Source organism: Cyclobacterium xiamenense (assembly GCF_009467825.1).
Classification (GTDB): Bacteria; Bacteroidota; Bacteroidia; order Cytophagales; family Cyclobacteriaceae; genus Cyclobacterium; species Cyclobacterium xiamenense.
In genome coordinates this window covers 57,672-115,342 of record NZ_WIOK01000016.1, presented here as the reverse complement: position 1 = coordinate 115,342, position 57,671 = coordinate 57,672, and the positions used below count along the sequence as shown (strand labels likewise).

General features: G+C 48.4%; 50 protein-coding genes and 2 pseudogenes (2 of these 52 cut by a window edge). 37 read left to right on the top strand and 15 right to left on the bottom strand.

Annotated elements, in window-relative coordinates; genetic code table 11:
• The 5 genes from argS to GCU44_RS13560 form a co-directional block, all read left to right on the top strand.
• On the top strand, positions 1–938 hold the 3' portion of the coding sequence (gene argS / locus GCU44_RS13580) for an arginine--tRNA ligase (RefSeq protein WP_154856879.1). The gene continues 853 nt to the left of window position 1, outside the view; only the last 938 of its 1,791 coding nucleotides appear in the window; its start codon lies beyond the left edge, outside the window; the stop codon is at positions 936–938.
• Between the two features lie 2 nt (positions 939–940).
• On the top strand, positions 941–1,546 hold the full coding sequence (locus GCU44_RS13575; RefSeq protein WP_241684950.1) for a glutathione peroxidase: 606 nt from the start codon (positions 941–943) through the stop codon (positions 1,544–1,546).
• Positions 1,547–1,648: 102 nt separating this feature from the next.
• Complete coding sequence (locus tag GCU44_RS13570) at positions 1,649–2,554, top strand: 1,4-dihydroxy-2-naphthoate polyprenyltransferase (protein ID WP_154856878.1); 906 nt, start codon at positions 1,649–1,651, stop codon at positions 2,552–2,554.
• An 81-nt stretch (positions 2,555–2,635) separates the two neighbouring features.
• Positions 2,636–3,487 carry a universal stress protein gene (locus GCU44_RS13565; RefSeq protein ID WP_092169441.1) on the top strand — a complete coding sequence of 284 codons (852 nt, stop codon included), beginning with the start codon at positions 2,636–2,638 and terminating at the stop codon, positions 3,485–3,487.
• A 9-nt stretch (positions 3,488–3,496) separates the two neighbouring features.
• The gene (locus GCU44_RS13560; RefSeq protein ID WP_154856877.1) at positions 3,497–3,853 is read left to right on the top strand and encodes a translation initiation factor; all 357 of its coding nucleotides are present in this window, start codon (positions 3,497–3,499) and stop codon (positions 3,851–3,853) included.
• 31 nt (positions 3,854–3,884) lie between these two features.
• Here GCU44_RS13560 and GCU44_RS13555 read toward each other — a convergent pair whose 3' ends face one another.
• Complete coding sequence (locus tag GCU44_RS13555) at positions 3,885–4,118, bottom strand: hypothetical protein (RefSeq protein ID WP_154856876.1); 234 nt, start codon at positions 4,116–4,118, stop codon at positions 3,885–3,887.
• Positions 4,119–4,522: 404 nt separating this feature from the next.
• Between GCU44_RS13555 and GCU44_RS13550 the strand changes: the two genes are divergently transcribed.
• The 10 genes from GCU44_RS13550 (at position 4,523) to GCU44_RS13505 (ending at position 16,645) form a co-directional block, all read left to right on the top strand.
• Entirely contained in the window at positions 4,523–5,374 is an 852-nt protein-coding gene (locus GCU44_RS13550; protein ID WP_154856875.1) for a heme/hemin ABC transporter substrate-binding protein, read from the top strand.
• Positions 5,375–5,376: 2 nt separating this feature from the next.
• On the top strand, positions 5,377–6,438 hold the full coding sequence (locus GCU44_RS13545; RefSeq protein WP_154856874.1) for a FecCD family ABC transporter permease: 1,062 nt from the start codon (positions 5,377–5,379) through the stop codon (positions 6,436–6,438).
• Position 6,439: 1 nt separating this feature from the next.
• Positions 6,440–7,249, top strand: a complete 810-nt coding sequence (locus GCU44_RS13540; RefSeq protein ID WP_154856873.1) for a heme ABC transporter ATP-binding protein — start codon at positions 6,440–6,442, stop codon at positions 7,247–7,249.
• Positions 7,250–7,251: 2 nt separating this feature from the next.
• Entirely contained in the window at positions 7,252–8,298 is a 1,047-nt protein-coding gene (locus GCU44_RS13535; RefSeq protein WP_154856872.1) for a hemin-degrading factor, read from the top strand.
• A 45-nt stretch (positions 8,299–8,343) separates the two neighbouring features.
• Positions 8,344–10,659 (top strand): TonB-dependent receptor plug domain-containing protein, encoded by a 2,316-nt coding sequence (locus tag GCU44_RS13530; RefSeq protein WP_154856871.1) that lies wholly within the window; start codon positions 8,344–8,346, stop codon positions 10,657–10,659.
• A 12-nt stretch (positions 10,660–10,671) separates the two neighbouring features.
• Complete coding sequence (locus GCU44_RS13525) at positions 10,672–11,295, top strand: HmuY family protein (RefSeq protein ID WP_154856870.1); 624 nt, start codon at positions 10,672–10,674, stop codon at positions 11,293–11,295.
• Between the two features lie 509 nt (positions 11,296–11,804).
• Positions 11,805–12,539 (top strand): carbon-nitrogen hydrolase family protein, encoded by a 735-nt coding sequence (locus GCU44_RS13520; protein ID WP_154856869.1) that lies wholly within the window; start codon positions 11,805–11,807, stop codon positions 12,537–12,539.
• Positions 12,540–12,761: 222 nt separating this feature from the next.
• Positions 12,762–14,804, top strand: coding sequence for an LruC domain-containing protein (locus GCU44_RS13515; RefSeq protein ID WP_154856868.1), 2,043 nt, complete (start codon positions 12,762–12,764; stop codon positions 14,802–14,804).
• A 122-nt stretch (positions 14,805–14,926) separates the two neighbouring features.
• Complete coding sequence (locus GCU44_RS13510; protein WP_154856867.1) at positions 14,927–15,847, top strand: hypothetical protein; 921 nt, start codon at positions 14,927–14,929, stop codon at positions 15,845–15,847.
• A gap of 351 nt (positions 15,848–16,198) precedes the next feature.
• Positions 16,199–16,645, top strand: coding sequence for a nuclear transport factor 2 family protein (locus tag GCU44_RS13505; protein WP_154856866.1), 447 nt, complete (start codon positions 16,199–16,201; stop codon positions 16,643–16,645).
• Positions 16,646–16,823: 178 nt separating this feature from the next.
• Here the strand turns inward: GCU44_RS13505 and GCU44_RS13500 are convergent, their stop codons facing one another.
• Both GCU44_RS13500 and GCU44_RS13495 read right to left on the bottom strand, forming a co-directional pair.
• Positions 16,824–18,512 carry a hypothetical protein gene (locus GCU44_RS13500; RefSeq protein WP_154856865.1) on the bottom strand — a complete coding sequence of 563 codons (1,689 nt, stop codon included), beginning with the start codon at positions 18,510–18,512 and terminating at the stop codon, positions 16,824–16,826.
• Positions 18,513–18,778: 266 nt separating this feature from the next.
• Entirely contained in the window at positions 18,779–19,927 is a 1,149-nt protein-coding gene (locus GCU44_RS13495) for a DUF4221 family protein (protein ID WP_154856864.1), read from the bottom strand.
• A gap of 222 nt (positions 19,928–20,149) precedes the next feature.
• On the opposite strand from GCU44_RS13495, the gene GCU44_RS13490 reads away from it, so the two are divergent.
• Together GCU44_RS13490 and GCU44_RS13485 are read left to right on the top strand one after the other, a co-directional pair.
• Positions 20,150–21,454: an NCS2 family permease gene (locus tag GCU44_RS13490; protein WP_154856863.1), complete on the top strand. Its 1,305-nt coding sequence runs from the start codon at positions 20,150–20,152 to the stop codon at positions 21,452–21,454.
• Positions 21,445–22,245, top strand: coding sequence for a 5'-methylthioadenosine/adenosylhomocysteine nucleosidase (locus GCU44_RS13485; RefSeq protein ID WP_161993940.1), 801 nt, complete (start codon positions 21,445–21,447; stop codon positions 22,243–22,245). The genes GCU44_RS13490 and GCU44_RS13485 overlap by 10 nt, the downstream gene beginning before the upstream one ends.
• Positions 22,246–22,450: 205 nt before the next feature.
• Here the strand turns inward: GCU44_RS13485 and GCU44_RS13480 are convergent, their stop codons facing one another.
• The 3 genes from GCU44_RS13480 to GCU44_RS13470 all read right to left on the bottom strand — a co-directional run bounded on the left by GCU44_RS13480 (position 22,451) and on the right by GCU44_RS13470 (position 25,270).
• Positions 22,451–23,362, bottom strand: a complete 912-nt coding sequence (locus GCU44_RS13480; protein WP_154856861.1) for a pirin family protein — start codon at positions 23,360–23,362, stop codon at positions 22,451–22,453.
• Between the two features lie 32 nt (positions 23,363–23,394).
• On the bottom strand, positions 23,395–24,093 hold the full coding sequence (locus GCU44_RS13475; protein WP_154856860.1) for a hypothetical protein: 699 nt from the start codon (positions 24,091–24,093) through the stop codon (positions 23,395–23,397).
• Between the two features lie 82 nt (positions 24,094–24,175).
• On the bottom strand, positions 24,176–25,270 hold the full coding sequence (locus GCU44_RS13470; RefSeq protein ID WP_154856859.1) for an amidohydrolase family protein: 1,095 nt from the start codon (positions 25,268–25,270) through the stop codon (positions 24,176–24,178).
• Between the two features lie 185 nt (positions 25,271–25,455).
• On the opposite strand from GCU44_RS13470, the gene GCU44_RS13465 reads away from it, so the two are divergent.
• A complete protein-coding gene (locus tag GCU44_RS13465) occupies positions 25,456–28,155 on the top strand; it encodes a DUF7133 domain-containing protein (protein WP_154856858.1) in 2,700 nt (899 codons plus the stop codon).
• Complete coding sequence (locus GCU44_RS13460; RefSeq protein ID WP_241684949.1) at positions 28,145–29,017, top strand: polysaccharide deacetylase family protein; 873 nt, start codon at positions 28,145–28,147, stop codon at positions 29,015–29,017. Before GCU44_RS13465 ends, GCU44_RS13460 begins: the two co-directional genes overlap by 11 nt.
• On the opposite strand, the gene GCU44_RS13455 is transcribed toward GCU44_RS13460, so the two are convergent.
• The gene (locus GCU44_RS13455; RefSeq protein ID WP_154856857.1) at positions 29,014–29,562 is read right to left on the bottom strand and encodes a protein N-terminal glutamine amidohydrolase; all 549 of its coding nucleotides are present in this window, start codon (positions 29,560–29,562) and stop codon (positions 29,014–29,016) included. The two genes, GCU44_RS13460 and GCU44_RS13455, sit on opposite strands and share 4 nt — an antisense overlap.
• Before the next feature lie 596 nt (positions 29,563–30,158).
• Here GCU44_RS13455 and GCU44_RS13450 point away from each other — a divergent pair.
• Complete coding sequence (locus tag GCU44_RS13450; RefSeq protein ID WP_241684948.1) at positions 30,159–30,557, top strand: hypothetical protein; 399 nt, start codon at positions 30,159–30,161, stop codon at positions 30,555–30,557.
• Positions 30,547–31,398 carry an SDR family oxidoreductase gene (locus GCU44_RS13445; protein WP_154856856.1) on the top strand — a complete coding sequence of 284 codons (852 nt, stop codon included), beginning with the start codon at positions 30,547–30,549 and terminating at the stop codon, positions 31,396–31,398. Before GCU44_RS13450 ends, GCU44_RS13445 begins: the two co-directional genes overlap by 11 nt.
• On the opposite strand, the gene GCU44_RS13440 is transcribed toward GCU44_RS13445, so the two are convergent.
• A complete protein-coding gene (locus tag GCU44_RS13440) occupies positions 31,399–32,202 on the bottom strand; it encodes an SDR family NAD(P)-dependent oxidoreductase (protein ID WP_154856855.1) in 804 nt (267 codons plus the stop codon).
• 107 nt (positions 32,203–32,309) lie between these two features.
• Complete coding sequence (locus GCU44_RS13435; protein ID WP_154856854.1) at positions 32,310–32,495, bottom strand: hypothetical protein; 186 nt, start codon at positions 32,493–32,495, stop codon at positions 32,310–32,312.
• Between the two features lie 243 nt (positions 32,496–32,738).
• On the opposite strand from GCU44_RS13435, the gene GCU44_RS13430 reads away from it, so the two are divergent.
• From GCU44_RS13430 to GCU44_RS13415, 4 genes are all read left to right on the top strand, one after another.
• Positions 32,739–33,218, top strand: coding sequence for a YehS family protein (locus GCU44_RS13430; protein ID WP_154856853.1), 480 nt, complete (start codon positions 32,739–32,741; stop codon positions 33,216–33,218).
• Between the two features lie 351 nt (positions 33,219–33,569).
• Complete coding sequence (locus tag GCU44_RS13425) at positions 33,570–34,595, top strand: sugar kinase (RefSeq protein ID WP_092169330.1); 1,026 nt, start codon at positions 33,570–33,572, stop codon at positions 34,593–34,595.
• Positions 34,596–34,606: 11 nt separating this feature from the next.
• Entirely contained in the window at positions 34,607–35,059 is a 453-nt protein-coding gene (locus GCU44_RS13420) for a YhcH/YjgK/YiaL family protein (RefSeq protein WP_154856852.1), read from the top strand.
• 79 nt (positions 35,060–35,138) lie between these two features.
• Complete coding sequence (locus tag GCU44_RS13415; RefSeq protein ID WP_092169324.1) at positions 35,139–35,801, top strand: bifunctional 4-hydroxy-2-oxoglutarate aldolase/2-dehydro-3-deoxy-phosphogluconate aldolase; 663 nt, start codon at positions 35,139–35,141, stop codon at positions 35,799–35,801.
• Positions 35,802–35,865: 64 nt separating this feature from the next.
• On the opposite strand, the gene GCU44_RS13410 is transcribed toward GCU44_RS13415, so the two are convergent.
• Positions 35,866–36,312, bottom strand: coding sequence for a DUF4440 domain-containing protein (locus tag GCU44_RS13410; RefSeq protein ID WP_154856851.1), 447 nt, complete (start codon positions 36,310–36,312; stop codon positions 35,866–35,868).
• Between the two features lie 190 nt (positions 36,313–36,502).
• On the opposite strand from GCU44_RS13410, the gene GCU44_RS13405 reads away from it, so the two are divergent.
• Positions 36,503–37,222, top strand: a complete 720-nt coding sequence (locus GCU44_RS13405; protein ID WP_092170228.1) for a class I SAM-dependent methyltransferase — start codon at positions 36,503–36,505, stop codon at positions 37,220–37,222.
• A 1-nt stretch (position 37,223) separates the two neighbouring features.
• On the opposite strand, the gene GCU44_RS13400 is transcribed toward GCU44_RS13405, so the two are convergent.
• Positions 37,224–37,793 (bottom strand): acyl-CoA thioesterase, encoded by a 570-nt coding sequence (locus GCU44_RS13400; protein WP_154856850.1) that lies wholly within the window; start codon positions 37,791–37,793, stop codon positions 37,224–37,226.
• A gap of 93 nt (positions 37,794–37,886) precedes the next feature.
• Between GCU44_RS13400 and GCU44_RS13395 the strand changes: the two are divergent.
• A pseudogene (locus GCU44_RS13395) lies at positions 37,887–38,476 on the top strand (Uma2 family endonuclease).
• Positions 38,477–38,490: 14 nt separating this feature from the next.
• Here the strand turns inward: GCU44_RS13395 and GCU44_RS13390 are convergent.
• Positions 38,491–39,546, bottom strand: a complete 1,056-nt coding sequence (locus GCU44_RS13390) for a hypothetical protein (RefSeq protein ID WP_154856849.1) — start codon at positions 39,544–39,546, stop codon at positions 38,491–38,493.
• A 397-nt stretch (positions 39,547–39,943) separates the two neighbouring features.
• On the opposite strand from GCU44_RS13390, the gene GCU44_RS13385 reads away from it, so the two are divergent.
• Both GCU44_RS13385 and GCU44_RS13380 read left to right on the top strand, forming a co-directional pair.
• Positions 39,944–41,122 (top strand): SGNH/GDSL hydrolase family protein, encoded by a 1,179-nt coding sequence (locus tag GCU44_RS13385; protein WP_154856848.1) that lies wholly within the window; start codon positions 39,944–39,946, stop codon positions 41,120–41,122.
• Between the two features lie 58 nt (positions 41,123–41,180).
• Positions 41,181–44,663, top strand: coding sequence for a PVC-type heme-binding CxxCH protein (locus GCU44_RS13380; RefSeq protein ID WP_241684947.1), 3,483 nt, complete (start codon positions 41,181–41,183; stop codon positions 44,661–44,663).
• Between the two features lie 12 nt (positions 44,664–44,675).
• On the opposite strand, the gene GCU44_RS13375 is transcribed toward GCU44_RS13380, so the two are convergent.
• A complete protein-coding gene (locus GCU44_RS13375; protein ID WP_154856847.1) occupies positions 44,676–45,959 on the bottom strand; it encodes an alpha/beta hydrolase family protein in 1,284 nt (427 codons plus the stop codon).
• 231 nt (positions 45,960–46,190) lie between these two features.
• Between GCU44_RS13375 and GCU44_RS13370 the strand changes: the two genes are divergently transcribed.
• The 3 genes and pseudogenes from GCU44_RS13370 to GCU44_RS13360 all read left to right on the top strand — a co-directional run bounded on the left by GCU44_RS13370 (position 46,191) and on the right by GCU44_RS13360 (position 50,442).
• Positions 46,191–48,413: a bifunctional SulP family inorganic anion transporter/carbonic anhydrase gene (locus GCU44_RS13370; RefSeq protein WP_241684946.1), complete on the top strand. Its 2,223-nt coding sequence runs from the start codon at positions 46,191–46,193 to the stop codon at positions 48,411–48,413.
• Positions 48,414–48,523: 110 nt separating this feature from the next.
• A pseudogene (locus GCU44_RS13365) lies at positions 48,524–49,285 on the top strand (3-keto-disaccharide hydrolase).
• 92 nt (positions 49,286–49,377) lie between these two features.
• Entirely contained in the window at positions 49,378–50,442 is a 1,065-nt protein-coding gene (locus GCU44_RS13360; RefSeq protein ID WP_154856845.1) for an endonuclease/exonuclease/phosphatase family protein, read from the top strand.
• A gap of 149 nt (positions 50,443–50,591) precedes the next feature.
• Here the strand turns inward: GCU44_RS13360 and GCU44_RS23485 are convergent, their stop codons facing one another.
• Positions 50,592–50,720 carry a LytTR family transcriptional regulator DNA-binding domain-containing protein gene (locus GCU44_RS23485; RefSeq protein ID WP_154856898.1) on the bottom strand — a complete coding sequence of 43 codons (129 nt, stop codon included), beginning with the start codon at positions 50,718–50,720 and terminating at the stop codon, positions 50,592–50,594.
• Between the two features lie 409 nt (positions 50,721–51,129).
• Here GCU44_RS23485 and GCU44_RS13350 point away from each other — a divergent pair, with 409 nt between their 5' ends.
• Positions 51,130–53,499 carry an outer membrane beta-barrel family protein gene (locus GCU44_RS13350; protein ID WP_154856844.1) on the top strand — a complete coding sequence of 790 codons (2,370 nt, stop codon included), beginning with the start codon at positions 51,130–51,132 and terminating at the stop codon, positions 53,497–53,499.
• Positions 53,500–54,250: 751 nt separating this feature from the next.
• Here the strand turns inward: GCU44_RS13350 and GCU44_RS13345 are convergent.
• A complete protein-coding gene (locus GCU44_RS13345; protein WP_154856843.1) occupies positions 54,251–55,087 on the bottom strand; it encodes a sensor histidine kinase in 837 nt (278 codons plus the stop codon).
• A 389-nt stretch (positions 55,088–55,476) separates the two neighbouring features.
• Between GCU44_RS13345 and GCU44_RS13340 the strand changes: the two genes are divergently transcribed.
• From GCU44_RS13340 to GCU44_RS13325, 4 genes are all read left to right on the top strand, one after another.
• On the top strand, positions 55,477–56,046 hold the full coding sequence (locus GCU44_RS13340; RefSeq protein ID WP_241684945.1) for a helix-turn-helix domain-containing protein: 570 nt from the start codon (positions 55,477–55,479) through the stop codon (positions 56,044–56,046).
• An 83-nt stretch (positions 56,047–56,129) separates the two neighbouring features.
• The gene (locus GCU44_RS13335) at positions 56,130–56,501 is read left to right on the top strand and encodes a cupin domain-containing protein (RefSeq protein WP_154856842.1); all 372 of its coding nucleotides are present in this window, start codon (positions 56,130–56,132) and stop codon (positions 56,499–56,501) included.
• Positions 56,502–56,668: 167 nt separating this feature from the next.
• Positions 56,669–57,484 (top strand): helix-turn-helix domain-containing protein, encoded by an 816-nt coding sequence (locus tag GCU44_RS13330; protein WP_154856841.1) that lies wholly within the window; start codon positions 56,669–56,671, stop codon positions 57,482–57,484.
• A 78-nt stretch (positions 57,485–57,562) separates the two neighbouring features.
• Positions 57,563–57,671: the 5' portion of an outer membrane beta-barrel family protein gene (locus GCU44_RS13325; RefSeq protein ID WP_154856840.1), read on the top strand. Its footprint extends 2,354 nt past the window's final position; the window shows 109 of its 2,463 coding nt (coding positions 1–109); it begins with the start codon at positions 57,563–57,565; its stop codon lies beyond the right edge, outside the window.

Sequence of the window (57,671 nt, the reverse complement as noted above, 5' to 3'; positions counted from 1 at the left end):
GAAAGGATATTGTGCGGGAGGGACTTGAAAAAGGCGTGTTTTTCAAAAAGGAAAACGGCTCGGTATGGGCCGATTTGAGCAGCGAAGGATTGGATGAAAAACTGGTTCTTCGGGCGGATGGAACTTCCGTCTACATGACGCAGGACATGGGTACGGCAGACCTCAAATACAAAGACCACGGCATCGAAAAATCCGTCTATGTGGTAGGAAACGAGCAGGATTACCATTTCGAGGTGCTGTTTTCCATCTTACGTAAACTGGGCCGGCCCTACGGTTCGGGTCTCTATCACCTCTCTTACGGCATGGTAGACCTGCCCTCTGGAAAAATGAAATCCCGGGAGGGTACCGTGGTGGATGCGGACGATTTGATTCAGGAAATGGTGCAAACGGCACGGCAACACACGCAGGAACTGGGAAAAATTGAAGGGTTTAGTGAGGAAGAAGCGGAGGAATTGTACCGCATGCTGGGTATGGGAGCCTTGAAATATTTTCTGCTAAAAGTAGACCCCAAAAAGCGGATGCTGTTTAATCCACAGGAATCCATTGAATTTCAAGGAAATACCGGTCCGTTTATTCAATATACCCATGCACGCATTGCAGCGATCCTGCGAAAAGCTGCGCAAATTGAGTTGGACTATTCCTGTGATCGGTATCGGTCCTATACCGGGTTGGAGGCGACGGAACGGGTAGTGATTGTACAGCTGGCTGATTATGAAAAAAAGGTAGCAATGGCGGCGGAGGAACTGTCTCCGGCTGTAATTGCACAATATTTATTTGATTTGGCAAAAGAATACAACCGCTTTTATGCAGAACTTCCTATATTTAGCGAGACCAAAGCTGAAGTGCAGGCATTTCGGGTGGCCTTATCCGCTGAGGTTGCCAAAACAATTGGCTCCGGCATGAAGTTATTGAGAATAGATGTACCCCAAAAAATGTAACTATGAACACCTTTACTTACCTTCTCGTTATTGGGATGCTTGCCGCTCAAGTATCCCACGTAAGTCAAACCAGTAGTTCTACCGACGACAACCGGTTAGAATCAACCTTAACGCACAGCCCTATGAAAGCACCCGCCGATTTCTATGAATTTATCCTGAATGACATTGATGGAAACCCGGTGGATTTTTCCCAATACAAAGGAAAAAAACTATTGATCGTAAACGTTGCCTCCAAGTGTGGCTACACCCCACAGTATGCCGAATTGCAGGAACTGTACGAGGCCTATAAGGACGATTTAACCATCCTGGCCTTTCCGGCAAATAATTTTGGCGGTCAGGAGCCGGGTACGAATGAAGACATCAAAACATTTTGTACCGAAAATTACGGGGTGTCCTTTCCCATCTTTGAAAAGATATCTGTGAAAGGCGTAGACAAGCATCCGTTGTACCGGTGGCTTTCCGACAAAAACTTAAACGGTTGGAACAGCACCGAGCCATCGTGGAACTTCTGTAAGTATTTCGTTAATGAAAAAGGCGATTTGGTTAAATTTTTCCCCTCTTCTGTAAAGCCCATGGACGAGGAGATTATTAAGTTGATCAAATCCTAACCGCGCTTTGACGCGAATAAGTGCTTGTACAAGAGAATGCCTTTCGCCCATGCGAAAGGCTTCTTTGTACCTATCCTGTTCCATTAAATTTGACTTTTTGCTTTGTCGCTAACATCTACCAGAAAGGCCTGGATTCATGCATTCCGGCTAAGAACTCTCCCGCTAGCCCTTTCCAGCATCGTAATGGGCACCGTCATCGCCTTTCAGGATGGGGCGTTTCGGTGGTCAGTTTTTGCCTTGGCTGCGCTCACCACGACACTCCTCCAGGTTCTGTCTAACCTGGCCAATGATTACGGTGACAGCATACATGGCGCAGACCACGATGAACGAAAGGGTCCGCAGCGTGCAGTACAATCCGGTGCCATCAGTGCGTCTTCCATGAAAAAAGCCATGGTGTTGTTTTCCTTGCTCTCACTGGTCAGTGGGCTTGCGCTTCTCGCAGTGGCGCTGGAAACTGCCTATTTGTTTTTTCTATTCCTTGCCCTGGGATTGCTGGCAATTTTTGCTGCCATTACCTATACTTCCGGTAGCAGACCCTATGGCTATGCCGGCCTGGGGGACCTGGCGGTATTCCTCTTCTTTGGATGGGTTGGCGTCATGGGCACCTATTACCTGCACACCCTTTCTTTTGACGCATCCCTTTGGCTACCTGCTTCCGCGGTGGGCCTGTTAAGTACCGGCGTATTGAATATAAACAACATACGGGATATTGAATCTGACAAGAAAGCTGGTAAAAGGTCCATTCCGGTACGGATCGGCAAGCAGGATGCGGCCCGGTATCATTGGTTGCTTTTACTCCTCGCCCTGGGTTTACTGTTGGCCTACGTATTGGTAGAACAAGCTTATGGGGCTTTTTTATACATCCTTGCGGCACCTGTGGTACTGCGTACCGGCTGGGCGGTAAGCAAGGTAGAGACGCCGGAAAAGCTCGACCCCTACTTAAAGGTCATGGCATTGGGTACCTTTCTTTGCGTGCTGCTTTTTGGCCTGGGCTGGATGATTTTTTAAACAATTGGCCAATTCCTTATTTAATTTCTGTAGATTTTTGTAGTTTAACTGCATGTAAACTATTAATTCGGCAAAACACCTATGAAAAGCATCCTAGTACCGTTTGATTTTTCTGAAGAAGCAGAAAATGCCTTCCAGTTGGCACAAGATATCGCAGCCAAAGCCTCCTGCAAACTGAAATTGGTTCACGTGATCGAAATACCGACAACCCAGCATTTCAATACCATGGGAGAGGTGAATATGGAAGAGAATTTCATCGACAAGATCTACATGGTAGATTTAGTCGAAAAGCGTAAGAAGCAATTTAAAGAACTGGAAGAGGCCCATGCCGTAAAATCCTACGATTTCAGCACCACGATATCGTATGGCAATCCCTATGCCGGGATATCCAGTGAAATCACCGAAATCAAGGCAGACCTTGTCATCATGGGCTCCAAAGGTTCCAGCGGATTGGAAGAGTTGCTGATCGGCTCCAATACAGAAAAGGTGGTTCGGCTTTCCAAGTGTCCGGTAATCACCGTAAAGGCACCGGTAAAAGCAGATCAATTGAAGACCATCGTTTTTGCGAGTGACTTTGGCGAGGATAGCAAAAAAGTAATCAAGGAATTGAAAGACCTTCAGGAACTCCTGAGAGCCAAAATCCGACTTGTTAAAGTGAATACACCCAATTCATTCGAAAAATCAAAAACCTCGCTGGAAAAAATCAAGGCATTTATTAAAGAAAATGACCTGGAAAACGTGCAGATTGACATCTACAACGGAGATACGGAAGAGGAAGGAATCATCGAGTTTGCGGATGAGGTGGATGCGGACATCATCGCCATGGCCACCCATGGGCGTACTGGCTTCATGCATCTGCTAAGCGGTAGCATCGCAGAAGACGTGGTCAACAGCGCCAAGCGGCCCGTTTGGACCATGCGGTTTAAGAAATAAAGGATACCTATGGGTAGGAAAAAAGAGAACGACTGGAAAAAGCGAGATGGGGTAGTGTATTCTACCTCTGATTCATTTGCTTACGAGGACGGAGAGGGGTCGTCCGAGGAAACCCTACCGCCCCAACAGCAAAACCTGCGCATCCAACTGGATAAAAAATCCAGGGGAGGCAAGCAGGTAACCTTGGTAACAGGCTTTGTGGGGCAAGAGGAAGATTTGAAAGCGCTGGGAAAGACGTTAAAGACCAAATGCGGCGTAGGCGGAAATACCAAAGAGGGTGAGATCCTGATTCAGGGGGATCACCGGGACAAAATCCTGGAGTACCTGAAGCAGGAAGGCTATAAGGCAAAGAAATCCGGTGGCTAAGCGACCGGATTTTTTTTTGGTCCTCCCCTGATTAATCCTTAATCTCCACCAACATCCAAAAGCCCTCGCTTTTCGCGAACCTTCCATTTTCGAGGGTTGAGATGCCTGTTCCAAATTGGCGCATCATGGATTCAAGCCTGTCCCCCGTCACGCCTCCCCGAATAGATCTTTTGACGGAATAGTCACAGTAAAACCCTCCCTTACTCAATGCTTCTGTACAAGCTATCTTTCGAAAGTACTCCAGGTAGTGTTCCGAACCTTTCATAAAGGCTTTTTCAAATTATCCTATCTCCAGTGAGGCAACTGCAAACAGGTTCCAGTCTGATTAGCGACCTAATTGGTAGGTGCTCTAAAACCTTTTTTCTTTAGCAATCGCGCAACCAGGTATGCTATTAATCCCCCTGTTTCGGGCGTAGCTCGTATGCCAGCCTCGCCATCTGGACCAGTGAATGCAATCCTATAAACTTTTCAGAACTTCAAAACTGCACCCGCAAAAGCAAACGCAGCCCTACTTTCCTTCCCGCTCACAATTGCTAAAATCTATCGGATTCAGAGTTAATTGATTGTCAATCAAATCTGTTACCCGATAGAAATTTTCAATTAAAATTAATTTGGATTTAATCCAAATAGATTAATATTTGTACCTGTATTTAAAATTGATCTAAATAAATGAAGAAACCGCTGTTGCTACCCATGCTGCTGATTGCGCTGCTTCTTTCAGCGCATGTACAGGCATTTCAATCCGACAAAACATCCATTATCACTGCGGGAGGTACCATCACAGAAATCGTGTACGAACTTGGTTTTGGATCCACGATTATCGCCACGGATATTACATCCACCTACCCCGCCTCCATGCAGCAATTGCCCTCCATCGGCTACCGCAATCAAATCAAAGCCGAAGGTATTTTGGCACTGGGACCGGACCTGCTTTTAATAGAAACTGGCTACCTCAATCCAGACGTGGTCGCCCAGCTCAAATCGGCTGGATTGGAAATACACCAGTTTGACAAACCCACCGACGTTTCCGGCACCTACCGAATCATTCGGGAATTGGCAAATTTTCTGAAAGTTCCTGAAAAAGGAAAGGCACTTACCATACAGCTGGATAAAGACATAGAAGCCTTGGATGCTTATACAGCCGGTCTTTCAAAAAAACCGAAAATGGCTTTTGTCATGGCCCGTGGCCTGGAAAACGTCTTTGTAGCCGGAGAGGACACCTTCGCCGAGTCCTTGCTGCAAATGGCGGCCATCGAATCGGTTGGTAAGGGCTTTAGCGATTTCATCCCGCTTACCCCGGAAGCACTGGTGTCCATGAATCCGGAATACCTGCTGTTCTTCGAATCAAGCCTGCGCTCGCTTGGTGGAAAGGAAGCCGTAAAAAACATCCGTGGCGTCGAACAAACCATCGCCTACAACCAAAATGGAATCCTTGCCTTTGACGGGCTCTACCTGTCCGGATTTGGTCCGCGGGTAGCCAAAGCAGCATTGGAACTGGCCAAAAGTGTAAACCGCAACTAACCATGATTCAAAACCTGAGTTATTCAAAAACCGCTCAGCAGTCCCTCGTACTGGCTGTTCTGGGAATCGGACTTGTATTGCTTGGGCTGCTTTCGATCACCATTGGTGCGTTTCCCATCCCTTTTGGCCATGCCGTTTCCATTTTGTTGAGCCAGTTGGGCATTGATTCGGGAACCTTCACCGAACAAGAGGCCAACGTGCTGTGGCAAATCCGCTTACCCAGAATCTTGCTGGCCATTCTGGTCGGTGGTGGTTTGGGGGTATCCGGAGCGGCGTTGCAAGGCCTTTTCAGAAACCCCCTGGTAGAGCCCGGACTCATCGGCGTAAGCAGCGGGGGTGCCTTGTTTGCGGTCATTTTTATCGTTTTCGGCTCCTCTTTCCCCTGGCTTGGACGGATATTTGGAAGCTTCAGCCTGCCTTTGGTTGCCTTTATTGGCGGCTTGATCAACGTAATGCTGGTCTACAAAATGGCCAATCAGGGAGGAAAAACGGATATTTCCCTGCTCATATTGGCGGGCGTCGCCTTGACTGCACTGTCGGGCGCACTAATTGGTTTGGCCATTTTCTATGCAGACGAGGCCTCCCTGCGAAATTTCACCTTCTGGAGCCTGGGAGATGTGGGCGGAGCGAATTGGGACAAGGTAAAAATAGCCTTTATCCTGATCTTGTTTCCCGCCCTGCTAATTATCAATCAGTTCCGAAACCTCAATGCCCTGGCAATCGGAGAAAACGAAGCCTTTCACATGGGAGTGGACGTACAGCGCGTAAAATACATCGTGCTATTTATGAGTGCGCTGGTGGTGGGTGTAGGGGTGTCGATGACGGGTACCATTGGGTTTGTGGGGCTAATTGTGCCCCACCTTTTGCGGCTGTCTTTTGGCGCCGACCACCGCCTGGTCCTTCCCGGAGCATTTCTTCTGGGCGCATTCCTGCTCAATGGAGCGGATTTGCTTGCCCGGACAGTGGTCATGCCCGCAGAATTGCCCATCGGGATCATTACCGCAATCCTTGGCTCTCCGTTCTTTATCTGGCTCATCCTACATGTAAAAAAACTCAACAGTTGATATGTTAGACGCGCAACACATTCAGTACCATATCGGAAGCCGGCCCATCGTGAACCGGGCAAGCATTCAGGTGCTTCCCGGAGAACTGACAGCCATTCTCGGCCCAAATGGTGCAGGAAAATCGACGCTTTTCCGGCTGCTATCCGGCGAACTATCCTGCAATCAGGGTCGGATTACCTACAATGGGCAGCCAATAAAAGGAATGAAAACCAGGCAGCTGGCCTCCTTGCGGGCGGTCATGCCACAGCACAGTACGCTTACCTTTCCCTTTCAGGCTAAGGAAGTCGTATCGCTTGGCCTGATGTACAGCCGGCCCAATAACCCAAAAACCATCGAAAAAGAGGTCATGTCGGCTACCCAAACCTGGCACCTGAAAGATCAGTTGTATGGCAACTTATCCGGAGGTGAAAAGCAGCGGGTGCAGCTGGCACGGGTATTGGCACAGATATGGGAAATCAAGGCCATTCCCCGGTACTTGCTTCTGGATGAACCGACTTCCAGTATGGATATCGCCCAACAGCACCACATCATGCAAATCATCGGGCAACTCAAAGAGCGGAATATTGGCATTTTGGCCATACTCCACGATTTGAACCTTGCGGCAAATTATGCCGATAAGGCCCTGCTCCTCAAACAAGGCCGGGTACTACAGCAGGGTACGGTACGAAAGGTAATGACTCCGGAAAACCTGCAAGGAGTGTTTGACTACCCCTTGTCTGTTCAGACGAACGGCCCCGGCGCACCGATTTATATCAGCAGCCTGCCATCAGCTGCTACTTCCCCTACGAATTATACGTATAAACTCGCTTAATTATGGAAACTACTCTGAAACATTCCGCCGGGACTGCATTAAAAAAGGCCTGGGAGGAACTACGATCAACGCAGCCGAAAACGAGAATACGAGACGCCGCACGCATCCTTCAGGTGTCCGAACTTGAACTATTGCTGACTACGAATAACCCGGCCCCCATCCGATTGAAAGCCGATTGGGCGAATATCCTCCTTTCCTGCAGGGAGTTGGGAAAAGTGATGGCCTTGACCAGAAACGACGGCTGTGTTCTGGAACACAAAGGTAATTTTCAAAAAATCTCCATCCACGGCACCGCTCCCCATCAAATCGCTACGGTAATCGGACCCATCGAGCAGCGGGTGTTTTTTGGTAAGTGGAAATACGGCTTTGCCGTGGCCACCGACACGCCGAGGGGAGTCATGCGTAGCCTTCAGTTTTTTGACCAGTCCGGCGAGGCTGTGCTAAAAATATACCTTCAGGAAAAAAGTAACCAGGATGCCTACGATAATTTGATTCGCGCTTACCGGAGCGAGGAGACGCTAGAGGGGATTCAGGTGCAGGCTTTCGAGAAAGAAACCCACGCTACTTCCGTGGATCAGGAAGCTTTTGTGCGGGACTGGGAAAACATGAAAGATACCCATGATTTCTTCGGTATGCTCCGCAAATACAATATCCACCGGCTAGACGCTATCAAATGGATCGGTAAAAAATGGGCCTACCCAGTGGATCGTCTATCGGTTAGGAAAATTTTGGACGTGGCTTCCGCAGAAAAATTGCCCATCATGATCTTTGTGGGAAACAAAGGGAACATTCAAATCCATCAGGGAAAAGTACGTACCATCCGGCAAATGGGAAACTGGCTGAATGTGATGGATCCGGACTTCAACATGCACCTGGACGAGTCCTGCATCGACTCGGCCTGGGTGGTGCATAAAAATACCGACGATGGGTTGGTATCTTCCCTGGAGCTATTTGATGCAGACGGGGAGATGATTGCCCAGTTTTTTGGGCTCCGGAAGCCAGGCCTTCCGCAGAAAGAACAATGGAAACAGTTGATCGACCAACTTTAATACTTTCCCGGTGGTCCGCCGGCCATCGGGAAAAATTTTGCCTCTATGTGTAGAATCAATCTTAATAAAAATAGCTTTACCCGCTGGCTTTTGGGCTGCTTTCTCTTTCCGTTCCTCACCCTTGCTTCCGATCCGATTTGCATCCGCGATCAGGCAGGTAATCCCATTCCGCATGCCTATGTAAAAATCGGGCCGGACAAGGTCGTTCCCGTAGATAGTACGGGATCTTTTGAACTGCCGGATAACCTGGAAGCCGACCAGTTGATCGAGGTCTTTGCGATGGGATTTGATGCACGGCAGATTCGGGTCAGGGAAATAAGCGAATTGAGTAGTTTGCGCTTGACAGAAAAGATTGGGCAAATGGGTGAAGTCGTCGTCGCCGCCACGCGTACCGACCGCAGCGTGGAAGATTTACCCATGCCGGTAACGGTCATTTCCCGGGAACAAATTCAAGAAACCGGTGGCATGCGCCTATCGGAAGTGTTGCGGGAGCAAACGGGCCTTCAGGTAGTCAGCGACCACGGTGCCGGGCTACAGATGCAGGGGCTATCTTCCGAATACATCCTGATACTTCTGGATGGTGAACCCCTGATCGGTAGAACCGCCGGAACCTTTGATTTGGATCGAATTTCGGTGACAAACATCGAGCGGATCGAGGTTCTCCGTGGCCCGTCCAGTGCCATCTATGGAAGCGAAGCCATGGCCGGCGTGATCAATATCATTACCAAAACTAACGGCGAGCGGTTTGCTGCATCCCTGGAATCCAGGTACCGCTCTTTTTCCACCATGGATCTGAGTGCGGAGACGAGCTTTAATCAAAACGACTGGTCGGTTCAGGCCTACCTCAACCGTTTCCGTACGGATGGATTTGACCTGAACCCCGATGTTCCGGGAAATACACAGGCACCCTTTCAGGCCACGACCGGGCAGGTTAAGCTAGGGAAGAAGTCCGGTAGATGGGAGTTCAGACTCTATTCCCGAATGTATCGGGAAGATTCGGATAATGTCCTGCAACTCATTGAAAACGGGGCGGGTCGACTGGCCGACATGAGCTCCGAACGACGGGATGTCAACCTCAATCCCACGGTAATCTACCGGCCCAACGAGCACTGGCAATTGACGCTTCGGAGCATGACGTCCTTGTTCGAAACGCATTCGCTGACGGAGATGCAAGAAGACGGTTTCGTGGTGGATGCACAGGATTTTCAACAGCGATACCACCGTACGGAGTTTCAATTGGACCGTCAATTGGGAAACAATCACTTGCTAACGTTGGGGATGGGACAGCTCCTAGAGACGGTTGACGCAACGCGCTACGAGGACCTAAACCGCTTTGATGCCGGCTATTTGTTTCTTCAGCATCAATGGGATCCAACGGACAGATGGAACATTGTTACCGGTGTACGAGGTGACTTGCACAGTCAATACGGAGAAAGAATCAGTCCGAAAATCTCGGGGATGTACAAATTCAGCGAAAAATTTAGCTGGCAAGCGTCACTTGGGGCTGGATTTAAAGCCCCCGATTTCCGGCAGCTATTGCTTAATTTCAACAACGCTTCCGCAGGATATTACGTTTTTGGGGCGAATCTGGTGCAAGAAGGCATCGAACGGCTTCAATCGCAAGGACTGGTACAGCAGGTACTGCTGGACCCCTCTCAATTTGGCGCGTTGCAAGCAGAAAGCTCCCTGGCAATCAACACCGGTTTTCGCTGGAAACTTTCCAACGACCTGCTCTTTCAGGGAAATTTCTTCCAAAACAACATTTCCAACCTGATTGAGACGGCTCCTTTCGCCAGACTGACGTCCGGTCAAAATGCCTTCTCCTATTTCAACGTTTCTCGCGTTCGTACGCGGGGAATCGAGCTGGATTGGACTTGGCGCCTAACAAAAAATCTACAGGTATCCGCAGGATATATGTATTTGGATGCCAACGATTTGGATGTTTTGGAACAAATCGACTCCGGAGAGTTATTTCGTCGGGACGCAGATAACCGAACCCGACGGGTGGGTCGCAGTGATTACGGAGGCTTATTCAACCGAAGTCGCCACAGCGGTAACCTGAAAATCAGCTACCAGGAGCCCCTTTCCGGCATCAACCTGGCCCTTCGTGCCATTCACCGGGGGGCGTTTGGGTTTGGCGATGTGAATGGCAACCTTATTCTCGACGATCCTGCGGAATACGCGCGGGCATTAACGAGTTGGAACCTTAGCCTCAGCAAAGCCTTCCGCAATGGCCTATTGCTGGAGACGGGAGGATTTAATCTATTGAATCAACTCAACCGATACGATCCCACCAATCCCGGGAGAACGCTGTTTGTGGGAGCAAAAGTACCTTTTCATCAACTAGTAAAAACAAAATAAATACCTATTACAATGAACAAATGGAATACACTGTATGCAGGCATCCTTTTGCTTGCTTTGAGTACGAGTTGTGGAGAAACCGAAGTAGAGGAGCCGGAAATTACGCTTCAAGCGGTAATGGTCGAAAACCTCCATGCTCCGGGTGACCTGATGGACCGAAGTACCGGGGTCATTACAGAAGTACGCCCGTTTCGCTACTTCAGTCTGGAAGACAACCGGGTCGTGGATAGCGAACAAGGCGACTGGGACATTGGATTCAAAGGAACGACCATTATCGTGAACAGCGGTAGCAGTGGACCCGGTACGGCACAGGCATCGGTAGTTACGGGCACCTTTGACGAAATTACCAGTGTCCCATCGGCTGCAGATTTTAAGCGTGATGGGGAAGACGGCATGGCCATACCCACTGGATCCGGTAATGGTTGGTACAATTACAACCCCAGCAGCCACATTATCAGTCCTATTCCAGGCCGGATAGTGCTGGTCCGCACGAACAAAGGCAACTACGCCAAGGTGGAAATTCTTTCCTACTACCAGGACAATCCCCCACTGGCGGAAGTGGATCCCCGGACCACACCCAGTCCTTACTACACCTTTCGGTTTTTGCTTCAGCCGAACGGATCCCTTGATTTTTGATTTTTCGGTACGACCTCAAGTCTGCTCCTGAGAGCAGATTTGAGGTTTTCTATCGCCCGGCGATACGCCTCAATTGCTATCTTTCAGCACGAGATTAATCCCGCAAGATTTCACCCCTTTCGTTTGATTCGTTGCGGGTCGGAAATTAAGCTGAGAACTGGTACGTTTTACTTACCGAGATGCCTGTGATACGGTGCATACTTCACAAGACTTTACTATATTTGAAAACGTCAATTTAGGTATGAGTCGAAGTTAACCTAGGTAATCAACCTTGTGTCGACAGGATCGGCATGGGGGTATCCCGATTGTTTTAATTGTTTTCCGGAATTATATTTTTTCACCCCGCCCCCTTCCGGACCCATGCGGAGGGGGGTATTTTTCAGTCGGGCAAATATTTTTTATTTTACAACATTTTTGCTACTTTCGCATCGGGTCTACTTTTTTATTGGAGACTCCACTATTTTATCAAAAGGGACTCGGATTGTGTACGTTAGGGATTTTTTTCGAAGATGAAGATAGCCATAGCTCAAATCAAAACCATTGCTGGTAATTTTCCCGTCTCGCTGGTGCACCACGAGCGGTTTATTTACACGGCTTGTAAATTGAATGCCGACTTACTGGTATTTCCGGAGTTATCGTTGATGGGCTATGACCCAAAACAGGCAAAAAAACTTGCCATGGAAAGAGACGATAAACGGTTGGACCGATTCCAAGAACTCAGTAACCGGCAACAACTTGTCATTGGTATTGGCGTTCCGGAGAAAACAGCTACCGGTGTAGGCATCAGTACCTTTTTTTACCAGCCTCAGGCACCTCGACGCTGTTATTCCAAGCAGGTACTACACCCGGATGAATTCCCCTATTTCGAACCGGGTACCAAACAGGTTTTTTTACGTGCAGGGGGTCTACGTATTTGTCCGGCTATCTGTTACGAAAGTCTCCTTCCCAGCCATGCAAAGCAGGCATTTACGCAGGGTGCCGACTTGTACCTGGCAAGTGTTGCCAAAAAGGAAGCGGTCGTAGCAACTGCGGCGAATCACTATTCCTGGGTTGCCCGAACCTATTCCATGGCAGTACTGATGGCCAATAGTGTGGGCAGCTGTAGCGGCTTTGAAAGTGCCGGTGCGAGCGCTGTCTGGACTAAAACAGGGAAGCTTGCCGGACAATTGCCGGAAGAAGAAGAAGGAATTCTCGTTTACGATACGGAGACCGAAGAAGTACAAACCCAGCCCATGGTCCATTGATTGACGGCAAATACATTCACTTCGTACGCCAAAACAAGGCACAGCTCATGCAGAGATCCGGGTCTGGTTTCAAAAAAAAGAGAAATTGCAAAACGGTTTACCCCCACAAATAGCGGTTTAAACCCTGGAGAAACCATTTTTAACGATTATTTCACAAGTGAAATGTCCTGACGGGTATCTTTGACCTATAAAATTTGAAGAACCTTTTTAAACAGTATACAAATGAAAAAGAACAGCTTATTACTACTCCTCGGGACCCTGGCCGCACTGGGCGCCTGTGATCCCGAAAACGAAATGCCGAATCCAGTAAATCAAGAAGGCATCGAAGGTTTAACAATTCCGGCCGGATTTGATTTTAGCACAACGCAATCGGTGGAATTGAACTTTTCCGCGGTTGCCGGGGACAATAGTCCAATTCCAAACGTGGTGTATCGGATTTACGACGAAAACCCTAACCAAGACGGGAAGCTCCTGCAAACGGTGCGCTTGGATGAGACCGGTACTGCCAGGAGCACAATCGATCTACCTACCTATCTGGAGGAAGTATGGGTAACTTCTGCTTTTGTCGGCGTATCGCCGGTGGCTATTGTACCCGTGACAGGAACACAGCTAAACTACAGCTTTGATGCTGCCAATCCAGGGCTTCTTCCCGACGCGTATTACGATTCGTTCGTAACCAATGAAACCGCTGCCAACGGACGCGTGGCTACCGTAAACGAAGAATTCATGACCCTGGGTTCCTGGGATGATAAAGGAACACCCGACTATTTGCTGGAACCGGACCGGATACCCGTTGAATTGTTGAAAAACATCAACGCAAGTTTACCCGAACAAAAAGATGTCCGGGATCACAATTCCAAGTTGTTGGACAATAAATTCAAGAAAGAGTTGTACGTGAACGAAGATGCCGAAGTATGGGTGACGTACGTACATGTGGGCGGCGGTTTTCGAAATGCGATTGGATACTATTGGTACAAAGAAGGAGAAGCGCCGAAAACTGCTTCCGAAATCAAAAACCAAACGATTATTTTTCCAAATGTACAGGCAGGTGTCATAAAATCTGGAGACAAAGTAAAGTTGCGGGGACCGCTCGACGGAGCCTTTGGTAAAGGTACCTACATCGGTTGGTTTTTGATCTCAAACGGTTGGCAACGAAATGGACTTTCTAACGGCAACGGTATTTTTTACGCGGATAAAAACCTGAATACCGAAAACAGCGAAGAAGCAAACCGGGAACAAATGGTGTTTCTGCACGATGCCTCCCAACAAGTCTTATTGATGGGATGGGAAGATATCCGACGAGATTTGAAAGGATGCGATCACGACTTCAACGATGTGGTATTTTATGCTTCCTGGAATCCCCTTACCAGCGTGGACGTATCGGACTATGCACCTGTAGAAACGCAGGAAAAGGATAACGATGGCGATGGCGTCGGCGACGAACAAGACGAATACCCAGAGGATCCCGAAAGAGCATTCAATAACTATTCTCCCGGAAAAGACGCCTATGGGACGCTTTTATTCGAAGATTTATGGCCTGGTTTTGGTGACTACGACATGAATGACCTGGTCGTAGACTACACCGTCAACGAGGTTTCGGATGCCAAAAACCGCATCAAAGAAATCCAATTCACTACAGTAATCCGAGCTACCGGTGCTGGATTTCAAAACGGGTTTGGCATTCAACTACCGGTCTCGTCCGATCAGGTACTGTCGGTAGACGGACACAGATTGACAACGGGAGGAATCAAAAATTTGTCCTCTGGCGTGGAACAGGGTCAGGACCTGGCAACGGTGATCCTAACCGACAATGTGAATCAAGTACTGCCGTTTATGGCAAATGTTTCGCTGGAAAACCCACACCATGCAGAAGATTCCATTCGGGTAAAAATCGTATTCAAAGAATCGGTACGCAAAGGGGATTTGGGTGCTGCTCCCTACAACCCCTTCCTAATTATCGACCAGGATAGGGACAGGGAAGTTCACCTGATGAACAAGCAACCTACAGATCTGATGAATAAAGATTGGCTGGGTACCGGAGACGATAATAGTTCAGTCGACGAAGGCCGCTATTTTGTCAGCAAAAAAGGGTTCAATTGGGCCTTACACGTCCCAACTAGCATTGCCTACACCCAGGAAAAAGTGGATTTTACCAAAGCCTATCGCCGGTTTGCTGATTGGGCAAAATCCGGTGGACAAAACTATTCCGACTGGTACCTGCCTACCGATGGACAGGTAAATGCGGAAGCACTGTATACGAAATAACTGCTCGTCGGAGTTCACGAAATAAGCTGTGGTCTCTTCCTTCCGGGGAGAGACCTTTTTTTGTTTTTTAGCCAATTTTAAACGTTATGGTTTCCAGCGAGTTTACTGTCTAAACACATGGAATGTCGGGAAAAACAACCATTTTCTGGAACAATGCCTACCGTGCCCTACTGTCGGAGAAAACGAAAGAAAGGAGTGAAAACGCCATTATTGGCATCGCCGTGGCAGGCTTTATTGTTCACTTGTCGTTAATAATTCTATCCACTCTTGGGATTATTAAAACGGAGGATGTACCGGGTTTACTCGACAACCCCATCGCATCGATTTACACACCCTTCTCGTTCATTCTTGTCTACGAGGTCTATTTATTGGTGTATTTTTTGCCAAAATCCATTACCTACTACATCGGAAAACAATACGAAATCATTTTGCTCGTCTTGATTCGCCGCCTGTTCAAAGATCTCGCGCAGCTCGATCTGGAAAATAGCTGGTTTAGCAGCAAAGACGACCTGCAATTTACCTACGATATTGGGGCTACTCTGATCATCTTCACCCTGATTTTCGTTTTCTACTACTTAAATGGCAAGCGGAATGCCGTAAAACAGGGGAAATTGCCACAACAGGAACAAACGCAGCGATTCATCGAAACCAAAAAGAAGCTAGCCATTGGTTTAATCGTAGTCTTGTTTTTTCTGGCAATATACAGTTTTGGCGACTACTTTAGCCAACTCTTCTTTGATGTTTCCCTTAAGGTAGAGTCCATCAAGGATATTAACAATATCTTTTTTGACGAGTTCTTCACCATTTTGATTTTAAGCGACGTGTTACTGCTCCTGATCTCCTACACCCATACTTCGAGCTTCCGGTCTGTAATCCGAAATTCCGGTTTTGTTATTTCCACCATTCTCATCAAGCTTTCCTTTTCCACAGAAGGCATTTTAAACAATATATTGGTTGTCGCAGCCATTTCCTTTGGGGTCTTGATTCTGCTGATCCATAACTTTTATGAAAAAATCGATAACCTGGAAAAGATGGAGGAGTAACTTTTCTACCCAAAACGCCTGCTGCTTGTTTTTAGAACCCCCCAAAGGAGCGATACGAATTCACTTGGAAAGAAATCGCTACCATTGGGAAATTTTTTCCGGCTATTCGGCCATTTTTTCACCATTCATTTGGAAGAAATTCTATATTTATACAATACAATTTTAAAAAAGTGGATATCCACAGTACAAATGGCTGAGATAGTTTCAGCCTGAGTACGGCATCTCCACCGGGGTTTATCGAAGTAGTGGCGCGGCCTTTTACCGGTAGGAAGTACTCAGGTGAAGGAGCGTTGCATGCAGCATTGATCAAAGACACCGAAATCCAATTTCAACCATCAAAACTACATACCGATGAAAATTTCATTTACGCTTATTCTGCTTTTATTTGCTCTTACTCTTTATGGCCAGGCACGGGAGGAAGCTGCCATCAAGAAAGCAATCGCCGCTGAAACCACCGCCTACATGAACCGTGACTACGCAGCCTGGGCCTCCCATTGGGACGGTAGTGAGGAAATATCCTTTCTGGTAACCAACATGGGCCTGCGGTCCAGTAGCTGGGAGTATGTGAGTGATAACATGAAAACCGACATGGAAGCCAATTCCACGCCTATCCCGGCAACCTTGGAAACCTCGGATTTTGACATTTCCGTGTCCGGAAATCAGGCCTTTGTCGTTTACGTGCAGACGATGAAATTTGACGATCGGGAAAGCAAAACCTATGAGGTCCGGAATCTCCGAAAGGTAAAAGGACAATGGAAATTGGCAGCCATGATTTCAAGTGCATACGGGGAAAATTAGTCGTTTTTAAAAACGATTGTATCTGTTTCGTTGGATCGTAAAAACCAGCGTAAAAAGGTCGATTGCCCACAAACAAGGAAGCATTTGGATCACTTAAATTCATCTTGATTCGGAGTGAATAGAGAAAGGAACCGATCCCGGTTCCTTTCTCTATTCACTGCTTTGCAAATCGTGCACTTTATTCCACGTGCGTTCCTACGCTGCTGCCAACATATTGGGGCGGAAATTCGAGCCTTGCGAGGCGGTAAGTCTTCTTATGTTGCCCGTATATCACCATTTCGTGCTCATCGGTCTGCGTGTTTACCGGGGTGATGGTCATGAGGTTTCGGTTCCTATTCATGGAAAGCGAGCTGCGGATGATGGTTCCCTGTCCGTGCAGCTTTGCAAAGGTCATCATGTGTTCTTTGTAGCTTTTTGGCGAAAATCGCTCCACTTTTCCCTGTCCGCTGTAGCCAAGATTATTCACGTTGTCGTTAAAAACGAAATACAGGTTATCGTTTACCATCGACACGGAGTAGGAAAAATAGAAGGCAAAATCATCCGTAGATTGCTGATTTTTCACAAGCTTTTGTGCCCACTTCCTTTCCCCATTGGGATCAAATTCAGCCACTACAATACTACCATAGGTATAATGAAACCTAACCCCAGTAGATTGAACACCCGTATTCGGCGAAGTACTGGTGGTGCTTGTCCTGGTTTCTCGCCTGTCCTCTCCCAAAAAAATCACCGACCCATCCCTTTTTATGAGGATATCGTCCAACGAGAAATAGACATCCTCCGAGCTTTTGCCGCTATCCATTTTCCTGGACTTTCGTTTCGCCTTGCCTTCGGAAAGACCACGGGTAAGAAAAGCCGCATCAAAGGGTTCGATGTGTTGTTCCAGGACAGTCTGGGTAGTACCATCCATTTTCAAAAAGTACGTGCCCCCGCTTCCCTTGGTAGCGGTGGCCTCATGCGTATAAAAACCACCAAAGTACAGGTGCCCGTCGGGATTTACCTGAATGGCAGCCGCATTGACCTGGTTTTCCCGCAAGTCGATTTGTTTGTGTAGTGCCTGCTTTCCATTGTCGGTAATGCTTACCAGGGTGAAAAAATACTTTTCCCGCTTAAACATGGCAGCAATTCCACTACTGGCTGGCATGCTTTTACTCAGCAGATGCGCATTTCCATTACTGTCAATACGCGTATTGACGATTTCCAATTCATCGGAACTGGCATGTAGCGTTTCCTCCCGCTTCCAAACGGGGCTAAACTCCTGATCCAAAACCAAAAAACGAACCTGTTTTTCATTTTTTTGCAGGGTTCCATTGTCGAGAACGATCAGGAGTCGATTCTGCTCGGGTACCAGGTCGAAGTGAAAGAGGGGTTTAGTGGCCTTTAAGCTGATTCCCAACCCTCCGATTCCTGGTTTTACCCCGGTGGCACCCGTCTCCAAAACAAACGAACTTTTGCCAATTGGGCGAAGGCTGCCGGGATCCAGGGCTACCCTGTACAGCCCTTCCTGCGCTCCTTTTCCGGGATCCGTTGAATAAAAAAGCCAAAGCTGTTGGTTCCAGTGAAGCAGCTGCTCAAACCTGGGCTTGCCAGGTAAATCCAATTTGGATAAGTCCACACTTTTGACGAACTGCAGGTTTTGATCGTATTTTTCCACGTGCGGAAGCTTTTGCGATTCCCGGATCTCCTGAACGTATTTTCGTTTGATCAGGTAATAGCCGGTTTCGTCAGAAGCGGCGACCTCGGATAAGGTCATTTTCTTGGTAAACTTCATTTCATTCCCCCATTTAACCTGTGTGTTATCCGGAAGTTGTTGGCCAACTAAAAGTAAATGAGCCATCATTAGACAAAGGAAAAGTGTTGTCTTTTTCATAGTTTAAAGATTTAGCACTAAAATTTGATAAAGAATGGAAGTAAAATAATTGCTTAAAAACAGGGGATTCGACCGTTGTGTGTCATGGTTTTTTCCCATCTCCTACACGAGCACCAGATCCCATTGATCCATGGGGATTTTCTTTTCATAGCTGTTCTTTTAATAGTTTAAAAAACAATTTTTATGCAAAAAAATACATTTATTATAATTTAAAAAGCATTTTAAAAAATAGTTTGAGAAAAATAAAGCCCAGCAAAGGAAACCAATTACTCTACGTTTAACCGAATAAATGCCATTTCGTCCGCTATATTCTCAAAAATCCAAATCTTTCCGTCCTTTACAAAGTGTTTTTTTGGAGGCGCTTTTAGTTCCGGCACAAGTGATTCTGCCAGTAGGTCCAGGTTTTCGTCAAAAATACTGAGGCACACCTCTGCTCCCATAGGCGTGTACTGACCGTACTCGTTTTTTTCCTGCCCGAATTGCTCCTTAATGGAAAACCGAAAGAACCGTTCGTGAGAATCGTCCCATATCAACCTGCCGTAGAAAATATCCTCCCGGGATCTTTTTATGATTTCTTCTTTCGCTCCCGAAGTTTCTTCCACTTGCGCTGGCGGCAGGTAGCCCCGGCGCTCACCTAAAAGCGGCGTATTCCAACGGACTACCCTTATGCCACCAGTGTTTGTATCAAAAACCAGTGATTCATTGATGGAATTATTTGCTAGGATGATTTTGTCCTTGCCAGCGACTGGGTATACGCCTACGCCAAAACTCCCCATAAACTGACCGTCATATAGGATTTCCATGCTGTAGTCTTTGAGCGGGGCCAATTCGGGCAAGGCTATTTTTTGAAAACTGCGGGTGGACAAATCAACATCCAATACAAAATAATCCTCCTCCTTCCACTGCATGATCACTGCCAATAGGCGGCCGGGCTGATCCGGATCCTCGAACAATCCCATGGGGAGGGTTTCCCCGCCGCCCAGCAGATCTGCCGCAATTTTTTCCAATTCCAGGTCTTTTACTTTTTTGGCGTTTTGGTCGTAAATGCCGTACGATTGATTGGACCATACCAGAAATTGCTCTTCGGAGTTGATGCGAAAACCGGAAAAATAAACCGGCATGCGCTCCGGACCTTCCTTCTCAAATTGGATCTTTTTTTCCAATTTCAGCGCGTCCAGGTCGATGCGTTCGGCTACGAGCTCCGATCGATTGAAATTAATTAGGTAACGTTTGTCCGGAGAAAGGTCCGAAACGAACAGATTGTCCCGTAGAAAGAGAATTTCATCGCCTGGATCCACATAGACCGTATCCAGGGAAAAAGTAAGGGTAGCCGAATAAGGACTTTCCCTTCCTCGGTGGTTATTGCAGGCTACCAGGCCTGCAACCATGGCTGCTACAAGTATCAGTACGCGCATAAGATACTATTTATCTAGTCAATTTAGTAAATTATTCCTTAATCTATTCGTTTAATAGTAAATTTTTTGCGATCAGCAAAAGAAACTGTTAGAAAAAAAGCTATCCAAACGAAGGACCTCAGCCAAACCCATTTTCCATGACCGATTCTTTGCCTACGATCGCGCAGTTGGATTTGATTATTGGCAAGCGATGGGTATCTTGTCGGTGTTTTATTTTGATCCATGACCACCAACACCGCAAACCTCCGCACGGAACTACTGGCTGGCTTGAGTACCTTTCTGGCCGCATTTTACATTGTCATTGTCAATCCTGCGATCCTATCGGATGCGGGAATGCCCTTTGGGGCAGTAGTGACGGCCACGGTGCTGGTTGCCGGTTTTGGCAGCCTGATGATGGGGCTCTATGCCAAAAACCCCATTGTGGTCGCCCCGGGAATGGGTATCAACGCCTTTTTTACCTATTCGGCGGTCATCCAATACGGATTGACCTATCAGGAAGCCCTGGGTACGGTTTTCTGGTCGGGCGTTATCTTCCTGCTTCTTTCTTTTTTCAAAACCCGGGAAAAGATCATTCAATCCATACCGGAAGCGTTGAGGCACGCCGTATCTGCCGGAATAGGCTTGTTTATTTGCTTTATTGGGTTTCAGAATGCCCATTTTATTGTTTCCAGTCCTGCCACTTTGGTAGCAATGACCGATTTCAGGGATCCCGTGACCCTGACCTTTGTGGCCGGGTTGCTGCTCACCGGAGGATTGATCGCCAGGAAGGTAACCGGGGCGATTGTTATCGGAATTCTTTTCACCACGGTGCTGGCCTGGCCGGTGGGCCGTTGGTGGGGGGATGCCTCGCTGATCAATTTTGGCTCCCCTACCCTGGTCAACTATACCGGGCTGTTTTCCATGGCGGATTTCAGTCTACTTGGAGAAGCTGCCATTCTCGGTTCCCTGCAATATGCCTATATCCCAGTCATTTTCGTCTTTACGTTTACCATTCTTTTTGACGGCATCTCTACCTTTGTGGGGCTAGCCGAAGCTTCCGGCCTGAAAGACCCGGATGGCACGCCTCAAAACATGCGCAAATCCCTGCTTACCGATGCCTGTGCAACGCTGTTTGCTGGATTGGTCGGCAGTAGTTCGGGTACTGCTTTTATCGAATCGGCTGTGGGAATCGAGGCCGGGGGCCGGACTGGCATCACGGCCATTACTGCCGGTCTATTATTTCTCCCGTTTATGTTTTTCTCGCCGCTCCTGTCGGTCATCCCACCCATGGCAAGTTCCGTTGCCCTGGTGCTGGTGGGGTCGTTTATGATGATTCCCCTCGTGCAAATCCGCTGGCGCAAGGCCGATGAAGCCATTCCTTGCTTTCTTACCCTGGTATTGATCCCGTTTACCTATAGCCTTTCCACCGGAATCTCTTTTGGCTTTATTAGTTGGACCCTGGTAAAGGTGCTAAGCGGCAAGCGGCGAGAGATTCGTCCAATTCTAGCCATTATCACGGCATGTTCCCTCTTCTTTCTATGGATTTGAAAAAGCTTTCTATCGGATTTCTGTTCTTTCTTCTGTGGGTTCCGGCAACTGCCCAGCGACTGGCCATTATGGGGGCAATGGATCCGGAGATTTCCATTCTCCTGGAAGCCCTGAACAAACCTAAGGTGACTACTCGTGGGGGAATCGATTTTTATACGGGCAAGCTCAATGGAAAAAAAGTAGTCATCGTAAAGGCCGGGATCGGCAAAGTAAATGTTGCTTACAGTACGGCCGTTCTCACGCAAAACTTTAAACTGGATGGGTTGATTTTTACCGGTGTGGCCGGAGGCCTGCATCCGGAGGCGTTGCCAGGAGACATCGTCATCGGAACTGCGCTGGTACAGGTGGACTTTGGCCTGTTAGATGCGGAGGGGTTTACGCCCTGGAATTTTCGGGATTTGTCGGGTGAACCCCATCCGGAACTGTTGCTAGCTGCGGATTCTTCACTCGTTCAGCTCAGCCTGGAGGCGTCGAAATTGGCCGACTACCAATCGATCTCCCGAAGGCAACCGCGCGTTTTTCAGGGAGTCATCAGTACCTCCGACCTATTTGTCAGCGATCCGGTAAAAGCAAACTGGCTGTACACGAAATTCAACAGCCTGGCCACCGAAATGGAAGGAGCTGCCGTGGCCCATATCTGCCGGGTACTCGGACTGCCTTTTGTGGTCATACGTAGCTGCAGCGATAATGCAAACACCGATGCGCATGTCAACTTCAGCGAGTTTGTGGGACCTGCTGCAGCAAATTCGGCGAACCTGGTGTTGCGCATGGTGGAATTGATGGAGGATTAGCAAGACGCTTTAAGGATTGTTGGCAGGCAATCAGTAGCCATTTGCCCAATCCAATCATTCTTCGGACAGCCAAAAATGGCGGGATGGGTGGGGAAATCATGCCCCTTTTTAATCTACTACTTGTTCTCCTTCGCTGGTTAGGTCGGTTCATTTATCAGAAATGATGCCCAATACGGGTAAACGATGCATGCGATTTACTTCGGCACTAAGAAAGCGCCTCCGGTGGGGGATCCTTTCGGCGGAATTTGTCCTCCGGTAGCGGAATAAACGCTTCCTTGTCGTCCGGAGGCAAAACGATTCTCCCCTGCTTCCAGTCATCTTTGGCCTGCTCGATGCGCTCTTTTCGGCTGCTCACAAAATTCCACCAGATAAATCGCTGGCCCACTGGTTCCCCACCAAGTAACATGATGGTGCAATTCTCCAGAGCCCTCACGCTTGCCTGTTCGAATTTCCCAAAGACCAGCAACTGCCCCGCTTTATACACCTGACTACCCAATTCCAGGCTGCCCTTGGCGATATACAGGCCGCGTTCTTCGTATCCATCCGGCACATTCAACCGGTATCCCCTTTGAAGTTCCACATGTAAATAGAACAAGGGAGAGTGGGTGGGCACATTGCTTTTCAGACCATAGGCCTCCCCTGCTATCTGCCGCATCCATAGGCCTTTTTCTTCGAATACAGGCAGGCGATCTTTTTGGTAATTGAAAAAAGTAGGGTCTGATTCCTCGTCTTTTTCGGGCAAGGCCACCCAGGTTTGAATCATTTCGAGTTGTCCGCCGGCCAATACCGCCGGATCCTCAAAACGCTCGCTATGAGCGATCCCCTTTCCAGCGGTCATCCAGTTGACTTCCCCCGGTTCGATGACTTGCTTTACGCCGAGGCTGTCCCGGTGCGTCACGTTTCCTTTAAATAAGTAGCTGACCGTGGATAAGCCAATATGCGGATGAGGAAGCACGTCCATGGCCGGACCCTTTTCGGTACTGAGCCGGACCGGGCCGGCATGGTCCATAAAAATAAAGGGTCCCACCATGCGGCGCATGCGAAAGGGTAAAATTCGGTTCACCATCAGTCCGGGACCGATAGCAGCTTTTCGGGCATTAATGACGATTTCGGGCATAATTGGCTAAAACCACTCGGGGATTTACCTTATTAATAATATTTTCCTATCCATTTTATTTTGGAAGGATCCGACAGGTTGGTTATTTTTACCTTTGAAGGAAAAGCGGCCATTTGGTCATCTTCTGTTTGATAAACCTCCTCAATCTGGTATTCCACCCAGTTAAACCCCGGTTTTAATGCCAATTCATACGCATAGGTAACATCCACATTTGTATCGGCGTCAACAAATTTGGAGGAAGTACAGCTGGCCGAAACAGTCAGTTCATCCTCCAGGTAGAGTACTTCCCAAAACGTTCCCTTAACCGCCGGTTGATAGGCTTCATCTTCCAGCCAGGGAATGAGATTTTCATCGGAAACCATAAATACCGTTCCGGCCCACTGCCCTTTCTGGAGGAGCCTGACGTAATCTATCCGCGCTGCCGGTACATCCCGGTATTCCCCAAAATCATCTCCATTGCCACACCTGAAGTGATAGTTAAAAAACAACTCACTCATAAACATGGATTTAACGTCTTGAGGTACTTTCTGGGTGTCTTTACCCCCCAATTCAATGGAAAAAACACCTTTTTTATCCACCTGCCCGGCTATAATCGAATGATCCAACCCAAACGGCATAAGAACCATGTCCATGGCTTTCTTGGGGTGAGAGGTAATCTCCCCTCGAATTCCCTGCGCCAATGCAACAGTTCCTATCACTGTTGTCAATAATGTGAGTACGATCGCTTTCATTTTTTTAACGCTTTATTAATTTATGCTATTTCGTAAAAAAAATACCTGAATGATTTTAGCCAATGCTATACGTGAAAATTACTTATTCTTCCATCCCAAACCACTCCACAGCATTTTGATAAAACACCTTGTCTACCACTGCTTTGGGTAACTGTAATCCCTGAAACGGTTCGTTGATCAGGTCGCTTTCCATCGCGTTATCGGTTGCAAAAAACTCCCAATCCCGCTTCCAGGCCGCATCCATGGCTGCATGCAAGGCCTCCTTCGTACGGCTACCGTTATCCGACAGGTCGGTGGCGTACAACAAACGGTCCTGGTATTGAATAAAGAAATTCCGCACCTTCTCCCGGTCTGCAGCCGTTTGGTAAAACACCTGGCCCATCCGCGCCGCCAAATCTACCGCCATGTTGGGAAAGCGGTCCAGCGTTTGGGCCAGTTGGTCCACGTCGTACTCCAGGCTGCCCATGTGGGCACCGACAAATTTCAGGTCCGGGTGTTTCTCCAGCATGTTGTCCCGGCGTTGAATGAGTTCTTCGTGACTCGGCATTTCAGGCTGCAGGTGCATGTGGTATTCCGGATGCCTTCCGTAATAATTTCGGTCATTATTTGTCGTCATTTCTTCCAGGGGTAACCAACAGTTTTTCGGCTCGGCCAAATGACCCATCAGCGTCTTTCCCCGCTTGCGTAGGTGATCAAAGATTGGATCAAAACGGGGGTCATCAATTTGAATCAAATTGCCAGCGCTGTCCCGCGAGACCATGCCGATGTTTTTCCAGACTTTTACCCCCAAGGCTCCCTGCTCAAAACAACTGTCCAGCCAGGCAATCACCCTTTCCTCCCAATCCGCACGGTCCCAATCGGAAACGGCAAAAGCCGTTACATTTGCCAGTCTGTCCGGGTAGGCCGCTTCTTGCAACTGGCCGTAGGTAAATTTCCGGCGCACGTCGTTCCAGCCATCCGTGTACTCCAACGCCACATTGATCAGCCGAAACCCGTCCTCCGCTGCTTTTTCGGCAAATAAATAGCGATCCGTTTCCAGATGTACGTGCACATCGATTTTCGGAACGGAGGCGTAGTCTTCCAGTGTGTAAAAGTCGGCATCGGTTCCGCAGGCGGATGCCAGGACCAGGAAACAAACCGGAAACAGAATTCGTCTTCGGAGCAATTTTTTCGTCATATTCGTTTTTGTTAACCAGTCAAAGTAGTATATAATCTGCAAGGATGATAGAAAAACCCGAAAAATTTATTTTTGTGGTTACCGGACTTTTGTAAAAATACCCTACTTTGGTACGTGCTTTTCCTGGAAAAGCGTCTGGCGTTTACAAAAACGCCTACCATCACACGTAATACCGTACCTTATCCATGATTCGAACGTATTTAGTTTATTTACCCTTACTCTTTCTGGCAGCTGCCTGCCAGCAGCAACAAGTGCAAAAACCGGTTTTTGACCGTTCACCGGAAGAGCATTTGGATCCCCAACGAAAAGAAGCTCCCTATCCCCAAATTGAAATACCAGATGGAGTGGATATGGAATCAGCCCGATGGAAAGGCATCGACCTGACGCCAACGGCGCCGGTAATCCCCCTATCGGCATTGGAAGAACAGAAGACCTTTCGGCTGCAACCGGGATACCGAATGGATCCCATTCTTGCCGAACCCCACATTCAGGAACCTGCCGCCATTCAATTTGATGGCAACGGGAGAATGTATGTGTTGGAGCTTCGAACCTACATGCAGGATATTGACGCTACCGGAGAATTGATGCCGGCAGGCCGTATTTCCCGTTGGGAGGATACCGATGACGATGGCATTTATGAAACAGGTGTCGTGTTTCTGGATAGCCTGGTATTTCCCCGGTTTGTGGTTCCCTTCGGACCAAATACCATCCTGTCCATGGAATCCAACGAGGATCACGTGTACAAGTTTACCGATACCAATGGAGACGGGAAGGCCGACAAAAAAGAGCTTTTTGCAACCGGGCTGGGGCGCTCCGGCAACGTAGAACACCAAACCAGCTTTTTGACCTGGACCATGGATAACTGGATGTACAGTACCTACAATTCCCGCCGTATCCGATGGACGCCGGAGGGCGTCATTCAGGAACCCACCGGAAATCCCTACGGGCAATGGGGAGTGACCCAGGATAATTACGGACAGGTTTGGTTTCAGGACGGCGCAGGTGGTGTCCCCCAAAATTTCAATTTTCCAATCGTATATGGGAATTTCAGGATTCCCGGACAGTTTCAAGACGGATTTCGCGAACCCTTCAGCCTGGTAAAATTGGCCGACTTTGAACCCGGGATGCGGGAAACCAAACCGGATGGTTCCTTGAATAACGTTACCGGAGCAGCCGGAAATGACGTATTTCGGGGTGACCGGCTTCCCAAAGAACTGGTTAACCAGTATTTCTACGGAGAACCGGTGGGAAGAATCGTCCGTCAGGTGCGTTCCGATAAGACCGAAGGGTTGACGTATATTCAAAATGCGTACCGGGATCAAGAAACCGAATTCATCCAATCCACCGATCCGCTGTTTCGCCCCGTCGACATGGCTACCGCCCCGGACGGAACGCTATACATCGTGGACATGTACCGGGGCATCATCCAGGAAGGCAACTGGACCCAGAAAGGCAGTTACCTGCGAACAAAAATCCAACAATACCAAATGGACGATGTCGTCGGAAATGGCCGTATTTGGCGACTGAGCCACGAGGAGCACCCCCGCAGTACGGAAAAACCCCGCATGTTTGAAGAATCTACCGAAGAGCTCTTGCAGCACCTGTCCCATCCCAATGGCTGGTGGCGCGATAAAGCCCAGCAATTGTTGATTTTGCGTCAGGATCGTTCGGTCGTTCCGAAATTAGCCGAAATGGCCCAAAACCACGAAAGCGAGTTGGCGCGCCTGCATGCCTTCTGGACCCTGGAAGGCCTGGGCGCACTAAAAGCCGGCCTCGTACGCGCTTGGATGGCCGATTCGAATCCCACATTCCGGATTCATGGCATGCGCGCCGGAGAAACCCTGTACAAGTACGGCGATAAAAGTTTGGAGGCGGATTACAAGAAAGGCATTTCCGATCCGGATCCTCAGGTGGCCGTACAGGCGCTGCTAAGTGCCCATATTCTGGATCTTGAAGGAGTAGAAGAGTTGATGCAAAACGCGGTGAATACCAACCCGGCGAAAGGTATCCAAACCGTAGCCCAACAGGTACTGGAAAGGCGGGCAGAAGAACGGGAACGGGCCGCCACCAAATACACGGCAGTGGAAGGAGCCCTTTTTGATCAGGGAAAATCCATTTTTGATAGCTACTGCGCCACCTGCCACGGGGTAAAAGGCCTGGGAACGCCCACCGGAGCAGACGGAGGCGAATTGATTGCTCCTGGCTTTTCCGGATCTCCACGCGTACAGGGACACCCGGAATACGCCGTTAAGACACTGCTTCATGGCCTTACCGGAGCCATTGAGGGCAAAGAATACGAAGGCGTGATGATTGCCATGGGAGAAAATACCGACGAGTGGATTGCCTCGGTACTGTCCTACATACGCAACGACTTTGGAAACCAGGCCAGCTTTGTTAGCCCGGAATACGTCGCGCAAATTCGGGCAGCTACCGGGGATCGGGATGGCAATTACTCCTACGATGCCCTGGTGGCGGAAATACCCAAGCAACTGTTTCCTAAGGACAACTGGGAGGTTTCTGCAAGCAGTACGGCCTTGCAGGGTGTGGGTTCCACCCGTGATCCCAGCTATGCCTTTGGCTTCAAGGGCTGGAAAACCGAAGAGGAGCAAAAGGAAGGCATGTGGTTTCAACTGGTACTACCCCAACCGCAAAAACTGACAGAGATCCAGTTTGATGCGGGGAAGGAACAGTATCCAGGCAGCTATTCGGTGGAAGTCTCGACGAACGGAACGGATTGGACCGAAGTGGCTCGGGGTACCGGAGAAGCAGGTAGCAACAGCCTTCGGTGGGAAGAGTCAAGGCCCGTCAACCAGCTACGCTTGCTGGTAAAAGAGCCCCGCAATCAGGTTTGGGCCATGAAAAACGTGAAGCTCTATGCACGGTAACCGTGCAAACGTCAGCCCAAACGAGGCGACGGGTAGGATCGGTCAACAGGCAGACGGCAGTAGCACCGGCTTGGTTCGTCGGTTTTTCCTGGCGGCCTGCCTGATGCTCGCGTATGGAGAACTGTCTTCCCAGGTACTTCGAAAACCGCTACCGGACAAGATCGTGGTGCTGACATTCGACGATGCCCCGGCCAGCCACTATTCCGAAGTGGCTCCTTTATTGAAGGAAAAAGGCTTTGGCGCTACCTTTTTCGTCTGCGAATTTCCGCCCAATCACGCGGATAGCAGCAAGTACATGAACTGGCGCCAAATGCAGGAATTGGATCGGATGGGCTTTGAAGTAGCCAACCACACCCATAGTCACGCCCCGGTCGGAAAGCTTTCGAAAGCGGAAATACGGGAAGAAATCGATTATATCGAACGAAAAGCGGATTCCCTCGGGATCCAACAACCCAGTAGTTTTGCCTATCCGGGTTACAGCATGAGCGAGTCGGTATTGGAGGTCCTGCAGGAAAAACAGTATCGAATTGCGCGAGCCGGAGGTGGCCGCGTCTACGACCCCCTTTCCGATCACCCGTACCTCCTACCCAGCTGGGCAACGGACGATACAAACGAACAAGAGATTTTCGATGCGCTGGAAAAAGCCAGGGATGGGAAAGTGGTTATTCTGACCATCCATGGGGTGCCTGACCTGGAACATCCCTGGGTGAGTACGTCACCAGCGCTTTTTAGGAAGTACCTGGATTACCTAAGCCAGGAAGGATACCATGTCTTGTCCCTCCAGGATTTGGGTTCCTACATAGATTTTGGGGAGGCAGACAGGCTACTGAAACCCGACTTGAGCCGGCCCTTGCGAAATTAAGCCTGCACAAATGCGGCTTTTAATTCGTCTAAACTGAGTACCCGATGGGGACTCTTTGGGCTGAAATCGCGAATTTCGTTCAGGTGCAAGCCTGGGGACTGATCGCTTTCAATCGCATCCCATGCGGGGGGCTGAAAAATCCAGTTTCCCACGGCATCTTTCATATGGCTTCTGTCGGAAGAAAAAGTCCGGGTAAATTCATCTCCCGGAAACACTTTGAAAAATGGGGCATTCGCCGCTGTGGTTTGCGTTGGTCTGAAGGTGCATTCCAGGTAGCTCGCCAGACCCACCGGGAATTCGAGCTTGGAATCAAAATCATAGACACACCATTCCCCGCTGACAAAAGCCAAAAGCACCACGTGGTAATCCCAGCAAACAGGACCAGAGTCAGGCATGGATTGCTGCTGCCAAAAGGAGCAGTTTCCGGCTTGGTTGGAAACGATCACTACCCGCTTGTCCGTTTCTGCCAACACCGGATGTCTGCACAGCTGCCAGATATTTTCCTCGCAATAATTCGCTATGTATTTAAATGTTTCTTTACCCATGGATCAAGCAATTTTTTAGTACAAATCAAACCAGCGCATACAAAAATCAAACGTAAGGGAGCATTCGACACGCAGGATTTCGTTGGTTTGTTTGATGTTCGTTTTCCTGGAAATACTCACGTTCATTTCCATTACACCTGATCTGAGGCAGTCATTTTTGGATGCTGCCGATACCAGGTCAATAGCTGCTCTGAGCGAAAGTGAAGCAAAAATAACGATTTGGATCCAGATACAATGAATTGAGAACAATCAACCGGTGGATAATCGATTGAAAACGCAAGAACGCCAAAAACCAGTCCGACCAAAAACCCTTCCATTTGGCGCTGCTGTTTTCTTTCGACGAAATATTCCCTGCTTTGGATTACCCCTGTCGGGCATCCGAAAAAAAATACTAACTTTAAGTACTGTCGGTTGGGTATTACTGTCCGGATGTATTTCTATTGGTAGATAAACCGTTGCGAACGCTTCGGTTTTAACGAACCAAAACAGTTTTTGTACGTGATATTTTCCGATAGAAAGAGGTTCTTGCTGGCGATCGGCAAAACGCTTTTTTATGGCAAACCGAAATGAAAAACCACCAAAACGGAAACCGAATCATGAAAACAGCAATTTTACTCCTTACTTTTCTGGGTGTCGCCCACCTGTCAATCGGGCAACAAGCCGAAACCGAAACGGCATCCGACAGCCTGATGGTCACCATCTTTATGAAACACCACCAGGACAAAAACATCGAGGAATTACGGGAAATTCGAAACAACAATGGCTTTCTGGAAAACTTTCCTCCCCCTTCTGCCAAAGTGGTGAATTGGTATGTGATGATGGGTATCGGACAGGTGGTTACCGTCAAAATACCCGCCAGCGAATTGCGAAACCTGAATATCTCCGTGGAAAAAAGTGTATGGGGTGCCTTTTCCACCGAATTTTATCCCACTTACGATCTGTACCCGCACATTCTGGAAGAAAAGAAGAAACTGAAACCAACGCGTGAAAAATAAAATCTGCCTGGTAACAGGCGCCAATACGGGAATTGGATTGGCCACAGCCAAAGCGCTTGGAGAAATGGGTGCACGGGTCGTTGTCTCCTGCCGCAGCGAGGAAAAAGCCAGGGAAACATTGGACGCCATTCGCAGGGAGTTTCCCCATGCAGACCTGGACTATGCCCTGGCCGATTTGAGCTCCCAGCAGGAGATTCGCAATATGGCGGCCCGCTTGAAAAAAAAATACACCAAATTGGATGTGTTGATCAACAACGCCGGGGCCTGGTTTTCGAATTTTTCCCGGACTCCGGACGGTTTTGAGCGGCAATGGGCAATCAACCACCTGGCTCCCTTTTTACTGACGCATTGCTTGCTACCCCTGCTGCTACAATCGGACGATCCCCGGATAATTACCGTTAGTTCGGATTCGCATTTTCATGGAAAACTACATTTTGACGACGTAAACCTCCGCCAAAACTACCACGGGCTACGTGCCTACGCTCAATCCAAGCTGGCCAATGTATTGTTTACCCGGGAATTTGACCGAAGAAAAACCCATCCAAAGCTTTCCAGCTATGCAGTGCAGCCGGGTTTGGTCAAAACGGATATCGGGCTCAAACACACCCTTAGCTGGCACGGCTTTGCCTGGAAAATTCGGCGCCTTACGGGTAAATCACCCGAGAAAGGGGCCGAAACATCGATTTACCTGGCGCAGTCCCCTGAAGTGAAGGGAATTTCCGGCGCCTACTGGGACAATTGCCGGCAAAAAAATCCGAGTAAAAAAGCGCTATCCCCCCAGGACGCATCCCGATTGTGGGAACTAAGCGAAGAAATGTGTGGCATCACCTCCTACTTTTAATTAATGATTGCGGTACACCCGAAACAGGCGCTCCAATAGCCGCATCTTGAGGGAGGTTGGCACCAGCTTCATCAGCCGGACCAGTGCCTGGTTGACCCTGCCGGGAACCACCACGGCTTTTCCGCGAAACAATCCTTTGAGTGCCAAATCCGCTACTTCTTCCGGGCTGCACATGACCCACCTGGCCCGTTTTCCATGGGCATTTGCCCGCATTAGGGCTTCCGGATTGGTTAGGACCGGTCCGGGGCAAACAACCGTGACCGAAACCGGTCCCGGTTGCTGTTCCTCCCGCAAGGCTAGCGAAAATGCGTAGACAAAATTCTTGGAACCAGTATAAACCGCTTTGTAGGGCAAAGGTAACGTCGCCTCCATGCTGCTCATGTTAAGTACATAGGCCCGCTCCTGTGCTTGCAAAAGTGGAAGGAACCGGTGACACAGGGAGACCATGGCCTTGTTGTTCAGGTCGATGATTTGCAGGTATTTTTCCAAAGGAATGTTTTCAAACAACCCTCCCGCTCCCATGCCGGCATTGTTGATAAGTATATCGATGGCTAGTTTCTTTTCCTCACAAAACCGAACCAACCGTTGGGCGGCGTCTGCTTGCGTTAAATCGACGGGAAAAATCAACACGGATACGGAAAATACCGCCAGCAATTCCCGTTGCACCTCTTCCAACTGACCATCCGGGAAGGCAACCAACAGCAGATTTCGGCCTTTTCGGGCACAGGCACCTGCAAAAGCCTTTCCAATGCCCATACTGGCACCGGTGATTAACGTGTAGGGAGTATGTTGTTGCGCCTGCATCCTGTTTTGTTCTTCGACTTGTGTACACTGAAAACCGCTAAAAATAAGTCATGACCGCTGTAAATCGAGTCAGCTGCTCAACGCTATCCCGGCAGAAAAGCCTGAGCTTATTGTGGGGTGGACAAGTATATATCGACCAGCGCATCGTTCCAATCGCTGCTCCCCGGCCCATAGGCCTCCAAATCGACCCCGTATGCACGTTCCAAATCCGTAGCCCAGATTTCTTCCCAGGTGTTTACCGCACAGCAAAACTGCCAGCCGGGTAGTATTTTCGTTGCCGTGTTTATCTCCAAAAGATACGAATAGTTGGGGGAACCCTGTCGTCATTGGCCCAACCTTTTTGCAACTAATCCGGCGAAATTCAACCAGTGGCTCCTTTGATCCCAACCAAATGAAAGAATACGGTATGTAGGGACGCGGGAGGAGCTGTTAGATCCATTGCCTAGTAGGGGTCCCCTGGAATTACCACTGCCCCTGGGGAATTAGCTGCCGCTCCATGGGGAACTAATTCATCGCTTTTCTTACCTTTATGGCCCATGCAAAACAACGATATTTTACGAAGCCTGCGGTATACCTTTGATTTTGGCGATGACCAGATGATTCGGATTTTTGGACTTGGCGGCCTGGAAACCACGCGTGCAGAAGTCAGTAACTGGTTGAAAAAAGACGACGACGAAGCCTTTAATCCTCTGGGAGATTTTAAGTTAGCCGCTTTTTTAAATGGGTTGATTACCTACAAACGAGGTGCAAAAGAAGGAGCCGTTCCACTTCCCGAAAACCGGCTGACCAATAACCAAATCCTGCGAAAGCTAAAGATCGCTCTGGAACTGACCGACGAGGAACAGCTGAAAATCCTGGAATTGGCCGGACGGATCATCAGCAAACACGAGTTGAGTGCATTTTACAGGAAACCGGAACAAAAGCAATACCGGCTTTGCAAAGACCAAATCCTGCGTAATTTTCTTCAGGGCATGCGGCAGTACTACCGGGAAGGAACCAACGAATCGGATACCTGATCGCTGTTGATTTTCCCTAACGAGGCTTCGCGGATCCCGTTGCGCTTTTGGGATATAGACGGGGTTTTTCCAGCGGTCTTCGAACCTCCCTAGGATCCATTAAAAAACGATTTTACCGGGACAAATAATACGGCTTCTTTCTACCTCCTTTTGACGGCTTGACACGACTCATCGGTATCCCATTGATAGCGAATCAAATACTTTCGCGCCCACCCAATATATTTGGTTTTTAGAAAATAAAGCAGTAGTCTTGTCTTGAAAAGGCCTTTTGTAGCATCATTGCTTCCGAAATGGCACCTTTCCAATTTTTACTGTACTTGTTCAATTCATCATTAAACACATAAACCAATCATGTCAAAAAAAGTTGTAACCCTTGGAGAAGTAATGCTTCGTCTTTCTACACCTGACTTCAAACGTTTTGTGCAGTCAGACACCTTTGATATTACTTATGGAGGAGGGGAAGCCAATGTAGCGGGCGCACTTTGCAATTATGGCCTGGAAGGGACCTTTGTTACGAAGGTGCCAGATAACCCCATTGGTCAGTCTGCCATCAATCATTTGAGAAGGTATGGGGTGGATACCCAGTTTATTGCCAAAGGTGGAAAACGCCTGGGTATATACTTTTTGGAAACCGGTGCATCGATGCGTGCTTCCCAAGTGGTGTACGACCGGGCCGATGCGTCCATCGCTGAGGCAGAAATCGCTGATTTTGATTTTGATAAAATATTTGAAAATGCCGTTTGGTTTCATACCACCGGCATCACGCCTGCTCTCAGCGATAAAGCAGCGGCCCTGACTGAAGCTGCACTCAAGGCAGCCAAAGCAAAAGGCGTGACGACCAGCATCGACCTAAACTACCGAAAGAAATTGTGGAGTAAGGAAAAAGCCCGGGAAGTAATGACACGTCTTTGCCAGTACGTGGATGTTTGTATCGGCAATGAGGAAGACGCCGAAACCACCCTTGGCTTCAAAAGTAAGGAAACCGATGTGACCAAAGGAGAACTCAATCTGGACGGATACAAGGACGTGTTCAAGCAGATGAAGGAGAAATTTGGATTTCAATACATCGCTTCTACCCTTCGCGAAAGTTACAGCGCCTCCGATAATGGCTGGAGCGCTTTGGTATACGACGGGACCGAATTTTACCATTCCAAAAAGTACGACGTGCGCATCGTAGACCGCGTCGGCGGCGGGGATTCTTTTGCCAGCGGTTTTATCTATGGCCTGGTAGAAAAAATGTCCATGAAAGACGCCTGTGAGTTTGCGGTAGCGGCTTCGGCGCTGAAGCATACCATCCCGGGTGACATGAACCACGCCACCCTGGCTGAAGTCAAGGTCCTGATGGGCGGAGATGCCAGCGGAAGGGTTCAGCGTTAATCCAGGAAACCATGATACTTGACACCCTCGCCAATAGCAAAAAATACCATTCCGTGCATCCGTTGTTTGCAGCGGCATTCGACTACCTATCCAAACAGGACCTGTCCTCCCTGGAAGACGGGAAGTATGCGATAGATGGAGATAAACTGGTAGCTGCGGTTTTTACCAAACCGGCTAAAACTGCGGAAGAAGCCAACGAAAAATTCGAGTGCCACGACCGGCATATCGACATACAGGTTTGCATCAGCGGAAAGGAATCCATCGGTTGGAAACCCAGAGAAAAATGTACCCAACCGAAAGGATCCTACAATCCGGAAAAAGACGTGTCCTTTTATGCGGATGCGCCGGAAATGTACTTCGGAATGGAACCGGGGCAGTTTGTCATCCTTTTTCCGGAGGACGTACATTCGCCCATGATAGGCGAAGGTGCGCTGAAAAAAATGGTGATAAAAGTATTGATTTAAAGTCGGGTTGGTCACAGCAACCCTTCATTCATTTCCTTCCCGATCAGTTGCTGACCCGGGATGAGTTAATTCTAAAACGATGAGCAAAAAAGACACAATCTTACATAAGATACCCGAACAAGCACTACTTCCCCTGTATTTTGACAAAGACGAAACCGTCAGCCTGGAAGTGCTTAAGGCCTTGTATGGTGCCGGTATTCGCATGGTGGAATACACCAATCGTGGCGAGGCAGCCCTTTCCAATTTCAAAAAAATGGTGGCCTTGCGCGACAGCGACATGAAGGACCTGTTGCTGGGGATTGGCACGATCAAAAACAAGGAAATGGCGGAAACCTATATCGAAGCAGGTGCGGATTTTATCATCTGCCCGGGTCTCGTCGAAGAAGTGGCGGAAGTGGCAGACGCGAACGACATGCTTTGGATACCCGGATGCATGACACCCTCGGAAATCATAAAAGCCGAAAACATGGGAGCCAAAATGATCAAATTGTTTCCCGGAGACATGCTCGGCCCCGGTTTCATGTCCGCAATCAAATCGCTTTTTCCCAACCTGCTGTTCATGCCTACCGGCGGTGTTTCCCTGGACCGGGAAAACATCAAGTCCTGGTTTGACGCAGGTGTATGTGCCGTAGGCATGGGAAGTAAGTTGGTAAGTAAGCCTCTGTTGCAAGCGAAGGACTATGCCCAGATTCAGGAAATGACCAAAAAGGCCCTGGAAATCGTCCACGAAATAAAGGGCTAAGGCCTGATAGTGAATACCTGATCAACCAGCTAGCCGCAGCAAACAGCGCGACTGGCTGGTTTTTTTAATTCCCGGCCGGTAACATGTTTCTGATTCCGGAGATCTTCCAATTTCCTTTCACTTTTACCGCAATAAAGGTGCTCCACATTTTTCGTTCGGTACCGTTTTCGCCGTTGATAATGTAGCGAGCGTCTGCGAGCGCACATTTTTCGTCCAAATACCTGACCCGCTCTACCTTTAAAACCCGGTCTCCGGGATTTGCCCGGGAGCTGCCGCCCATGCCTTTGATGGCGGCTGCTTTGCCGTACCGCCACTCTCCAGTGGAAACCAACTGATCCACATCATCCGTCAATATGCTCGCCAGAAGCACGGTGTCGACCCGGTCCCTGGCATCTGCATACATACCAACCAGGTCAATAATGGCCTTTCCATCTTCGATGGTTTGTCCACGAAGACCGTTGGAAAAAAAGCCCGCAAACAAAACGACACCCATGATTCCTATTCTGTTCATAATTCACTGTAGGTTTTCCTAAAGATACTAAAATTTGATGGAACCGGAATGCAGCGCCCGCCCTGCTAGTCAATTAGCGCGCTATGTGAAAAAAAGAGGGATGAATCCACGCTATAACCCAATCATTTTTTTACCCCATCGGTACCCACTCCAGCATAAAACAAAGCACAGGAAATTTCGTTTATACACCATGGTTCAGTTTCTCCGCGTCACCGTTTTCTTCGTACTTCAATTAGTCGCCTGCGGCATTCCCGTATTCGGTCAGGATGCGAGTCCCTACAGCTACACCAGCGCTAGTCGGGACGGGACCGGGAAATGGTACATGGGTCGGGAAATCTCACAAATCATGGGATTTCACGGCATGGCCTGGTTGGAAAGACCCGAACGGTCAGAGGAGGAAAACACCGATTTGGCCATAAAAAACCTGCCACTGACTGCCAATTCCGTGGTCGCGGACATCGGGGCGGGCTCGGGTTTCTATACCTTCCGGATCGCCAAAAAAGTGACAGAGGGAACTGTCTATGCGGTAGAAATTCAGCAAGAAGCGATCGATTTTCTGCAAAAAAAAGCGGACAATTTGGGCATGAAGCAGGTTGTCCCGGTGGTCGGGTCGGATAAATCGCCAAATCTGCCCGAAGGAGCGCTGGACCTTATCTTGATGGTGGATGTGTACCACGAGTTGGCATTTCCTCAAGAAATGCTGCAAAACATGCGCAAAGCGCTCAAGCCCACAGGTAAGTTGGTATTGATCGAATACCGGGGCGAAGATCCGGCTGTTGCCATCAAGCCCCTACACAAGATGACGGTAAGGCAGGTGAAGAAAGAGCTCGGTGCGAATGGGTTTACCCTGGAGAAGAATGGTCAGTTTTTAAACATTCAGCATTTTCTGGTTTTTGAAAAAGAACGGTGAGCTACCTTCTCAATTCCGGCGCCAGTTCACACCGCTGATCACGTAAAAGGGATGATATTGCTTCCTGATCCCAGGTTTGCTTGATTTTTTGCAACATGGTCCCATACTCTTTTTTATAACTTTTCCGTTTGATCGCTTCGACAAATCGCCGAACGTCCGTCCGGGTTTCGAGTAGCAAGGGGGGCACCGGAGTAGGCTTATCATCCTCCCCTTTTGCGACCATGGTAAAGTAACAGGTATTGGTGTGTTTTACCACGCCGGTTTTTACATTTTCGGAAATCACTTTGATGCCGATGATCATGGAACTAGTGCCCACATGATTTACCGATGCCTTTAAAGAAACCAACTCCCCTACTTCTACCGGCTGGAGAAAGTCTACCGTATCTACCGAAACCGTGACGCAATAGGCCCCGGAATGCTTACTAGCGGCAGCATAGGCTACTTTATCCATCAGCGAAAGCAAAATGCCTCCATGTATTTTTCCTCCGAAATTTGCATACGAGGGGATCATTAACTCGGTCATGGTGACCCGGGAAAAATTAGCTGGCTTTGCAGGAAGGAGTGCAGTCATTGAAAAGGATAGGTATACATCAACATACATCGTAAAGGCCGTTAAAGATAGGTAAGATTTTTATAAATTTATACGGAAGAAACCCATATCCCCATGCCGAAAGCAGAAGAACCGGATTTTGCCTATCAAAACCATTCCTATGCAGATTACCTGAAATGGGATCTGGATGAAAGGATCGAGCTGATCAAAGGCCGGATTTTTAAACTATCACCCGGACCCAACAGGCTGCATCAAAAAATCTCCGGATACCTTTTTTATGCTTTTTTCAATCACCTTAAAAACAAGCCCTGTGAAACTTATGCTGCGCCGTTTGATGTGCGATTGCCCCGGCATTCAAAAAAAATGAGGAGATATATACGGTAGTCCAACCCGATAGTTGTGTCATTTGCGACCCGTTTAAGATGGACGATGCCGGATGTGTTGGCGCCCCGGATTTGATCATAGAAATACTTTCTCCTGGAAACAATCGAAAAGAACTGGCCAACAAATACGAAGTTTACGAGGAATCTGGTGTAAAGGAATACTGGATCATTCACCCCATTGAACAAACGATTTTGATTTATTCCCTGATCAATGGGAAATTTCATCCCTCCCGGCTTTTTACTTCAGGGGATGCGGTAGAATCCAACGTAATTAAGGGGTTTCAATTGAATCTTGAATCATTTTTTAAAGACATGGACTAATGTCTTTCCCGGCCCTATTTTTTTACCTGTAACTCATAAATGTAATAACACTGGTAATCCTTTTCCTCCTCATGTATTTCGGCCTGGTCTGCATAATGCAGGTACCGGTTATCGCCAAGTCCTAATTTAAGCAGCCCGGGTTTATCCCATAGAACTGGTTGGCCCATTTGCCTGCCTTCCATGATGGGGTAATAGTAGGTTTTTCTGCTTGCCATAACGGCTGCGAGCTCTTCCCGGCTAAGTCCTGCCCTGTTTTGTTCAGGATCTATACCCGTTTTGTATTCAACAATAAATGTATTGCCCTGACCGGCCATATGGGTAAAGCTTCCACCCAGAGAAATGTCTTTTCCAAAAGCACTTCTTCCTGCTTCTTCCATGGGCAGGCGGGAAAGCTGGTCCGGTTGCTGCCTATCCAGTGTAATCTTGTTGACCAACGACAAATTTTCGTCAAATTGAAAAAGGATGGAATCGGCAGGAAGGATTAGGGACATTACTTCCGAAAGCATATCAGAAAAAAACACGGGTTTATCCTTTCGGGGATAAAAATAACCCTGTTTGAAAATGCTACTATCGTCTATTTTTCCCCCTTTCACCACGGAACCGTCTACTGGATTTACCAAATGAAAATAATTCAGGGTATCGAAATAATCTATGGGATATTTATCCAATAACCGGTCACTGAGATTGGCAATGCCATGGGGAATAGAATTGATTTTGAATGCATTGAAATTATCCAGCGGACCATGAATCATCCGGACCATGGTTTCTTGTTCAAAGGGAAATTTCCGTAGCTGCTGCAGGTCTAAATCATAGATAAAAATTTCCTGATCGCTGACAAACATGAGTTCATTCCCTACAAAACCGGCACGGTGAAGCACCATTCCAAAGGCATTGGGCCCTTCACTCAACACTTCCTCTGCCAGGACCTCCCCATTTTTATGCATACTAAAATACCTGCCTTCTACCCCCTGGGTTACCATCAAAAAGATCTCTTCCCCGGGATGGTAATCCAAAATTCGCAACGTTTGTAATTCGTCAAATACCAGGGAATCCACCAGGACAAACTCCATTTCTGGTAAGTCATTATTCCCGTTTTGCGGGGAATTACAGGACCATACGATTAGGAAAATTAAAATAGTGTAGCTAAGAAACCGGTAAATCATCGCGTTTTTTTTAAAACTACTAAATTAAATGGATACTGACAACTATTTTTTTAAAATATACAATCCGCTACCTAATTCAATATTCATCTGATAATTAAAAGGTTGCACCTGTCAGGTTTCATCTACCGACGTTTACTACTGGGTGGATACCAACCAAAACGGGACAGGTTTACGGATTTAAACCAATTCGCCAGGCGAACGAACCAACAATGGAAAAATTGATAATTTCCAAGTGAAAATCACGCTTCCTTTTTATATTGTAAATCAAAATCAATAGCATACGCCCAAGACCCTATTAAAACCCATGTACCGCATCCCCATTTTTCTTTTTCTTCTGCTATCCTCTTGTTCGTCCGTATATTCCCAACAAATCTTCAGTCCCAAAGACGGGGATCGGATTGTTTATCTGGGCAATTCGCTGATGGAGAACGAACAACAGTATGGATTTCTGGAATACCTGATTACCAGCCATCATCCGGAAAAGCAGCTCTCCTTTCGAAATTTGGGCTGGTCCGGGGATACGGTTTTTGGCGATGCCCGAAGCTATTATACCAGTCCTCCCGGACCCTTTGAATTACTCATCCAACAAATCCGGGACGTGCAACCCAATTGGGTAATTCTGGCCTATGGGGGGATCGAAGCGCAATCCGGCGAAAAAGGACTCCCCGCTTTTGCCGAAGGACTACAACGCTTGTTGGACTCCCTGGATCAGTTGAATACCCGGGTAATCCTACTTTCTGCCCTGCCCCATCGTGCAGCTGGTACCGACAACCTGTTGGGCGAGAGGAACGCCTCGCTGCGCCTATACAACGAGCAAATGGCTCAACTGGAAGACCAGGATAAGGTGTTTTTTGTGAATGTCTTTGATGCATTTAATTCTCCGGAATCAATCGACTGCTGGGAATCCAACGGCATCCACCTCAATGAAAAGGGGTATCACCAACTCGCCCAGCTTATCGTTTCTGCCATCCATTCTCCCGTTTTGGAGCAAGAACTCGTACTGGATATTTCCAGCAATTCGGTCCTCGGCGGGGATTCTCTAATCGGCCTGGAATCGGATCGAAAAGCCGGAACGGTTTCGTTTACCCGAGTTCCAAACCAACTCCGCCTGCCGCTGGAGAAAAACCAAATCCAGGTAAAGGGACTGGCAAAGGGGATGTATACGTTGACCATTGACGGTGAATTGGTTGCCGTAGGCAGCCACAAGCAGTTCGCGGCTGGCCTGGCCCTGGAACAGGGTCCGGAAGTTGCCCAAGGCCGCGAGCTATTGGAACGAATCCGGGAAAAGGACCGGATCTATTTCCAAAAATACCGCCCGCAAAACCGCACCTATATCATTGGATTCCGGAAGTACGAGCAAGGAAGACACAAAGAAGGTCTGGATGCCCTCGATACATTGATCTATTGGCTGGAGGAGAAAATAAACCTGGGAAAGAAGCCGGTCCGTCAACAGTACCGAATTCAACCCGTCTCCGGCGACTAAGACGTATTTATTTAGTAACAAAATCGTATCACAGATTGTGGAAATAACCTATCAACAAGTGACCCCATACAGAACATTCGCTATACGCAGCCTTGTGTTGGCAATTTTTATCCTATTTTCTGCAACAAGCCTGCGGGGTCAAAATGCCTTGCGAGACATTCCAGACCCAGACCCGGAGGTGCAATTGCGCATGTTTCAAATTGCAGCTGGTTTTGAGGTAAACCTCTTTGCTTCTGACCCAATGGTGGTAAAACCCATCCAGATGAATTGGGATCAGGACGGCAGATTGTGGGTGGTCAGCAGTACGGTTTACCCCCACCTGAAACCCGGCGAAGTAGCCAATGACAAGATTCTCGTGTTGGAAGATAGCAATGGAGACGGAAAAGCCGACAAATCCACCGTCTTCGCGGAAGGCTTGATTACCCCAACCGGAATCCTTCCCGGCGACGGCGGGGTCTATGTAGCCAATTCCACGGAAGTCCTCCATTTAAAAGATACGGACGGTGATGGAAAAGCCGATGAACGGCAAACCATCCTAACGGGTTTTGGTACGGGAGATACCCACCATTTGATCCACACCTTTCGCTGGGGACCGGACGGACTCCTCTATTTTAACCAATCCATTTACATCTACAGCCACGTGGAAACTCCCTGGGGAGTCCGGCGGCTGGAAGGCGGAGGGGTCTGGCAGTACAATCCCAAAACCAAACAACTGGAAGTCTTCGCCCGGGGATTGATCAATCCCTGGGGACTGCAATTTGACCGCTGGGGTAATGCCCTGTTGACGGATGGGGCGGGAACCGAAGGCATCAACCATGCCTTCCAGGGAGCAACCTTCGTTACCGCCCCCGGAGCTGACCGCGTTTTAAGAGGCTTGAATCCTGGTCAACCCAAGCACAGTGGCCTGGATGTGGTGTCTGGATCCCACCTTCCGGATGATTGGCAAGAAAGCCTCATTACCAACGACTTCCGCGCAAACCGTATCAATCGTTTTGTACTGGAAGCGCAAGGAAGTGGATTTGTTTCCAAGCAAGCGCAGGATATCTTATGGACCGATCACATCGGATTCCGTCCCGTGGACATTCTCATGGGGCCCGACGGGGCCATCTATGTAGCAGATTGGTACAACCCCATCATTCAACATGGAGAGGTAGACTTTCACGATCCGCGAAGAGACCAGCAGCACGGCCGGATATGGAGAATCACGAAAAAAGACAGTCCTCTGGTGCCAAAACCCAAACTGCCCGAAATGGGAATTCCGGAACTGTTGGAAAACCTGAAAGCCTCGGAAAACTGGACCCGGCTTCAGTCAAAATTGGTGCTTCGGTCAAAACCTGAGGCAGAGGTGATACCGGCATTGGAAAAATGGCTGCTCACACTTTCCCCCAATGAAGCGGATTACGAACACCACCTTTTGGAAGCACTTTGGCTGTATCAGACCCTGGGAAGGGTGTCGGTCCCACACGTGGAAAAAGTACTGCAAGCAAACCATCCAGGCGCCCGGGCAGCCGCCCTACGGGTAGCCACCCATTGGAGAAACGAATTGCCTGACTACCAACAGTACCTGAACGAGGCCCTGCGTGATCCCGACCCAACCGTACGCCTGGCAGCCGTGGTAAGTTTACAAAACGAAACAGATGCAAACGCTGCCGTCATGGCTTTGACTGCGCTGGAACAGGAAGTAGATACCAACCTGGAATTTGCGCTATACACAACGGTCAAAGCCTTGCGTTCGGCCTGGCTTCCGGAGATTCTGGCAGATCCGGGGTATTTCGGGGACGATGCCAAAACCATTTTTGCCTTACAGACCGTTACCGATCCTCTGGCCATCGAACTGCTTGGACGCCTGTACGCAGACGACCAATTGCCGGAGAAGTTTCGGCCTCAGGTCATTCAGACCCTGGCCAGGTACGGTTCCGGGAAGGAATTGGCCATTTTGTTCAAGAAAAGCCAACAGCCGGAGCGCGCTACCAGCCAACGTGGACAGGAACTGGACGCCTTGATTTTGGCTGCCCGGGAACGGAACCTCCTTCCCGAAAGTGGGACGCAAGGGCTCCTTTCCCTGTTGGAATCCAGGGAAGAAGCATTGGTTACCAAAGCCCTTCTCCTGGTTGGATCCTGGAAAGGTGTCGAATACCGGGAAAAACTCGTGGAGCTGATTTATCAGGGAAGCGTACCCGTGAAAACTGCCGGTATGGAAGCGCTGGCCCAGCTGGAAGACGATGCCAGCAAACAAGTACTCAATACATTTGCAGGCAATACGGGTAATCAGGAGATTCAGCTGCTTGCACTTGCCCAACTTGCATCTAAACGGCCAGCTGAAGCCGTCCCAATGGCCGTGGCTGCCTGGAACCAGGGTATCCCGGAGGAAGCTGCCGGGGAACTATTCGGGGCCTTTATGAGGACCGAAGCGGGAACACGGGTTCTCACCGAAAACCTATCTACGAATACCATTCCGGCGACCATGGCCATGCAAGGTAGAAAAGTCATGCAACGCTACGTTCCCTGGTTCCGCAGAAACAGTGCTGAGGTGAAAAGCCTGGTGGTGGCCCTGGAAAAATCGGGCGGCGTCCTGCCACCTGAGCGCATGCCTCAGCGGTTGAACGAAAATCAGGTATACGCATTGGCCCAGGAGGTAAAAACCAAAGCTGACCCCGTCATTGGTGAGAGTATCTACCGTAGAAAATCGCTGATGTGTCAGAACTGCCATGCCCTCGGAGGAGCCGGAGGCCGGTTGGGTCCGGATTTGAGTTCGCTGGGAACCAGTTCCCCCATAGACAACATCATTCAATCCCTGTTGGATCCCTCCGAGTCGGTGAAAGAGGGCTACGAACTCCAAAAGGTAACCAAGACAGACGGCAGTCTGTTTATGGGCTACCTGGTGGGTGATGGTACGGATGAATTACGCATGCGTGACATGTCCGGGCAGGAAACCACCATCCCCAAAAATCAGGTTGCCAATCGGGAAAATGTACCGGGCTCCCTCATGCCCCCAGGCCTGACGGCAAGTTTGGAACAGGAAGAGTTTATCCACCTGGTTGGCTATTTGTCCAAATTGGGAAGTTCGGGAGATTTTCGGGTGACCAATGAAAAATTTGTTCGAAACTGGCACGCCGTCACGGATTCAGAAGCGGTTCAATCCCTTCTATCTGGGACCGTCGCAGCCGGCGAAACAGCAGCACCACTCGAAAAAGGAAGCATGGCTTTATACAGCATGGTCGGAGGCAGCCTTCCGCTGGAAGACATACCGGTATTGAAGGATGCTGAGGGCAGGGAAGTTGGACTGGTACAGTTTGAAGTCGAGGTCCTCCAGGAAGGTACCCTGACATTTGAGGTCAATTCTGGCAAGGCAGTCCGCGTACGGGTGGGAACAGAGGAGCTATCAATGGCGGATACCAAGGTGAGTACACGGGTAAGTCAGGGCACACACCTGGTACAGGTGGTCGTAGACCTTACCGATGCGGATCAGGAATTCCTTCGGATTCAGGTGCATGAGGAGGGGGACCAGCCCTCGCAAAACCGCTTGGTGATGGGAAATTGACCCCCGCGAAAATCAGGGTTTTGCCTGTCTCAATTCCAGTCCGATCGAAGTTCTGGGCAGAAAACCGGTCCAGGTTTCCTCCAAAGAGTCTTCGGGCAGGTCCAGAAATTTGCCGTAATCCAGTCCTTTCAGATAGATGCCAAGAAATGCCGTTACGAAGTGTTGGTTGATATTGTTTATTCGTTCTTCGTCCCAAACGGGTTCGCTGTAATGCATGTAGTCGGCCGGGTCCAGGTCCGGCGATACCGGTGGATTTGGCGCTACATTGTGTCGGGCGTTGAGGTAGGTCAGTAGGTATCTTTCCGCCTTGGAGGCGCCTTCGTAAATGGCTTTGACACCATCTTCGTACCCCGATATATCGTCTTCGCTACCGGCGATGAAAAACGTCGGTGTTCGTAAGTTTTGAAGCCCTTCGCTATCCCAAACTCCACGTTGCATGCCCCAGGGTGCCACCGCTACAATGGCTTTCACTCTTGGATCTACCGTCTTGGGATAGTTGGGATCGGACAGGCTTCGTGTAGCGAGAAGCTGACTTCCGGATGTCATTTGAGAAAATGCGCCGACAAAACCTGGCGAAAACCCCGCCCCGGCTGCATTCAATACCCCATAGCCACCCATGGAATAACCCAGCAGGGCCGTACGGGAAGCATCTACCATTCCGGATAAAAAATTTCCTCTTTCCGATTTATTGAATCGATCCATTTCCTCAAGAACAAATAAATCATCCAGCGGGCGGTGGTAGAGTGTACTGGCGAATTTGCCCGGATTTTCGTGGGTAGACTCGGTATGGTCGATAGCAACTACCAGGTAGCCTTTGGATGCCAGGTTTTCGGTGAGATAGGTCATCAAAACGCGCGACCCCAGGTAACCGTGCGAAACGATCACCAATGGATAAGGCCCCTGGCTGGTATCGGGGACTGCGTTTCTTTCAGCCCTTCCCGGAAAGGTAAACGCCTTTAGGGGACGGGTCGGGTCGGTGGTCGTACCCAGAAAATCGGTGTATTCCGCCATTTTTGCATCGGGGTTTTCCTGTGCCGGGTACCATACTTCTACCCGTAGTGGCCGGTCGTAAACGGGCATTTCCGTGCCGTTGGATTCCTGAATATTTGGCTGGTTAGTATGGATTAATTCCAGGGTGCGTACGCCTACCGGGAACGGACCGCTTGCCGCAAGTTCTGGCGCATCCGGCAATCGATCCCCGAAAACAAACGGATCGGTCTGGGAATAAATCGACTGGGAGATAAAAACGCAAAAGGCAGAAAAGTAAAAAGCAAAGTTGATCAGCGGTCGCTTCATGGTTGGCAGGTACGTTGATAGAAAATTTTTCCAAAGATAGGAATTTTCGGAGATCCTCCACTCAGGACGGATAGGGAATTATACGCGCTGAATGAATACCAAAAAAAAATCACGTATCTTGGCCCATTCTATTTAAGCTGCCGCAAATTCAGAAAATAAAAAGTATGCTTGTTCGCAAAATATCGAGCCATCAATTTTTCAATGTTGACTAATCGCCCTCGTTTTAACCAATTGAAAGCAAAGCGGCAGGTGAAGGATATCAGCCAATCGATCTTCAGACGTCCGGGAAGGGACATACCTGCTGGCATTGTGGTATTTCTTGTCGCACTCCCGCTGTGTTTGGGGATCGCCCTGGCCAGTGGAGCTCCCTTAATTTCGGGGCTCATAGCCGGGATGGTGGGCGGGCTAGTTACGGGAATAGCCAGTAAATCGCACACCAGCGTTTCCGGCCCGGCAGCCAGCCTTTCCGCTGTAGTTTTAACGGCGTTAGAGGTGCTCGAGACATTTGACGTATTCTTGCTGGCATTGTTTATCGGTGGGCTTATTCAAGTGATTCTGGGATTTCTCAAATCGGGAATGATTGCCGATTACATGCCCACCAGCATCATAAAAGGGTTGTTGGCAGCCATCGGACTTATTCTGATTATCTCCCAACTTCCCTATGCATTGGGTGTGGAGTTGGACAAAAGCAGACTGCTGGATTACTCGCAATCCTTTTTTTCCGGCGTCATTGAAACGGGTGCATTGGTGCTTTCTTCGTTCGCTCCAGGTGCGCTGATACTTGCGGTAAGTTCGTTGTTGCTCATGATTTTTTGGGAAAAAACCGCATTAAAAAACGTCAAATGGCTTCCTCCTTCCCTATTTATCGTGCTATTCGGAGTGTTGCTGAATCAGACCTTTAAATTTCTACTGCCCGCTTTGTACCTCGATGGCATCCACCTGGTACACATTCCGGAAATAAACGATCCCACTGCGTTGTTTACTTTTCCGGATTTTTCTGCCATAGACAATTTTCAGGTATGGACCTATGCCTTTACCATCGCCATTATCGGATCCATTGCCACATTGTTGAATCTCGAAGCAACGGATAATCTGGACCCACACAAGCGAAGGAGTCCCCCCAATCAGGAATTGGTGGCACAGGGCATCGGTAACAGCATTGCGGGCCTTATAGGCGGTATTCCCATTACCTCGGTCATTGTCCGAAGCTCCGTTAATATTGAAGCCGGTGCGGAAACCAAGCTATCCACGATCATCCACGGATTTCTCCTGACCGTCAGTGTATTGTTTTTAAGTACTATCATCAATTTGATTCCCCTGGCCTCCCTGGCAGCAATTTTACTTTTGGTCGGATACAAGCTAACTTCCTATTCCATCATTACCCAAATGTATCGAAAAGGCTGGTCTCAGTTTATTCCATTTGCGGTGACCGTAACGGCTATCTTGCTTACCGATGTCCTGATTGGCGTGCTGATCGGATCGGCGTCCAGTGTGTTTTTTCTTTTGCGTGGAAACTACTACAACCCCTTCTACATGGAAGAAACGAATCCCGGCAGCAAGCGAAAAACAATCCGGCTGGAGCTTTCCAACGAGGTCTCCTTTCTAAACAAACCAGCGATCAAACGCATCCTGTGGAACCTTCCAAAAGGTACGCGGATAACCATCGATGCTTCTTTTTCTTCCTACATCGAGCCAGATGTGTTGGAAATTCTTAACGATTATCAGACCACCTTTGCACGAGAAAATGCCATTGACTTCACCATTGTCGGACTAAAAGACAGTTACGCTCCAAGCAACGAGGTAGTTATTGACAAACCGGCGGTAATAAATCGTGCCGATTTGAAAAAACCGGCCAATGTGCTTCAGTACCTAAAGGAAGGAAACAAACGCTATGCGGACGGCAACCTGGTTTCCCGAAGATTTCAAAACAAAAAGTTAAAGGATTTTATCAAAGATGTGCCGTTGGCAGTCGTGGTCAACTGCATCGATATGCGGGAGCCGTTAAACATGTTATTGAATACGGGTATTGGAGATTTGATCCCATTAAAAGCAGCCGGAACCCTGCTGGACAATCACCTCGTTCACACCCTGGAAATCGCCTGCCGGGAGCAGGGGGCGGTTTTGATCGTTGTATTGGCCAACTCCGACAACCATTTGCTAAAAAATGCATTGAAACGTGTATTGGCCGAACCCACTTCACCCTTCAGCCCCCTACTGGTACCGGCTATCGAAGCCGGCTATTTTTCTCCAGAACGGTTTCGTAGCGAGGACCTAAGTCATTGGTCGGATCGCCTGGCACGTTGGAATGCAGCACAGGCCCAAACGAAGATCGTTCATACAAACGCATACCTTCGTACCCACATTAACCAGGGAAAAGTGGGGCTTTGTACGGCTTTTTTCCATCGCAAAGACGGTACAATCGACTTCTTTCCCCTCTACCAACCAACCAATTGAACCGATGTTCCACGAAAACCACCCGAATACAATGAATACATTCTCTATTGCAGGCTTTTCAAAAATAATTCCATCAAATGCACTTGCAAGAATTCTCCCCCTCGCCATCAGTGCCTTTTTGGGTATCGGATTTTTCACCGGATGCACACGCCCAGGTCCGGGAATCGGACTGGAAGTCTTTATTCAACGGCAAAGACCTCTAAGGGTGGATCCCCAAATTTCATCACCACGAAACAGGGGAGAATTACGCCAATACCTTCCGCGTAGTGGATGGCAGGATTCAGGTAAATTACGACGACTACACCCGTTTCGAGGAACGCTACGGTCACCTTTTCTACGAAAAGCACTTTGGCTCGTTTCACCTGAAATTCGACTACCGCTTCACCGATCAATGGATGGAGGATGCACCGGATTACACCTACCGCAACAGTGGGGTGATGTTTCATTCCCAGTCCCCGGAGAGCATTCTGAAGGAGCAGGATTGGCCGATTTCAGTGGAATACCAGATGCTTGCAGATGCCGGCGACGGCAACCCGCGGCCGACAGGCAACATGTGCTCGCCGGGCACAGAAGTGGTGTTCCAGGGCCAGATGGACCCCAGGCATTGCATCAATTCCACCTCTCCTACCTTTCCCTGGGACGAATGGGTGGCAGCAGAATTGATTGTTTATGGAGATTCCCTGGTTATTCATAAGGTGAACGGAGAAACCGTGCTGGAATACAGTCAAACGCAGATTGGTGGAGGCGTAGCCAACGGGTACGCCCCTGGTATCAAAGTAGACGGGAAAGCACTAAAAGAAGGCTACATCGGCTTGCAGGCAGAGGGGCAGGGAGTGGAATTTAAAAATATAGTCATCAAGGCGTTGGATTGATTTGTACGCCCGATAGCGGTAGCGCAATTTTTGGTCGGAAAATTGCGTGATGTGTGGTGGTATTTGTTATAAACCATTCCGCGCTGCTACAGATGAACTATTTCCTTTACTTTATTGGATCATTTTTTATCCTTGCGAGCGCGTTTCCGCTCATCGAAACGGGTACCTGGTGGATACGTGTATTTGATTTTCCACGTTTGCAGCTTGCGGCCATTGGCGGTGTAACCTTCGTTTTGAGTGCTTTTCTGCTAAGGAAAGGAAGCTTTCCCGGAAGGGTCGTTTTTTTCGCCTTACTTATTGCCGCGTTGGGTCACCAAATTTCCAAGATCATCGGTTTTACTCCACTTGCCGACACCACCGCAAAAAGGGCGGTATCTACGGATCCGGATCGAAAGTTTTCTCTGTTGCTCAGTAATGTTCGCATGGAAAATAAAGAGTATGGAAAGCTATTGGACCTCATCGCCGAGAGGAATCCCGATTTGATCTTATTGACCGAGCCAATCCTACTTTGGACGGAAGCGCTCATTTCACTGGACGAAGACTACCCATATACGATCAAGGAACCCTTGCCCAACACCTACGGTATGCTCCTGCTATCCCGGTTTCCACTTGAAAACAGCGAGGTGAACTACCTGGTTGAAAACGACATTCCCTCGATTTTTACCAAAGTGCAGCTACCCTCTGGAGAACGCTTTGATTTTTTCGGGGTACACCCCGAACCGCCCCGACCTGGCTCAGATACCTACGAACGGGATACCGAATTGTTGATCATCGGCAAAGACATCGAGAAAAATCCCCGGCCGGTACTGGTAGCGGGCGATTTAAATGACGTAGGCTGGTCCAAAACATCCACCCTGTTTCGAGAATACAGTCAACTACTAGATCCACGTGAGGGCCGTGGCTTGTTCAATACCTACAACGTTTTTCTTCCCTTATTGCGGTACCCGTTGGACCATGTGTTCTATACCAATGATTTTGGATTGGTTCGGATTGAAAAATTGCAGGCAATTGGCTCGGACCATTTTCCTATGTGGATCGATTTGACCTTCGAACCCGATCCGACAAATGCCGAGGAGGTACCGGATTCCGATTCGGAGGACAGGCAGGAAGTGGAAGAGAAGGTGGAAGAAGGAAAGGAAGAAAGCCAGGACTCCTAGCAAATTCAATCCGACAGGCGTGCCACGGCTGTCGCAACGATGGGACAATTGGGCGTATCGGATCCGACCGAATGGTTTTAGCTACCGTAACAATCGATCCATTAAGGCCTCATTGCAGGCCCGACCCAGAGGAATCACCTCGTCATGGCTCAGGCGTACCTGATTTCCACGTACTTTTTTATCTGCCTGCTATTGACAACAAAAAACTTATGGACCCGAATAAAGATCGTTTCGTCCAACATTTCCATCCATCGTTTGAGCGGTTCGGCCAATAGTATTTCTTTGCTGCCAGCACAATGGCGCTATAATCTCCCTCCGACCGGATATAGCGTATATCCTCGAAAGCCATCCGCGCCTGATCGTAGCGTCGCCCACCTTGATAACGCACGCTTTTCTTGCATCGTAGATTCGGGGTTCCTGAGAACGATAGTCTCCCATTAACCTTCCCCTTGGCCTTGACAAATCGCTGAAAAGAAAACGGTTTTTGCAGGTAATACGCGCTAAAAATGTACCGATCTACCCGCTATTTTCGTCAATTTTTTCGGCAAACAACGCGGTTGACCGGATAAATGACCTCATCAATCCAAGACCCCATTCGCCCGAAAATACCAGTCGTTTACCGATACAATTTTTTTTCTGCGCATTTTCTGCTGAAATTTACAAACAATAGGAATTACAAGAGCCCCCATGAAACGAATTCTAATCACAATTATCAGTTTGGGAATCAGTATTGGCTGTCTACAGGCGCAAACTATTGAAATCACCGGCAAGGTTGTCGAAACCACCAGCCAGACACCCATTGAATTTGCTACCGTCAAGCTTCTGGATACGCAGGATGGAAAGCTACTTGCGGGTACTACTACCACAGCGGACGGAACCCTGCTGTTAACCACCCAACAAACGGATTTTATTCTGGAAATCAGCTTTATCGGATTTATTACCACCCGCATCTCCGAGTACACGGTGATCGACGGCACGGTGAATTTGGGCACCATTCGCCTTTCCGAAGATAGCGAGCTAATGGATGAGGTTGTCATTCGAGGTGAGCGATCTACGACCGAGTTTCAGTTGGATAAGCGTGTTTTTAACGTAGGCCAAGACCTGAGCAGCACCGGAGCCAGTGCGTTGGAAGTGTTGAATAATGTACCTTCGGTCACCGTGAATATCGAAGGGCAGATCCAGCTCCGGGGCATTGGGGGTGTTCAGATTCTGATCAACGGAAAGCCCTCGGTCCTGGCCAGTGATGGTGGCAATGCCCTGGGTACCATCACCGCAGATATGATTGACCGCGTGGAGGTAATTACCAATCCCTCTGCCAAATACGATGCCGAGGGTACCTCGGGCATCATCAATATCGTGCTAAAAAAAGAAGAAAAGAGAGGCGTAAACGGTTCCATCACACTCAATACCGGCGTACCGAACAACCACAGTTTGGGCTTTAGCCTAAACAAACGCACGGACAAATTCAACCTGTTTAGCCAACTGGGCCTGGGGCACCGGACCTTTCCCGAAACCTTTGAGACCCTAAACAGCAACCTTAGCGAACAGACCTTTATCCGAAATAGGGGTGATGGGGAGAAAAACGAAACGTTTTTCAACCTGATCCTGGGTACCGATTACCACATCAACGAGCGCAATGTGCTCTCCCTTACCGGCAATTTTGCATACGAGTTGGAGACCGAGTATTCCAATGGAAACTTTACGGCCAAAACCGGGACCGCGGCGCCGCATGCGGGCTGGACGCGAGATGAAGCCACGGAAGCCACCAATCCCAAATGGCAGTACGAATTGCAGTACAAGAGTGATTTTTCGGACAAGGACGACCACTACCTCTTGATTAGTGCGTTGGGTAGTTCGTTTGCCAAAGAGCAGCAATCTTCTTTCGATAACCTGCCTTCGTTTGGCGAATCTGCCTTGCAGGACCGGCAGCAGACCGATACCGATTTTGGGCAGTGGGAGTATACATTTAAAGCCGATTACACCCGGCCAATGACCGATAAGATCACCTTTGAATCGGGTGGTCAGTACCTGATCACCGATGTTCGCAATGATTTTGCGATTCTGGGCTTTGAAAACGGCGGCTGGCAGGAAATACCCGAGCGTACCAATACGTTTTTCTTCATGCAAAAAGTACTGGGCGTATACAGTACCGGTGCCTATGAGGGCGACAAGTTTGGCCTCAAACTCGGAATTAGGGCAGAAAACACCGACCTGAATACCCTGCTGGAGCAAACCGAGGAAGAAAACCGGAAGAATTTCACCAACCTATTCCCGACCCTGCACAGTTCGTACAAACTGGCCGATAACTTTTCCCTGCAGGGAGGCTATTCCCGACGCATCTCCCGACCCCGGCTTTTTGACCTAAATCCCTTTTACAACATCCGAAACAATTTCAGTATCCGGACCGGAAATCCGGAGCTGCTGCCAGAACTGACCGACAGTTACGAAATCACGGGTATTTTGGACCTGGAGCTTCTGTCGCTGAGCAGTTCGATCTATCACCGCTACATCACGCAAACGGTGGAAAACGTAACTACTTTTGAAGACAACGTAGCGATCACCATGCCCATGAATATTGGCACCAACAAAGCCACTGGCCTGGAAATAAACGGAAAAATCACGCCCAATGATTGGTTGTCCCTCAATGCGGATTTTAATTACAACTACTTCAACCGGGAAGGAACATTCGAAGCCAGTCCGTTTGATTTCACGGCCGACCAATGGTCAGCCCGGCTAACCTCCAAGTTTAGCCTGCCGGCAGATTTTACCCTGGAACTGATCGGCAATTACCAATCGGCCTATCAGACCTTTCAGCGAACCATTAGCGGCTATGCATTGGCCGATATCGGCCTTCGAAAGAAAATTATGAAGGGAAAAACTATCTTAAACCTCAGCATACGGGATGCTTTTGCCTCCAGGATATTTGAAAACGAAACGGTGCAGAACAACTTCACCCAATACGACTACCGCCTGCGGGGCCGCTTTATCACGTTTGGTATCAGCTATGGCTTTGGAAAGGGCGAGGCGATGGAGTTTAGCGGTCAAAAAAGGTTTTAACCTGAGCTCGATTTAATTTCTGTGTACACCAGTAAATGCCACGACCACTCGTACATTTAGCTCGTGAGGTAGGTGGAAAAGGGTGCGGCAGTCTTGCGGCGTCGGCGCTTCCTGCGGCCTTGGCTGTGCAAACATACGCTTCGGAATGACGGTTTTTGGTAATTTTCCACCCCGATCTCAGATGTAAATGTTTTTGTCTTTTTGCCATTGCACTGGTCCTTTTCCCGATTACCTGGTGCAAAAAAGTTCTTGATAGAAGGGTCTGGTGAATACAACAGTCGACGGTGTCTCCTCTACCGATCTGGGACCGATCGTGTCACCCAATCTCCTGGGGGACTTTTTTCAAGCCACTCCATTCAGGTTCCTCCCCATCCGGCGTTGGAGGCAGTTGGTAGTCCACTAGCGTGGGCTGCACCTACGGTTCGTATGGTTCAGGCCCTTCAGGCATGCAGTCTATATGGGAATCAACATCGACTAAGAACGGTATTTGGAAATAGTAGTTCTATTGAGGAAGTCAGCTGAAGCGAGGTTCCAAATTACGTATCAGAACAGCCCTTACTTGACTCCGAAGCCTGAAGGGCCTCCAAAACAATAACCCCGGGCGAAAACTGGGGTGTGCGAGCTAGTTCGGCCTCTCCCCAAGCACGGAGCGGGTTGAACATGTCAAAAATGAATTATATGTCGTAACCTTCATGGGAATTTGCCGGGAACGCGGCGTTGGCACGTTTAATCTCCCGCATCCCACTGTCAATTATCCGTTACCGGATGGTTCTTCTATGGTAGGCAGGGTGGTTTCCTGCGGTAGGTAGACCTTAAAAGCAGACCCCTTCCCCCGATCACTTTCAACTTCAATTTTTCCGCTGACTTCCTCTACCAATTTCTTTAGCAAAAAAAGCCCGATTCCCAGACTTTCACCGGGATAGGACTCCTGGTGCAGGGTACCAAATTTGGTGAAAAGCTTGTGCATTTTTTGAGGAGGGATGCCTTTTCCATTATCAATTACGGATAACACAACGAATTCGCCTTCGGTATAGGTACTGACGTGAATGGTCGAAATCCGATCCGGTGATTTGTACTTAATGGCATTCGAAACGAGATTGAATAGAATGCTGCGCAATTTCTTTTTGGGAAAACGCAGGTGCGTTACTTGAAAGGAATGGGAAAGCACGGCACCTGAATGCAAAAATTGCCCATTAATGCTGTCCAAAACGTCTGTCAGCACCGTTTTAATACTTAACAAACCCTCTTTGCCCGAATCATTTTCAGGACCATTTAGCTTCAGGATGTCATTCATCGACTCCTTAAAGTTTGTGATCGACTTAAGTACCGGGAGGGACAAGGTGCGCATTTCTTCCGGGTCCGTGGTATCCATCATTAAATTAATCAGCGAAATGATATTATTCAATGGCCAGTTTAAATCATGGGATATGTGGTAAATTACAGACCGGTACTCCCGATTTGAATGTTGTAAATCACGGATTTCAGCAAGCAAGCGTTGATTTTCATGCGAAACCGCTTCAAAATCAATTTCCCTGGATAGGGTACCGTTTGACTTGCTTCCATTTCTTGGGGATTTTTCACTATTCATGCTACGGTATTTTTTGGCTGTTCTATAAAAAGTATTTCCAATGCAAGTTACTAGTTAATAGCTTGATTATATTATATAAATCCTGTCCTTATTTGTAAAATAATTGGACTCAATTGGCAGGAAAAGCGGTGTTTTTCACCACCCCGGTACGGTTTTTGAAACCTGTTAACGTAGTCTAGATGTATCAACCGTATCCAAACAAAAACTTATACAATATTTTTGGATAAAAATATATAGTATCTCCGCCAAGGTATTGCAACATTTGCTTCGATAGGCAGGGAACTTTAAGGGATGGTACCTTCTTATCCTCGATTTGTTAAACAAAAAAACAGGGGTTTAAGCGAAACATGCTGGTAAATGCCTGGAAAAATGAGTAACTTATACACACCATGGATCTTCCGAAAATTCACATCAAATTTATGGTCAGCCTTCGCTGCAAAATGATGGTTAGGGAAGAATTAAAGAAACTTCAGTTACCATTTGCATCCATTCAGCTGGGAGAGGTCGAGCTCTTCAAGCCATTGAGCCCCGAAGAACACGACCTGCTGCATCGAAACCTTCTACGTTCGGGTCTGGAACTATTAGACGATAAACGTAGCATCTTGATAAATAAAATAAAGAGTGTGATTGTAGAAATGGTCCACTACACGGATGAAATTCCAAAAGTCAACTATTCCGACTATATCAGTGCAAAACTGGGGTACGACTATACGTACCTTTCTACCATTTTTTCGGACGTCACCGGAACCACCATTCAGCAATACATCATTATTCACAAAATCGAACGGGTGAAAGAACTTTTGCTCTACGATGAGCTCAATCTTTCCGAAATTGCCGATCTTCTGAATTACAGCAGCTCTGCCCACCTGTCCAATCAATTTAAGAAAATTACCGGCCTATCTCCCTCCTATTTTAAGTCACTAAAAAAGCGCAGGGTTTCAAACCTGGAAGATCTTTAAACTATATAACTTTAATCGCGCGCGGTATAAGGGTTTAAACCATAAAATATCGGATCTTTATAAGAATACTAAATACCTAACTAATGAACAATCCGAAATCAGGCCATACCGAAAGGGACGATAAAGAATTGGAGAAATCAAAAGCACATGTCATCGTGCAGATCATCGAATACCTACCCAGGGCAGTCGTCAGCAAGACCATTTTAAAAAAAATTACCGGAAATGTAACCGTCTCCTCTCTGGACGCCGGAGAAGAAATGGAAGAAAAATCATCTCCTTTTGATACCTATGTACAAATCATAGACGGGGCAGCTGAAATCCTCATCGACAAAAAGACCTACAAACTGGCACTTGGCGAAGGCATCATCATCCCGGCACATTCCTACCACCATTTTAATGCCAACGAACAATTCAAAATGCTTTCTACGGTGATCAAATCCGGGTACGAAGATTAAGCAGGAAAAGGGGTCGGATGAGGTTCCAACTGCGGTCAGTTGCTGTTTTTTGTCCATTCTTCTTTGGTCTGGCCTAAGCTGCATTTAAAAAAAAGCCGTAATTTGTGCCAAAATCAGCATCTGGGCCGATAAACCGCCCGACATACCAACCGTACGAAGGCAATTTGATGGAAAGCAAACCAAAGGCCATTGGCAGCAAAAACAAGATTGAAAAGGGACTGATCCTAAAGGTTTCGAAAATGAAGCCGGTCATCAAACCCACCAAACCCCACCGACACGAAGGCTACCACGAGTTAATCTACCTATCGAAGGGGGCCGGGCAACATACCGTCGGTGATCAGGTATACGAAGTACGTCCCCCCATGGGTTTCTACCTGAATCTCGGTCAGGTTCATTGCTGGAATTTTTCCCGAATACCGGAAGGCTACGTCGTTCTATTCAAAGAAGAAGTGCTTTCGGGTTACCCCAAGGCACTCGCACAGCTTTTTGGCATGAATGAAACGTTTAGGCTTTCCGAAGAAGATCCATCTGTCTTGCAATTACTCGATATTTTTTACGCTGATTACCAACGAGAGCAACCAATCGAAATCTTGGCCGCACAGTTGAATAGCTTGATTTACAAGACCATACAACTGCCACAGGATCGAAAACGAGTCCCTCCTACCCTCTTGGATGAATTTGTGAGGTTTAAAAAACTGGTTCGCCAAAACTACCTGCAGCTGAAAACAGCCGAAGCTTACGCGAAGATCATGCATATCAGTAGTCGAAAATTAAATCACATTTGCCAGGCGGCTACCGGAAGCAACGCCGTCGATGTCATTCGCGAATGCGTGCTGATCGAGTCCAAAAACCTGCTAACCCATACCGGGCTGCAGGTAACGGAGATTGCCTATCAATTAAACTTTTCAGATGCATCGAATTTCGTCAAGTTTTTTAAGGCCCAAACAACGCTCACACCGACCGAATACCGGGCCAAACTCTAAAATCTACCAATATTATCCGAAATTCACCATGCATTTTCCAATCAGGAAAGCGTAACTTGCGCGTTAAATTCCTTACTGATGAGATTCCTGCTGGCCTGCATAGCCCAATTTTTCCTTGTTTTTCCCATCTTTTCCCAAATAACCGTCCGGGGTACGCTTGTCGATTCAAACGAAGCGAATCCCATCG

Excerpts from the sequence above, each read along its gene's own strand:
- GCU44_RS13575 (WP_241684950.1), top strand. The coding sequence starts at position 941 with ATGAACACCTTTACTTACCTTCTCGTTATTGGGATGCTTGCCGCTCAA.
- GCU44_RS13565 (WP_092169441.1), top strand. The coding sequence starts at position 2,636 with ATGAAAAGCATCCTAGTACCGTTTGATTTTTCTGAAGAAGCAGAAAAT.
- GCU44_RS13560 (WP_154856877.1), top strand. The coding sequence starts at position 3,497 with ATGGGTAGGAAAAAAGAGAACGACTGGAAAAAGCGAGATGGGGTAGTG.
- GCU44_RS13555 (WP_154856876.1), bottom strand. The coding sequence starts at position 4,118 with ATGAAAGGTTCGGAACACTACCTGGAGTACTTTCGAAAGATAGCTTGT.
- GCU44_RS13550 (WP_154856875.1), top strand. The coding sequence starts at position 4,523 with ATGAAGAAACCGCTGTTGCTACCCATGCTGCTGATTGCGCTGCTTCTT.
- GCU44_RS13545 (WP_154856874.1), top strand. The coding sequence starts at position 5,377 with ATGATTCAAAACCTGAGTTATTCAAAAACCGCTCAGCAGTCCCTCGTA.
- GCU44_RS13540 (WP_154856873.1), top strand. The coding sequence starts at position 6,440 with ATGTTAGACGCGCAACACATTCAGTACCATATCGGAAGCCGGCCCATC.
- GCU44_RS13535 (WP_154856872.1), top strand. The coding sequence starts at position 7,252 with ATGGAAACTACTCTGAAACATTCCGCCGGGACTGCATTAAAAAAGGCC.
- GCU44_RS13530 (WP_154856871.1), top strand. The coding sequence starts at position 8,344 with ATGTGTAGAATCAATCTTAATAAAAATAGCTTTACCCGCTGGCTTTTG.
- GCU44_RS13525 (WP_154856870.1), top strand. The coding sequence starts at position 10,672 with ATGAACAAATGGAATACACTGTATGCAGGCATCCTTTTGCTTGCTTTG.
- GCU44_RS13520 (WP_154856869.1), top strand. The coding sequence starts at position 11,805 with ATGAAGATAGCCATAGCTCAAATCAAAACCATTGCTGGTAATTTTCCC.
- GCU44_RS13515 (WP_154856868.1), top strand. The coding sequence starts at position 12,762 with ATGAAAAAGAACAGCTTATTACTACTCCTCGGGACCCTGGCCGCACTG.
- GCU44_RS13510 (WP_154856867.1), top strand. The coding sequence starts at position 14,927 with ATGTCGGGAAAAACAACCATTTTCTGGAACAATGCCTACCGTGCCCTA.
- GCU44_RS13505 (WP_154856866.1), top strand. The coding sequence starts at position 16,199 with ATGAAAATTTCATTTACGCTTATTCTGCTTTTATTTGCTCTTACTCTT.
- GCU44_RS13500 (WP_154856865.1), bottom strand. The coding sequence starts at position 18,512 with ATGAAAAAGACAACACTTTTCCTTTGTCTAATGATGGCTCATTTACTT.
- GCU44_RS13495 (WP_154856864.1), bottom strand. The coding sequence starts at position 19,927 with ATGCGCGTACTGATACTTGTAGCAGCCATGGTTGCAGGCCTGGTAGCC.
- GCU44_RS13490 (WP_154856863.1), top strand. The coding sequence starts at position 20,150 with ATGACCACCAACACCGCAAACCTCCGCACGGAACTACTGGCTGGCTTG.
- GCU44_RS13485 (WP_161993940.1), top strand. The coding sequence starts at position 21,445 with ATGGATTTGAAAAAGCTTTCTATCGGATTTCTGTTCTTTCTTCTGTGG.
- GCU44_RS13480 (WP_154856861.1), bottom strand. The coding sequence starts at position 23,362 with ATGCCCGAAATCGTCATTAATGCCCGAAAAGCTGCTATCGGTCCCGGA.
- GCU44_RS13475 (WP_154856860.1), bottom strand. The coding sequence starts at position 24,093 with ATGAAAGCGATCGTACTCACATTATTGACAACAGTGATAGGAACTGTT.
- GCU44_RS13470 (WP_154856859.1), bottom strand. The coding sequence starts at position 25,270 with ATGACGAAAAAATTGCTCCGAAGACGAATTCTGTTTCCGGTTTGTTTC.
- GCU44_RS13465 (WP_154856858.1), top strand. The coding sequence starts at position 25,456 with ATGATTCGAACGTATTTAGTTTATTTACCCTTACTCTTTCTGGCAGCT.
- GCU44_RS13460 (WP_241684949.1), top strand. The coding sequence starts at position 28,145 with ATGCACGGTAACCGTGCAAACGTCAGCCCAAACGAGGCGACGGGTAGG.
- GCU44_RS13455 (WP_154856857.1), bottom strand. The coding sequence starts at position 29,562 with ATGGGTAAAGAAACATTTAAATACATAGCGAATTATTGCGAGGAAAAT.
- GCU44_RS13450 (WP_241684948.1), top strand. The coding sequence starts at position 30,159 with ATGAAAACAGCAATTTTACTCCTTACTTTTCTGGGTGTCGCCCACCTG.
- GCU44_RS13440 (WP_154856855.1), bottom strand. The coding sequence starts at position 32,202 with ATGCAGGCGCAACAACATACTCCCTACACGTTAATCACCGGTGCCAGT.
- GCU44_RS13430 (WP_154856853.1), top strand. The coding sequence starts at position 32,739 with ATGCAAAACAACGATATTTTACGAAGCCTGCGGTATACCTTTGATTTT.
- GCU44_RS13425 (WP_092169330.1), top strand. The coding sequence starts at position 33,570 with ATGTCAAAAAAAGTTGTAACCCTTGGAGAAGTAATGCTTCGTCTTTCT.
- GCU44_RS13420 (WP_154856852.1), top strand. The coding sequence starts at position 34,607 with ATGATACTTGACACCCTCGCCAATAGCAAAAAATACCATTCCGTGCAT.
- GCU44_RS13415 (WP_092169324.1), top strand. The coding sequence starts at position 35,139 with ATGAGCAAAAAAGACACAATCTTACATAAGATACCCGAACAAGCACTA.
- GCU44_RS13410 (WP_154856851.1), bottom strand. The coding sequence starts at position 36,312 with ATGAACAGAATAGGAATCATGGGTGTCGTTTTGTTTGCGGGCTTTTTT.
- GCU44_RS13405 (WP_092170228.1), top strand. The coding sequence starts at position 36,503 with ATGGTTCAGTTTCTCCGCGTCACCGTTTTCTTCGTACTTCAATTAGTC.
- GCU44_RS13400 (WP_154856850.1), bottom strand. The coding sequence starts at position 37,793 with ATGACTGCACTCCTTCCTGCAAAGCCAGCTAATTTTTCCCGGGTCACC.
- GCU44_RS13390 (WP_154856849.1), bottom strand. The coding sequence starts at position 39,546 with ATGGAGTTTGTCCTGGTGGATTCCCTGGTATTTGACGAATTACAAACG.
- GCU44_RS13385 (WP_154856848.1), top strand. The coding sequence starts at position 39,944 with ATGTACCGCATCCCCATTTTTCTTTTTCTTCTGCTATCCTCTTGTTCG.
- GCU44_RS13375 (WP_154856847.1), bottom strand. The coding sequence starts at position 45,959 with ATGAAGCGACCGCTGATCAACTTTGCTTTTTACTTTTCTGCCTTTTGC.
- GCU44_RS13360 (WP_154856845.1), top strand. The coding sequence starts at position 49,378 with ATGAACTATTTCCTTTACTTTATTGGATCATTTTTTATCCTTGCGAGC.
- GCU44_RS13350 (WP_154856844.1), top strand. The coding sequence starts at position 51,130 with ATGAAACGAATTCTAATCACAATTATCAGTTTGGGAATCAGTATTGGC.
- GCU44_RS13345 (WP_154856843.1), bottom strand. The coding sequence starts at position 55,087 with ATGAATAGTGAAAAATCCCCAAGAAATGGAAGCAAGTCAAACGGTACC.
- GCU44_RS13340 (WP_241684945.1), top strand. The coding sequence starts at position 55,477 with ATGGATCTTCCGAAAATTCACATCAAATTTATGGTCAGCCTTCGCTGC.
- GCU44_RS13335 (WP_154856842.1), top strand. The coding sequence starts at position 56,130 with ATGAACAATCCGAAATCAGGCCATACCGAAAGGGACGATAAAGAATTG.
- GCU44_RS13330 (WP_154856841.1), top strand. The coding sequence starts at position 56,669 with ATGGAAAGCAAACCAAAGGCCATTGGCAGCAAAAACAAGATTGAAAAG.